This is a genomic window from Streptomyces sp. NPDC057307 (genome assembly GCF_042667665.1).
In the GTDB taxonomy this organism is placed as follows: domain Bacteria; phylum Actinomycetota; class Actinomycetes; order Streptomycetales; family Streptomycetaceae; genus Streptomyces.
This window is the reverse complement of record NZ_JBHUZM010000003.1, coordinates 1-55,826: the sequence shown is the minus strand read 5'-3', so window position 1 is coordinate 55,826 and position 55,826 is coordinate 1. Positions and strand designations below refer to the sequence as shown.

Below are 55,826 nucleotides of genomic sequence, written 5' to 3'. Positions count from 1 at the left end.
TGGGTGGCCGGCGAGATCGACATCGACGGTGATCTGTACGCCGCGCTCGACCTGGTCGCCGGACTCCTCTGGGAGCGCGGCGCCGACGCCAAGGACACGGTGCGCCCGCTGCGCGACCCGCGGATGCGCGCCGCGGCGAAGGGCATCGTGGGGATCGCGGGCCTCTGGCCGCCGCCCCCGCCGCCCCCCGAGGAGGTCCGGCGCAGGTCCGGCGCGCTGCACACCAAGCACCGGGACAGAGCCGCGATCAGCCACCACTACGACGTCGGCAACGACTTCTACGAGATGGTCATCGGACCGTCCATGGTCTATTCGTGCGCCTACTTCGAGGAGCCCGGCGCCACGCTGGAGGACGCCCAGCGCGACAAGCTCGACCTCGTCTGCCGCAAGCTCGGTCTGACGGAGGGCGACCGGCTGCTCGACGTCGGCTGCGGCTGGGGCTCCATGGCCATGCACGCGGCGCGCGAGTACGGCGCCCAGGTCACCGGGGTCACGCTCTCCCGCGAGCAGGCCGCGTACGCGCGCAAGCGCATCGCCGAGGAGGGCCTCACCGACCGGATCGAGATCCGGGTCCAGGACTACCGGGACGTCAGGGACGGGCCGTACGACGCCATCTCGTCCATCGGCATGGCCGAACACGTCGGCTCGCTCCGCTACCGCGAATACGCCGACGACCTCTTCGCCCTCCTCAAGCCGGGCGGCCGGCTGCTCAACCACCAGATCGCGCGCCGCCCCGAGAAGGACGAATCGCAGTACCACATCGACGACTTCATCGACGCGTACGTCTTCCCCGACGGCGAACTGGCCCCGCTCGGCCGCACGGTCGCCACGCTGGAGGAGGCGGGCTTCGAGGCCAGGGACGTCGAATCCCTGCGCGAGCACTACGCCCTGACGCTCCGTCAGTGGGTGCGGAATCTGGAGAAGCACTGGCCCGAGGCGGTACGGGCCACCTCACCCGGCCGCGCCCGCGTCTGGCGGCTCTACATGGCCGCCTCCGCGCTCGCCTTCGAGCACAACAGGATCGGCGTCAACCAGATCCTGGCGGTACGGCCCGGCGAGTCGGGCGCCTCGGGTGTCCCGCTGCGGGCCCGCACCTGGCGCTGACACGAGTCACGGCGGTCACGCCAGACACCTGAGTACGGCGAAGGGCCCCGCACCCGGGGGGATGCGGGGCCCTTCCCCGTACCGGTGACAGCCTCTGGTCACTCGGTCTTGATCGCCGTCAGCATGTTGAGCCTCGCCGCGCTGCGCGCCGGCCAGAGCGCCGCCAGCACACCCACCAGGCCCGCGAGGAGCAGGAAGATCCCGATCCGCTCCCACGGCAGGACCAGCGCGTAGCCGGGGACGGATCCGCGGATCGTCTCGCCGATCGCCCAGGCCAGGAACGTGCCGAGCCCGATACCGACCACCGCGCCGAAGAGCGAGATCACCACGGCTTCCAGCCGGATCATGCGCTTGACCCGGCGGCGGTCCAGACCGATGGCCCGCAGCATGCCGATCTCCTGCTGACGCTCGAAGACCGACATCGCGAGGGTGTTGACGACACCGAGCACCGCGATGAGCAGGGCCATCGCCAGCAGCCCGTACATGATGTTCAGCGCGGTGTTGATCATGCCGCCGAACATGTTCCTGATGTCCTGCTGGTCGGCGACGCTGATCGCGGGGTTGTCGCCCAGCGCGTCCACCAGGGCCAGTTCGTTGGCCTCGGTCATGCCGCCGTCCATCGCCACGTACACCTCGGGGGTGTGCGACTTCGCCTCGTGCGGCCCCACCAGGTCCGTCGAGATCAGGACCGGTGAGACGAACTCGTTGGGCTCGTACGTGGCGCCGATCGTGAGCCGGGCCGTCTTGTCGTCCTGGTACTTCACCGTGACCGTGTCGCCGGTCTTCAGGCCCCTGGACTTCGCGGTGTCCGAGGCCATCGCGATCGAGTCACCGCTCAGGGAATCCAGCGAACCGCTCTTCGTCTCCAGCGCGAGGAGCTGCTGGATGTCACCGGGAGTCACGCCCGACGCGGACGTCTCCTTGCCCTTGATCTCCAGGTACGAGGACCGCTGCGGGGAGACCGCGCTGACGCCGGGGGCCTTCTCCAGCGCCGTGACCGCCGACTCGTCGAGACCGCCGCCGCTGGCCATCGTGACCATGTAGTCGGCCTTGATGTTGTCCGTGGTCATCTTGTCGATGGCCTGGCCCAGCGTGACACCGACGACGGTCAGACCGGTGACCAGTGTGAGGCCGATCGCCAGCGCGGACGCGGTGGCACCCGTACGGCGCGGGTTGCGGACCGCGTTCTGCCCGGCCAGCTTGCCGGCGACGCCGTACAGCCGGTTCAGCAGCGGCTGTACGAGCGCGATGACCGGGCGCGACAGTAGCGGGATCAGCACGATGATGCCGACGAGTGCGAAGAAGGCACCGGCGCCGATGATCAGCTTGCCGTCCTTCCCGACCCCGGCGCCCGCGATGATGCCCGCGGCGCCGATGAGTGTGAGCACGGCGCCGATGGAGTTGCGCAGGACGAGCGACTTCATGGTGGCCACGGCGTGCACGCTGCTCATGGCGGCGACCGGCGGGATCTTCGCTGCCCGGCGGGCGGGCAGCCAGGCGGCGATCAGGGTGATCACCACACCGACCCCGAAGGCGGCGGCGACGGCGACCGGCGAGATCACCAGCGGCCCGGCGGGCACCTTCGCGCCGAACGAGCCCATGGCCGCGCGCAGTCCGGTGGCCAGACCGACACCGAGGACGAAGCCGATGGCGGACGCGAAGAGGCCCACGACCAGCGCCTCGGCCATCACCGAGCGCTTGACCTGGCGGCGCGAGGCCCCGACGGCGCGCAGCAGCGCCAGCTCCTTGGTGCGCTGGGCGACGAGCATGGTGAAGGTGTTGGAGATCAGGAAGATTCCGACGAAGAGCGCGATGGCGGCGAAGGCGAGCAGCATCTGGTTGATGCCGCTGAGCTGGTTCTCGATGTCGGCCGCCTGCTGGTCGGCGAGCTGCTTGCCGGTCTGGGCCTCGGCGTCCTTGGGGAGCAGCGGCTCGACCGCGTCGAGGATCTTCGCGTCGGAGGCGCCGGGCGCCGCCGTGACGGTGGCGTTCTGGAAGAAGCCCGGCTCCAGGTAGAGCTTCTGGGCGACCGAGGTCTCGAAGAGCACCAGGCTGCCGCCCGCGTTGACCGCGCCGTCCTCGGTGGTGAAGACGCCGGAGAGGGTGTACTCCTTCACCGGTCCGTTGGTGGAGACCCGGACCGGGCCACCGACCTTGTACTCACCCCGGGACGCGGTGGACTTGTCGAGCGCGATCTGGCCGGCCTCCGTGGGGCCCGCGCCTTCCGTGAAGTCGTACGCGGCGTCCTTGCCGTTCTCGCCGGGGGCGAAGTTGGTACCGGTGTTGGACCAGCCGTTGCCGATGAGCTTGCCGTCCGGGTCGGCCACGCCGGCGAATCCGTCGACCCGGCCGGTGACGGAGGCGACGCCGTCGACGGCGCCGATCTTGTCCAGGGTCTTCGGGCTGAGTCCCGGCTCCGGCTTCTTCCCGTCGGGCTCCGCCTCGTTGGAGGCGTACGAGGAGACGGAGACGGCGACGTCCTTGTAGCTCTTGGCCGACTGCTTGTTGAAGGCGTTGCCGAGGGTGTCGGTGAAGACCAGGGTGCCGGAGACGAAGGCCACGCCGAGCATCACGGCGAGCACGGTCATCAGCAGCCGGGCCTTGTGCGCGAGCACAGTGCGCAGGGCGGTACGGAACATGGTGGGAGTCCAGGTGAAGTGGGCAGGCCGGAAGCGGGCAGGGCGGAGGACGGGCCCGCGCGGCCGGAGGACGGCGGGGCGGGCGGACGTGCCGCGGTGGAGAGAGGAGAGGGGGCCGGCCGGTGCGGGGCCGTCAGGAGGGCCGGGCGACGGTCGTCGTCGGCCGGGGCGTGGTCGGCTCGGGTGTCGCCGGCTCGGGCGCCGTCAGCTCGTACGGCCCTTGGAGTCGAAGTCCTTCATCCGGTCGAGCACGCCGTCGGCGGAGGGGTGCAGCATCTCGTCGACGATCCGGCCGTCGGCGAGGAAGATCACCCGGTCCGCGTAGGAGGCGGCCACCGGGTCGTGGGTCACCATGACGACGGTCTGGCCCAGCTCCCGTACGGAGTTGCGCATGAAGCCCAGCACCTCGGCGCCGGCCCGTGAGTCGAGGTTTCCGGTCGGCTCGTCGCCGAAGATGATCTCGGGGCGGGAGGCCAGCGCGCGGGCGACCGCCACACGCTGCTGCTGGCCGCCGGAGAGCGCGGTGGGACGGTGGTGGAGCCGGTCCTTGAGGCCGATCATCGTGATCACGTTGTCCAGCCACTGCTTGTCGGGCTTACGGCCCGCGATGTCCATGGGGAGCGTGATGTTCTCCAGGGCCGTCAGGGTCGGCAGCAGGTTGAACGCCTGGAAGATGAAGCCGATCTTGTCGCGGCGGAGCTGGGTGAGCTGCTTGTCCTTGAGCGTCCCCAGCTCGGTGTCACCGATGCGTACGGAACCGCTGCTGAAGCTGTCGAGACCCGCCACACAGTGCATCAGGGTCGACTTGCCGGACCCGGACGGGCCCATGATCGCGGTGAACTCGCCCTGCCGGAAGTCGACGCTGACCTGGTCGAGGGCGACCACCTGCGTCTCGCCCTGCCCGTAGACCTTGGACAAGCCGGAGGCGTGGGCGGCCACGGCGCTGGCGCGGTGGAGGAGAGGCATGGTCGTCACGGGTGGGGCTCCTTCAGGGGCGCTTGGTGGATTGATTTCATCCTCTCCCCCGTGCGGCCCCGGGTCGTCACCCCTCGTGCCCGTTCCGGTGGCCCTCTCGGGTCGGACCGGGAGGTGGCTCCGTCCTCCTCGGGTATGACGTCGACCCCGTCCCTCCGGTATGACACCGACCCTGACTCCGGTCCCCGGTCCGTCCGAGATCTGTCCGAGGTCCGTCCGGAGGCCGCCCCGGCTTTGCTCCTGACCCGTCCGGGGTCCGTCCCGGATCCGGTCCTGGCTCCGGTCACCCCGTCACCGTGTTGTCACGCCGGCGACCCCTGTGCGCAATCCGTGTGCGGGGAGTGGCGAATAGTAGACAGAGAGCGGCGAGTTTCCGTCATATCCCGAGGTCCGTATCAAGACCTTCGTCCTGCTTCCGGCATGTGCCGATGGCGTGTTACCAGGGCTGACACACCCTCAGGTGCCAATAAAATCAGACAGGATCGCCCAAGTACCCGGCCGTCCGAGGGGTCCTCCCGGATAGGCTCGTGAGCCAACGCGGAGCCGCGTACGCCCGGATGGTGGAATGCAGACACGGCGAGCTTAAACCTCGCTGCCCCAAATGGGGCGTACCGGTTCAAGTCCGGTTCCGGGCACACTCATCGTACGTGTGCTGACCTGCGAAGATCGATTCATCCCCACTTTCTTGCCTCTGAGGCACACTGCTGCTGAAACGTGCCTGCGGATCGCCACGATCGGCCAACTCGATTGAAAAGTAAAGCTCTTGACGAATAGTCAGCTCCGGGAGCCGGTGAACCCGCAGCTCAGAGCCCTTGATCATCTTGTCGAGTGCGCGTCAATCCGCAGAATCCCGGACTCCGGGCGGTGTCGCCGGAGAGCCTCCCGGAGGGGTGCGTAAGCGCCACCGGACGGTGCTCCGGGCCGGCCCGGCGACCCGCCTCCGGAACCCCTCGCGTCACGATCGAGGAAAGATCCTCCCAGGGCACTAGGGTGTTCCCTTTGCTCCCGCATTACTCTTGTGCCAAGGCCGCGCAGGGTGGCCGCCATGGAGGAGTGAGATGAGGAGCAGCAACCCGGTCTTCTCGCGACGGGGCTTCAGTCGCGACAACGGTCAAGCGGGGTTCAACGCGGCGCCGCAGGCCGGGGGCCCCGCCGTAGGAACGCAGAACCCGTACGCGACGAATCCGTACGCGACCAACCCTTACGCGCAGACGGACCCCCAGTTCGGCGGTGCCGGTCCGCAGGCGCCCGCCCGTGCCGGGGTCATGACGATCGACGACGTCGTGACGCGCACCGCGTCGACGCTCGGCACGGTCGTCCTCACCGCCGTCCTCGCCTGGGTCCTGCTCCCGGTCGACCAGGACAACATCGGCAAGTCGTACGGCATCGCCATCGGCGCGGCCCTCGTGGCCCTGGTCCTGGCCCTGGCGCAGTCGTTCAAGCGCAAGCCGGTCCCGGCGCTGATCCTGGCGTACGCCGCGTTCGAGGGCGTCTTCCTCGGCGTGATCAGCAGCGCGGTCAGCACGTACCTCTCGCCGGGCGTGGTCGTCCAGGCGGTGATGGGCACGATGGCGGTCTTCGCCGGTGTGCTGATCGCGTACAAGATGCGCTGGATCCGCGTCACGCGCCGGTTCTACGGCTTCGTGATGGCCGCCGCGATGGGCTTCGTGCTCCTCATGGTCGCCAACCTGCTGTTCAGCGTCTTCGGCGGCGGTGACGGCCTCGGCTTCCGCAGCGGCGGCCTCGGCATCCTCTTCGGTGTCATCGGCATCATCCTCGGCGCGTGCTTCCTGGCGCTCGACTTCAAGCAGGTCGAGGACGGCGTCACGTACGGCGCGCCGCGCGAGGAGTCCTGGATGGCGGCCTTCGGCCTCACCATGACGCTCGTCTGGATCTATCTGGAGATGCTGCGGCTCTTCTCGATCCTGAGCGGCAACGACTAGCGGCAGCGACTGGCGGTAGCGGCCGTACACGGCAGCGACTGGCGGTAGCCGCGGTACGCGGCAGTCGGACACGACGAAGGGGTCCACGGGCAGCAGCCCGTGGACCCCTTCGGTCGTCTTCGCCCGGCGGCCGGCCTCGGCCCGCGCCGTCAGCCCAGTCTGCGGGCGGCCCGCCTCAGGTCGTACTCGTGGATGATCGCCTTCGCGTGCCCGTACGCGAGGTCGTACTCGCCGCGGAGCCAGGCGACCTTCTCGTCGAAACGGACAAGGGCGGGGCCGTCGTCGACCGTGCGGAGCCAGTCGGTGATCTCGCGGCCGGTGCAGTGTGGGATACGGGACAGCAGGTTGCGGTGGGTCTCTTCGGAGAAAACAACGGACATCGGCGCCTCCGGACGCTGCTTCGCGTACTGGTCCTTCACGTCACCGTGCCTGAGCGTTCGCCCGTTGGCAACAGTCCGGGAGGGGCGCGTAGGGTCGCGGGGTGCTTGATACGACGCCGCTGACCGCTGCCGTGGACCGATTCGCCGACCGGCTGCGCGCGGCCCCGCAGAGCAGGCTGCAGCGCGGGGCCGCGGCCGAAGGGCTGGCCCTGGCCAGGGAATTGTCCGTGACCGCCCAGCGCGTCGAAGCCCCGGACGGCGTTCTGCCGGAACCGCCGAGGATCATGCCGGACGTCGGTGTCTTCGTCGTCGCCGATCAACTCACCGTCGCGGCGGGTGACTTGGCGGAGGCATTGAGAACGGCCCCGTCCGTGGCGGAACTGGACGAGGCCGTGAGGGCGGTGGAGCGGGCCGTGGCTAGAGCGAAGCTATGACCCGGTCCGCGAGAATGTAGATGTGGTCGTCGGCGGAGGCGCTCTCACCCGTCGTACCCGCGTTCCCCGCGCACCGGACGTCGTCCGCACCGGCGGAGGCGCCGCACGAGAACGTGAGGGCGTACGCCCCCGAGACACCCGAGCCGCCCAGCAGGAACGGCGTACCGCCGGCGCGCAGCGCGCCCGCGAGGCGTTCCGCGGTCTCGCGGTGGCCCGGCGTCATGCAGAGCGTCGTACCGTCCGTGAAGACGTACACGTCGAGCGTGCCCAGCGGGCCGGGCCGGACGTCGGCGAGCGCGGTACGCGCGTCGGCCAGCTCCTCCAGCCGCGCGACCGTGCGCTCGTGGTCGGTGACGACCGGCGTGCGGACGGGGACGAAGTCGGGGTGCGAGGGGTGCCTGCGGCGGGCGGCGGCCAGCTCGGGGGAGTCCTCGGCGAACTCACCGACCTCGCTGACCTCACTCACCTCACTCACCTCGCTCAGCTCCGGGAGCGCGGGCAGCGCTTCGAAGTCGGTGTAGTCCCCGAGGTTCTCCAGGTCGTCGTACTCCCCGAGATCCGCGGCCTCGGTGTGGTCCCCCAGCTCGCCGCTCTCCCGCAGCTCGGCGAGTTCCGCCAGCTCCGCGAGGTCGTCGTAGTCGTCCTCCGTGGCACGGCGGGCGCGGTCGGCGCGGTCGAGCGCGTCGAGGTCCAGCGCCTCCAGGCCCACGAAGTCGGCCTGGCGCGGCACGTAGAAGGGGCCGTCGTCGGAGCCGGGGCCGATGAAGCCGCCCAGCAGCGACGGTGCGTCGCTGGCGTCGCGGGCCTCCTGCGCGGCCCAGAAGGCGCGCGCCTCGGCCAGCTCCCGCTCGCGCTCCTCGGCCAGGGCCTCGGCGACCGCCAGCCGTATGTCCTCGGTGGATGTGGCGGCGGCCGGCGCCGAATCGCCGGAGCGGGCCTGCGGTACGGCGGCGTGGCCGGCCGGATTCGCCAGGAACAGTTCGCCGCGCAGGGCCGTGACCTCGCGCCGCAGCCCATGAGCGGCGTGCAGGGCGGCGACGCCCACGGCCGTGGCGGCGGCCGTGGTGAGCAGCAGGGCAATAGACATGGCGCTCACTGACTTACTCCCGGTCTTCAATGGTCCCCCGACTTCCTACATCAGCTTGTCGTGGGGGCGCGCACGTCGGCAGTGCATTACGTCATGAATTGGACAGGTCTTTCGGCCTTACGGTCGGCCTGCCACTGCCGTGACCAGGGTAATTTGGCCTCCCCCAGGCGGTAGGTCACATCCTGGGGGAGATTGAGTCACGACTGGGGCTCGACGGGATTCGGCGGCCCCTGCCCCACGCCCCGGCTCAGCTCAGCTCAGCCGCTCGATCACCATGGCCATGCCCTGGCCGCCGCCGACGCACATGGTCTCCAGGCCGAACTGCTTGTCGTGGAACTGGAGCCCGTTGATCAGCGTGCCCGTGATCCGGGCGCCCGTCATGCCGAAGGGGTGGCCGACGGCGATCGCGCCGCCGTTGACGTTCAGCTTGTCGAGGTCGACGCCCAGGTCCCGGTAGGAGGGGATGACCTGCGCGGCGAACGCCTCGTTGATCTCCACCAGGTCGATGTCGCCGATGCCCAGGCCCGCGCGGCCCAGCGCCTGCTTGCTGGCCTCGACGGGGCCGTACCCCATGATCTCCGGCGAGAGACCCGTGACGCCGGTGGAGACGATCCGGGCCAGCGGGGTCAGGCCCAGCTCGCGCGCCTTGGTGTCCGACATGATCACGAGCGCGGCGGCGCCGTCGTTGAGCGGGCAGCAGTTGCCGGCCGTGACCAGTCCGTCGGGGCGGAAGACGGGCTTGAGGCCCTGGGTGCCCTCCAGGGTGACGCCGGCGCGGGGGCCGTCGTCCTTGGCGACCACGGTGCCGTCGGGCGTCGTGACGGGGGTGATCTCGCGCTCCCAGAAGCCGTTCTTGATGGCTTCCTCGGCGAGATTCTGCGACCGCACGCCGAACTCGTCCATGTCGCGCCGGGTGATGCCCTTGAGCCGGGCCAGATTCTCGGCGGTCTGGCCCATCGCGATGTACGCGTCGGGCACCAGACCGTCCTCGCGGGGGTCGTGCCAGTCGGCGCCCTCGGAGGCCGCGACGGTGGCCGTACGGGCCTCGGCGTCGGCGAAGACCGGGTTGTGGGTGCCGGGCATGCCGTCGCTGGAGCCGTTGACGGAGCGGGACACCATCTCCACACCGGCCGAGATGAAGACGTCGCCCTCGCCCGCCTTGATGGCGTGCATCGCCATGCGGGAGGTCTGGAGCGAGGAGGAACAGTAACGGGTGACGGTGCAGCCGGGGAGATGGTCCATCCCCATCTGTACGGCGACGATCCGGCCCAGGTTGTGGCCCTGCTCGCCGCCGGGCAGGCCGCAGCCGAGCATCAGGTCGTCGATGTCGCGCGGATCCAGCTCGGGGACCTTGGCGAGCGCGGCCTGAATGATGGTGGCGGTCAGGTCGTCCGGCCGCAGCTCCTTCAGGGAGCCCTTGAAGGCCCGGCCGATGGGGGAGCGGGCGGCAGAGACGATCACGGCTTCGGGCATCACGGCTCCAGAGGGGCGGGTGCGGTACGGCGGAAGTGCCGTCTTGCGAAGTTACCCGCACGTACGGCCCGGGTCACCGGGCCGGACGTGTGACGAGGGCCGCAGCGTGCCACGCCGAAAGCTGCTAAGCAAGCGCTCAGCAACCTCCGGTGGCCGGTTCACTGCCCCATGGGCCGTGCGGGTCGCCGGTTCGCCACCCCGGCCCGTGGGCCGCGCGGGTCGCCGGGGGCGGTCCGGCCGCGGCACCACCCCGCGTCACCTGCGGTTGGCCCCCTCCTTGGGAGGCGGCGGCGGGGACGGCGGCGCGGCCGGTTCCGTCTGGGTGGGCTCCGGCGCCGGCAGACGCCGGCGCCTGCGGTGCTTGAGCAGGGCCCACGGCGCCCGCGCGCCCGTGACCTCCGTGCCCGCCTCGGCCGCCGCCGCCGATGCCGCCTTCGCCACCGTCAGGATGTCCTCGTCGCGCGAGGAGTCCAGGTGGTCCGTCTCCGGCCACAGGCCGAGCACCGCGCAGAGCGTCGGCAGGACCGCCATCGCGGCCGTCGCGTACCCCTCGGCCGAGGGATGGTAGTTGTCTGCGCCGAACATCTCGCGGGGGTTCGCCTCGAACTCCGGCCCGAGCAGATCGCCGAGCGAGACCGTACGGCTGCCCTGCTCGACCGCCACGATCGTCTGGGCCGCCGCCAGCTGTCTGCTCACCCGGCGGGCCAGCCAGCGCAACGGCTGGTACACCGGCTCGATCGTCCCCAGGTCCGGACAGGTGCCCACGACGACCTCCGCGCCCGCCGTCCGCAGCCGCCGTACCGCCGTCGCGAGATACCGGACCGAGGCCGTGGCCGACATCCGGTGCGTGACATCGTTCGCGCCGATCATGATCACGCAGACGTCCGGGGCCCGGAACGCGTCCGAGAGCAGCACCGTCACCTGGCGCTCCAGATCGTCCGACTGGGCCCCCGGCTGCGCCACGTTCCGCAGGTCCACCGGGCGCTCCGCCACCGCCGCCAGGCCCGAGGCGAGCAGCGCCCCCGGTGTCTGGCCCGCCCGCCGGACGCCCTGGCCGGCCGCCGTGGAGTCGCCCAGCATGCCCATCCGGATGGGGTCCGTGTGGCCGTACGCCAGCCCGTACCAGCCGTTGCCCCGGGGCGGGATCGGCGCCGTACCGCCGCCGACCGACCGTTTCGCCAGCTGGACCTCGGCCAGGACGAGCCCCACTCCGGCCGCTCCGATCAGACCGACGCTCCCCCCGCCGTAGGCGGCGCCCGCCGCGATCCGCCGTGCCACCCTCGCTCTCGACACAGTCCGGGTCACCTCCCTCTAGCCGTACACACGCTGTAGCGGTTCACACACTGCAATAAGACCAGCAAGAGGTAATTGCCCCGTAACGGGCGTGGCCCAATCTCTTCCGCGTACGCATACGCTGGCCGGACCATCACGGAGACCCCGGAGACAACGGTGCAATTCCACGACTCGATGATCAGTCTGGTTGGCAATACCCCGCTGCTGAAGCTGGGCCATGTGACCTCGGGCATTCAGGCGACCGTCCTGGCCAAGGTCGAATACTTCAATCCCGGCGGTTCGGTGAAGGACCGGATCGCCCTGCGCATGATCGAGGCGGCGGAGGAGAGCGGCGAGCTCAAGCCCGGCGGCACGATCGTCGAACCGACGAGCGGCAACACCGGCGTCGGGCTGGCGATCGTGGCCCAGCAGAAGGGCTACCACTGCATTTTCGTGTGCCCCGACAAAGTCTCCACGGACAAGATCAATGTGCTGCGGGCGTACGGCGCGGACGTCGTCGTCTGCCCCACGGCGGTCGACCCCGAGCACCCGGACTCGTACTACAACGTCTCCGACCGGCTGGTGAACGAGACGCCGGGCGCCTGGAAGCCGGACCAGTACAGCAACCCGAACAACCCGCGTTCGCACTACGAGACCACCGGTCCCGAGCTGTGGGACCAGACGGACGGGCGGATCACCCACTTCGTCACCGGCATCGGCACGGGCGGCACGATCACCGGCACCGGCCGGTATCTGAAGGAGGTCAGCGAGGGCCGCGTCCAGGTCGTCGGCGCGGACCCCGAGGGGTCCGTCTACTCGGGCGGCTCGGGCCGCCCGTATCTGGTCGAGGGCGTCGGCGAGGACTTCTGGCCGAGCGCGTACGACCCGGCCGTCACCGACGAGATCGTCGCCGTGTCCGACAAGGACTCCTTCCAGATGACGCGACGCCTCGCCAAGGAGGAGGGCCTGCTGGTCGGCGGCTCCTGCGGGATGGCGGTCGTGGCGGCGCTGCGGGTCGCCGAACGGCTCGGCCCGGACGACGTGGTCGTGGTGCTGCTGCCCGACAGCGGCCGCGGCTACCTCAGCAAGATCTTCAACGACGAGTGGATGAACGACTACGGCTTCCTGGACCACGGCGGCGACACCCCCCGGGTCGGTGACGTCCTGCGGTACAAGGAGGGCGGCGCGCTTCCCTCACTCGTACACATGCACCCCGAGGAGACCGTCGGCGAGGCGATCGAGGTCCTGCGCGAGTACGGCGTCTCCCAGATGCCGATCGTGAAGCCCGGCGCCGGCCACCCGGACGTCATGGCGGCCGAGGTGATCGGCTCCGTCGTGGAGCGCGAACTGCTCGACGCGCTCTTCGCACGGCGCGCCTCGCTCGGCGACCCGCTGGAGAAACACATGTCGGGCCCGCTGCCGCAGGTCGGCTCGGGCGAGCCGGTGGCCGACCTGATGGCGGCGCTGAGCGGCGACAACACCACCGCGGCGATCGTGCTGGTGGAGGGGAAGCCGACGGGCGTGGTGAGCCGGCAGGACCTGCTCGCGTTCCTCGCGAAGGACGCGAAGGACGCCGTCAAATAGGGCCTGTGCGGGGCTTCGTGAAAGTGGTACCAGCGCGACATCTACGCGCAGCACGCACTTAACACGGCTCGGCCACAGTAGTTGTTGTCGGCGTCAGTGATCTCCGGAGCGGCTCCCGGACCCATGGACGCCACTTGGACACGGTGCCGGTACTGACCCGGCCCGAGTCCCTCGCGGGGACCGCCGTCGTCCCGCCCTCCGGAAACGGGGGTGCGGCGGTCCCCGCGACATCTCCGTCCCCGGCGCTGCCGGTCCCCCCGGTGGACCGGCAGCGCTGCTGTGCGGGCCCTAGTCCTCCCAGTCGGACGACTGCTTCGGCCGCGTGCGGCGACGAGCCCAGGGCACACCGCCGGCCGCGTGTGCCGCGTTCACCCCGACGATGCCGAGCCAGGCCACGCAGAGCCCGGCGAAGTCCGCCTGCACCACGGCGATCGCGGAGAGCGGGATGGCCAGCACCAGCGAGACGACGGCGAAGCCGTAGCGCTCGGCGAACGACTCCCCGCTGCTGGGCGGCCGGGCGCCGCGGGCGACGACCATCTGCTGTTCGGCGAGCTGACGCCGGACACGACGGTCGGTCGTGCTGTCGAGGCGCTGATCGAGCTTCTCCAGGAACGACTCGATGAGCGCGGACTCGTACTCGGGCCCCAGCTCGCGGCGGGCCTGAAGGGTGGCGTCGAGCTCTTTCTTGAGCTCAGGGTCGCGGGCTTCCATGCCGCCAACGGTACGAAGCCGGAGCCCACCGGAACAGTGGGGCTATCCCCCCTCTTTGGCTCGGGGTAGCAGGGCGCAGTTAGCGGCCCGTGGCTGGTGCCCAGCACATGCTGGGCACCAGCCACGGGCCGGGCGGGCTGCTCATCCGCTCATGTCCGCAGACGATCCGGCCCACGACCTGTGGCACTCCACAGCCGGAGGAACGGCGCGGACCTTGCCGCGGTCAAGGACGTCCATGGAGGGCTCAATTATGTATCCGGAGCCGTCCAATTCTTGCTTGTCATGAGCCTCAAATCAGACCCGATATCGCTCTGTGTAGTTTTTTCCGAATGCCCATGGAGTCGATCCACGATCGAAGCGTCCAGAATCAACGCCTGAGGTGCTGCATCAAGACTCGACGAATCTCCGCGAATCACCTCGTCCCAGTCGAATTCGGCCGTGTTGCCGGTCTCGTCAACGATGAGAGCCGCCGTGTCGGACGGGTTGGCAAGCACCCTCTTGAAGAGTGCTGTCTCAACCCTGCGTACCTCTGGTGAGGTGAGACCGTCCAGATAGTAAGTCTGCTTCTCCCAGCCGAACGGCTCGTAGGTGAAGTGGCATGTCAGGTCAACGTCCGAGGAGAACCACCATTCCACATTGAGCGCCCCGATTGCGAAGCCGACGAGCTCGGCAACCCTGTCAGTTGGCATCGCCACCTGACCACCGTCAACGTCCAGCAGGATCGCGGATCCAACGCTCGGATGCGTGAGCGAGATACCCACCTCGCCAAATGTTCTCGCGAGACTCAGAAATTCGCTCTGAGACGTCCGAGATCGATACCACGAGATGTAGGCGTCAGACATGGTCAAAACTCCATGTTGAAGGCGTGCACGTTTCCCTCTCCGAAGGCTTTCTTTGCCTGTCTGATGGCAGACTCCGGAGTTCCTTCAGCGAGATAGTAGATTGCTGTGACGCCAGCCTCGTCTGCGGCATGTGAATTTTAATGTCCTGTCCAAATACGTATGGATGCCCGTGACCGTGAGGTTGTGGGTGCGTTGGCGCTGGTCGAAGTAGCGTGTGGCCTGGAGTGTGGGGGTGTCACCGGCCGGGGTGCGCAGCGTCATTCCCGGTTCGAGGTCACCGGCATCGACCCACGAGCCCTCGGGCTCCACCCGGAACGGGTGTGTTGTGGTGGAGACCAGGGCGGCCGGATCGCCTGACTCAGTCTGAATGGTGAGGTCGACGAAGTGCTTGTCGTCCTCGGTCACGATCGTGTTCCTTGACGGCGCTGCGCCCCCCTTCGGCGTTCGACACGTCCACGTCCACGCCCAAGCGGGTCAGCCGGTCCGGCCGGTCTCGTAGTCGAAGGTCTGCCAGACCTCCTTCCCACTGCCCGTGGACGGTTCCAGCTGTTGGGGGTGGCTGTTCTTGGAATAGCCGGTGCTGGTGACGTATGGGGTCGAGCCCGTCATCGTCGTCCGACGCTGCAACTCGGCGTAGTCGTAGGCCAGCACCTCACCGGGCGGGGCGCCCGTCGCCGTTCCCGTCGCGGGTGCCCATGGCGGGCGCGCCGTGGTGCGGGTGGCCCTGTCGGATTCCCGTGGATGCGGCCCATCGGATCGGCGCCCCACGGCCGTCGGCCGTCACCGATCCCGCGCGCTCCTTGCCGGGGCTGCATATAGTCATGCAGAGTTCTCGTTGACTGAATAGTTTGTCAATGCCTCGAAGGGCGGTGTCCCTCATGCCGGACGGTCGTGCCGCCCCCGTGCGCCCCGCCCTCGTCGTTCTCGACGGTCAGAGTCTCCCCGTCGCCGACATCGTCCGGCTGGCCGACGGGGACGCTCGGCCCGTGGCCGGGACCGACGGGATGAAGCGGGTTGAGCAGTCCTGGCACACCGCGCGGGAGCTCGCCGCCTCCGGGCGGGTCTACGGGCGGTCCACCGGGGTCGGCGCGAATCGTACCGAGGCCGTGCCCTCCGGTACCGCCGCCGATCACGGGTTGCGGCTGCTGCGCAGTCACGCCGGGGCCATCGGCCGTCCGCTGCCCGCGCGCGAGGTCCGCGCCATGCTCGCCGTGCGGGCCAATCAGCTCCTCGCCGGTGGCGCCGGGCTGCGGCCCACCGTCGTCACCGCGCTCTGCGACGCACTGACCGCCGGCGCGCACCCGGTCGTCAACGAGTTCGGCTCGGTCGGCACCGGTGACATCGCCGCCCTCTCCCAGCTCGGCCTCGCCCTCGTCGGGGAACACCCCTGGCAGGGCGGCCGGCCGCCCGAGGCGCAGGCCCTCGACAACAACGACGCCCTCGCCCTCATCAGCAGCAACGCGCTGACACTCGGTCAGGCCGCGCTCGCGCTCGACGAGTTGGGCCGCCTCATCGCCGCCACCGAACTCGTCGCCGCGCTCTCGCTGCTCGCCGTGGACGGCAGTTACGAGGCGTACGCCGAACCGGTCCACGCCGCGCGCCCGCACCCCGGCTCGTACGCCGTCGCCACCCGGATGCGGCACATACTCGGCGCCCCCGAGCGCCCCACCCCGCCGCTCGGCCGTATCCAGGACCCGTACGGCTTCCGCTGTGTGCCGCAGGTCCACGGGCCGGCGCGGGACGCCGCCGACGCGCTGGAGCGCGCGCTCGCCGTCGAGATCAACTCCGCCGCCGAGAACCCGCTGATCTGTCCGGGCTCGGACGACGACCTGGCCCCCGCCGCGTACCACCACGGCGGTTTCTACCTCGCCCAACTCGCGCTCGCGCTCGACCACTTCAGGCTCGCCGTCGTCCAGACCGCGCGGCTGTCCACCTCCCGGCTCTCCGCGCTGAACGAGCCCGGCTTCACCCGGCTGCGGCCCTTCCTCGCCGACGCGGAGCCGGCGAGTTCCGGCGTGATGATCCTGGAGTACGCGGCCGGGGCCGCCCTCGGCGACCTGCGCGCGTTCTCCGCGCCGGCCTCGCTCGGCCACGCGGTACTGTCCCGTGGCGTGGAGGAGCAGGCCAGCTTCGCCTCGCTGGCCGCACGCCAGACGCTGCGGGCGTGCGAGGCGTACCGTCTCGTCGTCGGCTGCGAACTCGTCGCCGCCGTACGGGCGTTGCGCCAGCGGGACCTCAGGCCCGAGGCCGGACTGCCCGTCGGCAGAGCCTTCGCCCTGGCCGAGTCCGTACTGGACGCGGAGATCGCCGACCGGCCGCTGACGGACGATGTGACGGCGGCGGCGCGGCTGCTCGACCAACTCGCCTCCACGGCGGACGACATGAGCGGGGCGGCCATGACCGGCATGACAGGCACCACCAGGGGGATCGCGTGAGCGACAGTCCGGCCGCCCGGCTCCAGCAGCTCTTCGAGGGCCACCGGCTCACGCCCACCCAGCGGCGTATCGCGCACAGCATGGTGCGCCGGGCCGCCGACGCGCCGTTCCTCTCCAGCGTCGAGCTGGCGGAACTCGCCGGGGTCAGCCAGCCGTCCGTGACGCGTTTCGCCGTCGCGCTCGGCTTCGACGGCTATCCGGCGCTGCGCAAGCACCTGCGGGACGTCGCGCCCGCCGACCAGGACGCGGGCACGGCCGAGTACAACGAGTACCAGCAGGCCGTGCACGCCGAGTTGGAGAATCTGCGGCAACTGGCCGACCTGCTCGCCGACCCGGGCCCGGTCGAGCGGGCGGGCCGCGTACTGGCCGCCTCCACCCCGCTGCCCGTCCTCGGCCTGCGCGCCGCGTCCGCCCAGGCCAAGGGATTCGCCTACTTCGCGGCCAAGGTCCACCCCGACATCCGGCTCCTGGACGAGGGCGGCACGATGCTCGCCGACCGGGTCGACGCGGCACGGCGCGCGGGCGCGAGCGCCCTGCTCTGCTTCGCGCTGCCGCGCCACCCCAAGGAGGTCGTGGAGGCGCTGGACTACGCGCGCGCGGCCGGGCTGTTCGTGGTCACGGTCGCCGACTCGGCCTTCGCGCCCGTCGCCGCCCACAGCGACCTGCTGATCCCGGCGGCCGTCGGCACGGGCCTCGCCTTCGACACTGCGTGCGCGCCGATGCTGCTGGGGCGGGTGCTGCTGGAGGCCATGTGCGACGACCTGCCGGACGCGCAGGCACGCCTGGAGGACTTCGACGGGCGGGCGGCGGCCCGAGGGCTGTTCGTCGAGTAGTGCCTCTTCGTCGAAGAGACCCCTTCAGCTTCCGCGTTCTCAGGAAAAGCTCAGGAAACCGCATTAATCTGCCCGCCAAAACTTCGGTGAATCGGTGAATCTGAAGAGGAGGCGGCCGTGGGGCGCGGAGGGCAGCAGTCGCTGGCGCGGGTGACGGTGATCGTGAGGGCCGGCGCGGCCCCGATGTGGTGGCTGGGGGTCCTGGCCGCCGCCGTGGGGCTGTTGATCCCCGGCCTTACCGGCCGCCGGGTCGGGTTGTACGTCGGGGTGGCGCTGTTCGTCCTGAGCGCGGCGGCCGTCGCGCTCGTACGGCGACGGCGGTACGGCGGCTGGGCCGAAGCCGCCTCGCGCGCGGGGAAGTTCGACTACCTCCAGGACCGGGCGGTGACGCTGCGGGTCTGGCGGCGGGCCCATGTGTGGTGGCTGGTGGGCGCGTTCGTCGTGGCGGCGGGCGCCTCGTTCGCCGTACCGGTCGCCGGTGGCGCGGCACTCGCGGGCGCCGGCGTCGGGCTCTGGCTGAAGGCCGTACTGCTCGGCCGCGGCGAGCGCGCGGGCGAGGAGTTGCTCTGGGTCCGTACCGACTGGGCCGGACGGGGCAGCCCCGTCGGCAAGAAGGTCAAGGGCTTCCGTACGACCGGGGTCGAGGCCGGGGACGCCGTACCCGGTGGGGCGCGGCGTCCCCGCGAGAAGCGGGCCGAGCGGGTCAAGCGGGCCGAGCGGGAACGGACTCCCGTCACACCTCCAGTTCGTTCTCGATCTTCTTGAGCTGGTGTCTGGCCATCGCCAGATTCGCCCGCTGCTTGTCCAGCGCCACATAGAGGAACAGACCGTTGTTGCCCCGGCCCTTGAGCAGCCGGATCAGGTGGTACTGGCTGCCGAGGGTGATCAGGATGTCCTCGATCTCCTCCTTGAGTCCCAGCATCTCCATCGTGCGTACCTTGGCCCGCACCACGTCGGTGTTCCCGGCGGCGGCGACCGTCAGATCGAGGTCCTTGCCGCCGCCCAGGGTGCCGAGGGCCATGCCGCTGCTGTAGTCGACGAGGGCGGCCCCTATGGCGCCCTCGATGGAGGTGGTGGCTTCTTTGAGGGCCGCTTCGGTGTTGGCCATGAACGTCGCACTTCCTTTTCGTCTCTGGGTCGCTCGGGCGGGTGTTCTGCTTGAGGTCATGGGTCAGACGTTCTCCGGTCGTTCGAGGGCGCGGTCCACGAGTTCGCCGATCCGGGCCCCGGACCGGCGGGCCTCCAGATGGAGCCGGCCGACATTGATCCGCGGCTCGGCGAGGACGGTGAGGACGGCGGAGCCGCCGGCGGCGTACGTGGCCACATAGCCGTGCTCGCCCCTGATGAGCAGTTCCCGGAAGCCGCCCCGGCCCGTGCTGTCGGTCAGCCGCAGGGAGACACCGAGCGCGGCGGCGGTCAGGGCGGCGATGCCCTCGGGCTCGATGCCCGTTCCGCCGCCCGCCCCGTCGCCTGTCCCGCCGGCCGGTCCCGCGCCCGAGATCTCCTCGGCGAGGACGAGGCCGTCGGTGCTCGCGGCCAGCGCCCCGGTGAGCAGGGGGATACGGGCCCGCAGACGTCGTAGCTCCCCGAGGACTTCGGCCTCCGCCGTCATCAGCCGTCTTCTCTCGCCGCTCAGCCGCAGGGCGCGTCTCACAGGGCCTCCAAGGCGTCACGGAGCCTGCGGAGCAGGGCGATGTCGGGATCGGCGGAGACCTCGGCGACCCAGGAGGGGAGGGCCTGCCGGGCCGGCCGGGCGTCCGGCGGCGGTTCGGGGGGCGTGTCGACCAGCCCGGCCGCCGCCAGCCGCCGTACCTCCAGGAGGGTGTGGAACGCGGGACGCCCCAGGGCCCAGGCGATGGCCGCCGGTGTCCGTACGCCGTCGGCCCGCTCCAGCAGCGCGCGCTGGCGGCGGGTGACCGACTGGCCGGGCGCGGGGGCGCGGGGCACCACCGGCGAGGTGTCGACGGCGGGGTACGGCCAGACCTGGTCGAGCAGTTCGCGGCGGCGCAGCGTCTCGCGTTCGACGGCCGCCGCCGAGACGGGGCGCACGGGGCCGATCCAGTGCGCGACGCCGTAACGGAACCGGGTGGGGCCGCTGCCCGGTGCCAGCGCGAAGAACGCGGCGTCGTACAGGGCGCCGAGATGGCAGATCTCCAGTTCGCCGCCGCCTATTCGGCCGCTGTCGACGAGGAAGCGCCCGACCTCGCGGCGCGCCCCGGCCTCGTCGACCGCCCGCTGCCAGCCGTCGCGCGGCAGCCGGCCGCCGGTGGTCAGCAGGATGTCGAGGCCGGGCGCGGCGGGGCTCTCGGCGTGCACGACGCGGCCTTCGGAGAGATAGAGCGTGCCGTGGTCGCGCAGGAGGGCGCCGGTGGCGCGCTCGTCCGCCAGCCGGACGAGCATCGGCGAGACGGGGGAGACAGGGGTGACGGGCGGGGTGACGGGAGTCGCCGTGTCGGCGTTCATGTGAGTACCAGCCGTTCGGCGAGCTGTTGGAGCCGGAGCCGGGCGAGAGCGAGATTCCCGGTGTCGCGGTCGAGCCACAGATGAAGGAAGACGCTGCTGTCGAAGGTCGTCTCGACGAAACGCAGGACGTGGTAGCCGGTACGGGTGGTGACGATCAGGTCCTCGACGGGCGGGCCCTTGCTGTCGCCCGCCTCGAACGCCTCGTACTCGGCGGCGGCCCGCGCCAGTTCGGCGGTCTCGGTCGCGGTCGTCTCGTGATCGCCGTTCGGCGACTCGCCCGCCGTACCGAGCGCGAGACCGCTGGTCCAGTCCACGATCGCCGCTCCGCGGGCACCGGGCAGGGCCATGATCTCGTGCAGACAAGCGTCGATTCCGGGCACGCGGACTTCCCTCCCAGCCGGTCGTGCGTAGGCACCGTCGTGCGGCAGTGACGGCGAGATTACGCAACGTACGTACAGGGGAAGGGATTTCGGGCAATTTCCAACGGAACATGCCCCACGGGGATAGGGTCGGCGCACGGAACGGCCCGGGGCGGTCCCGTGGTCGCCCTGTGCCGTGCCGTGCAGGCGCCGTACCGTGTGGGTCCGTTGGTGTTCTGCCCCGCGTGACGTACTACTTCGTCACGTCACCGCCGGTCTTCACGTGCTCCTCCGAACGCGCCTTCAGCACCAGCTTGTTGACCGCCCACAGCGCGATCCCGATCGCCAGCAGCACGCCGGCCCGGATGTAGACGTCGGCGGCGCGGTCGGCGAGCGGACTGGCCAGGATCAGCGCGGTGATCGCGCCCAGCACGGGCACGATCGTCGGCGCGCGGAAGTGCCGGTGTCCGACCGGGTCGCGGCGCAGTACGAGCGCCGCGACGTTGACCACGAAGAACACGCACAGCAGCAGGAACGCGGTGGTGTCGCCGAGTCCCTGGATCTCACCCGTCGACACCAGCCCGATGGCCAGCACCGACACGAAGACGATGCCCACGACCGGCGTACGGCGCGTGGGGAGCACCCGGCCCATGGCCTTGGGCAGGATGCGTTCGTTGGCCATGCCGTAGCAGAGCCGCGAGGCCATCATGATGTTGATCAGCGCCGAGTTGGTGACCGCGAACAGCGCGATCAGGGCGAAGAGTTTCGGCGGGAAGTCGACGCCGCCGGCCTTCACGACCTCCAGCAGCGGGCCGCTGGAGCCCTCCAGGGTCCGGTAGTCCACCAGGAGGGACGAGACGAGGGCGACCAGGATGTAGATCGTGCCGGTGACCGCGACGCCGATGAAGATCGCGCGCGGGAAGGTCCGGCTCGGATCCTTGGTCTCCTCCGCCATGTTGACCGAGTCCTCGAAGCCGACGAAGGCGAAGAACGCGAGCGCCGTCGCGCCGAGCACGCCCGTCATCAGGGAGAATCCGGTGCCGCTCGCCTCGAAGTCGGTGAGCCGCGACGGTTCGCCGTCGCCGGTCAGCACCGCGTACGCGCCGATGCCGAGGATGATCGCCAGACCGCTCAACTCGACGATCGTCAGCACCACGTTGGTCTTCACGGACTCCGAGACGCCGCGCAGATTCAGCGCGGCGAGCGCGACGACGAAGAGGATCGCGACCAGGGTCGGCGGGATCGCGTCGGTGAACTCGGCCAGGTAGTCACCGCTGAACGCGCGCGCCGCGGCGCTCGCCGACGACAGACCCGAGCACATCACCATGAAGGCGATGATGAAGGTCAGGAACGGGACCTTGAACGCCTTCTGCGTGTAGAGCGCGGCACCGGCGGCCTTCGGGTACTTGCCGACGAGTTCCACGTACGAGGCCGCCGTCAGGATCGCGACCAGGAAGCCGATCGCGAACGGCAGCCAGAGCGCACCGCCGACCCTGCCCGCGACCTGGCCGGTGGTGGCGTAGATGCCGGTGCCCAGGATGTCGCCGATGACGAAGAGGATCAGCAGTTTGGGGCCGAGGGCGCGTTTGAGCTCGGGTGTGTCGCCGGACGGTCCTGGTGTGTCCGCCGCTGTCGGTGTGTGGGACGCGGGCATGGGATGACCTCCCCCGTTTGATGGTGGGGAGTGTTCTGCCCGGTACGGCGGGGCTGATTCCTGCCGGTCCGGTCGTCAGTCCCGTACGAGCGCGTCCCGCTGCCCGCCGCCGGACTCGGCGACGATCTCCGCCACGGTCTGCGGCGCCCGTACGGTGGCGAACCGCACGCTGCTCGCCGTAGCCGTAGCCGTAGCCGTAGTTGTCGCCGTCGCCGTCGCCGTGAAACCGTAAACGCCGGGCCGGGCAAGGCTGTTGTACGCGTAGTGGTTGGCGAAGTAGTACGCGCCGGTGTCCAGCGCCGCGACGAGGTCGCCCTGCTCCAGCAGCGGCAGGGGCCGGCCCGTGGCCAGGACGTCGCCCGCGAAGCACGCCGGGCCCGCGACGTCCTGGACGACGTCCGGGCCCTTCTTGGGCCGGCCGTCGGCGTCGTACGCGGCGATGCGCAGCGGCCACGACTCGGGGTCGTAGACGGTACGGGTGGCGATCTGCACGCCCGCGTGGGTCACCGCGATGGGGCGGCCGCCGGCGGACTTGGCGTACTCGACCCGGGCCAGGACCGTGCCGTGCTTGGCGAGCAGGGAGCGGCCGAACTCGGTGACGAGCCCGTAGCGGCCGTCGAACAGGCCGGGGACGGTGGACTTCAGCAGCCGGGCGTACTCGGCATAGGTGGGGGTCTCCTCGTCGGAGGAGAAGTTGACCGGGAGTCCGCCGCCGATGTCGATGGTGTCGACCTGCTGCCGGCCGGCCGCCGCGTTGATCTCCTCGGCCAGCTCGTGGACCGTACGGACGCCCTCCGCCATGAGGGCGAGCGGCACGCCCTGGGAGCCGGAGTGGGTGTGCAGCCGGGTCAGCCAGGGCCGGTCCAGATAGGCCCGTACGACCCAGGCGCGGGCGCCCTCGTCGCGCAGCGCGACGCCGAACTTGGACGTCGCCGTCGCCGTGGACAGGGCGCCGATGGAGCCGCCGCCGGTCTGCGGGTTGACCCGTAGCCCGATCGGGGAACGGGTGGGCGCCGCGTGCAGGAGGGCGTCGAGCCGGGTCAGCTCCTGCGGGTTGTCCGCGTTGACCGCGATACCGGAGGCCAGGGCGTCGCGCAGCTCGGCCGGCGTCTTCGCGGGGGAGTCGAGGACGGTGCGGTCGGACGGGATCCCGGCGGCGCGCGCGAGGCCCAGCTCGCCGGGGCTCGCGACCTCGGCGCCGACGCGCTCGGCGTCCAGCAGGCGCAGGACCGGCACGAGGGGCGCGGCCTTCACGGCGAAGGCGTGCAGGACGCGGGTGTCCGGTGCGGTGACGGCGGCGAACGCGGCGTGCAGCGCGGCGGCGGAGGCGCGGATCCCGGCCACGTCGAGAAGGGCGACGACGGGGTCGGCCTCGGTGAGCAGTCCCCGCTCGACGGCGGCCCTCACGGCGAGATCGCGCCTGACGGCGACGCTGTTGTCCTGTCCTGCTGTCTCGGCTGCTGCTTGCTCGACCATGCGTGTCAGCCAATCATCCGGCCGCCGATCGCTCCACTGTTGACTACATCTATTCACCCGGCGAGGATGTGAATAGATCGGCCAACAGTGGAGCAGTGACGGAGGAGGCACCCGCCATGTCAGGACCCCGACCCGTACGGGCACCGCGCGGTACGGAACTGAGCGCCCTGGGATGGCAGCAGGAAGCCGCCCTCCGCATGCTCCAGAACAACCTCGACCCCGAGGTCGCCGAACACCCCGACCAGCTCGTCGTCTACGGCGGCACGGGCAAGGCGGCGCGCGACTGGCGCTCGTTCGACGCGATGACGCGCACGCTGCGGACGCTCAAGCAGGACGAGACGATGCTCGTCCAGTCCGGCCGGCCGGTGGGCGTGATGCAGACCCACGAGTGGGCGCCGCGCGTACTGATCGCCAACTCCAACCTGGTCGGCGACTGGGCCAACTGGGAGGAGTTCCGCCGGCTGGAGCAGCTCGGCCTCACCATGTACGGCCAGATGACCGCCGGTTCCTGGATCTATATCGGCACGCAGGGCATCCTCCAGGGCACGTACGAGACATTCGCCGCCGTCGCCGCCAAGAGGTTCGGCGGCACGCTCGCCGGGACGATCACGCTCACCGCCGGGCTCGGCGGGATGGGCGGCGCGCAGCCGCTGGCCGTGACCATGAACGACGGAGTCGCGATCTGTATCGACTGCGACCCGCGCGCGATCGACCGCCGGATCGAGCACCGCTTCCTGGATGTGCGGGCCGACTCCCTGGAGCACGCGCTCCAGCTCGCCACCGAGGCCCGTGACGCGCGCCGGCCCCTGTCGATCGGGCTGCTCGGCAACGCGGCGGAGCTGCTGCCCCGGATGCTCGCCGAAGGCGCGCCGATCGACATCGTCACCGACCAGACGTCGGCGCACGACCCGCTGGCGTATCTGCCGCTCGGTGTCGACTTCGACGACATGGCGTCGTACGCCGCCGAGAAGCCGGCCGACTTCACGCTGCGCGCCCGCGAGTCGATGGCGCGGCACGTGGAGGCGATGGTCGGCTTCATGGACGCGGGCGCGGAGGTCTTCGACTACGGCAACTCGATCCGTGGCGAGGCCCAACTGGCGGGTTACGAGCGGGCGTTCGCGTTCCCCGGATTCGTACCGGCGTACATCAGGCCGCTGTTCTGCGAGGGCCGGGGCCCGTTCCGCTGGGCGGCGCTGTCCGGTGAGGCGTCGGACATCCACAAGACGGACAAGGCGATCCTGGAGCTGTTCCCCGAGGACGACTCCGCGCACAACGCGTCCTTGCACCGCTGGATCAGGATGGCCGGCGAACGCGTCCACTTCCAGGGCCTGCCCGCGCGCATCTGCTGGCTCGGCTACGGCGAGCGCGACAAGGCCGGCGAGCGCTTCAACGACATGGTCGCGAGCGGTGAACTCGCCGCGCCGGTCGTCATCGGCCGCGACCACCTGGACGCCGGCTCGGTCGCGTCCCCGTACCGCGAGACCGAGGCGATGCTCGACGGCTCGGACGCCATCGCGGACTGGCCGCTGCTGAACGCCATGGTGAACGTCGCCTCCGGCGCGACCTGGGTCTCCATCCACCACGGTGGCGGAGTCGGCATGGGCCGCTCGATCCACGCCGGCCAGGTGACGGTCGCCGACGGTACGGAACTGGCGGCCGAGAAGATCCGCCGCGTCCTGACGAACGACCCGGGCATGGGTGTCATCCGCCACGTCGACGCGGGCTACGACATCGCGGACAGGATCGCCACGGAACGCGACGTCCGCATCCCGATGCGGGAGGGCGAGTGACGACGGCCTCCGGCCCGGAAGGCCGACGAGACGCGACCCCGTCCCGGACCGGCATGGGGTCGACCCCCGGCGCGGGTGGTGCGTCGGGCCGGACCCCCGCCGCCGCGCCAGGTGGGGCCGACGGCGCGCGGGAGCCGGCCGGGTCGGCCACGCCGCCTTCGGGCGTGGCCCCCGCCGGGGACGGCGACGCCGTCGGGCGGCCCGGGGCCCGGGCGGGGACGTGGACGACGCCGGCTGTCGGGTCGGGTGCCCCCGGCGCGGTCTCCTTTCATGAGATGTGGCGGGACCTCGCACCCATCGGGCGGGACCCCGGCACCCGTGGGTACCGGCGCTACGCCTGGAGCGGTGCCGACCGGGAGTGCCGGGACTGGTTCCGCGCGCAGGCCGAGGCGCGGGGGCTGGTGTACGAGTGTGACCGCAACGGCAACCAGTGGGGGTGGGCCGGGGACCCGGCCGCCGGGGACGCCGTCGTCGTCGGGTCGCATCTGGACTCCGTGCCCGACGGAGGCGCCTTCGACGGGCCGCTCGGTGTGGTCTCCTCCTTCGCCGCGCTCGACGAACTCCGCCGCAGGGGAGCGGAGTTCACCCGGCCCGTCGCCGTCACCAACTTCGGTGACGAGGAGGGCGCCCGGTTCGGGCTCGCCTGTGTCGGGTCCCGGCTCACCGCCGGACAGCTCGGCATCGAGCAGGCGCACGCCCTGCGCGACGGGGACGGCGTCCCGCTGCCGCGCGCCATGGAGACGGCCGGGTACGACCCCGACGCCATCGGACCCGACCCCGAACGCCTCGCCCGGATCGGCGCGTTCGTCGAGCTGCATGTCGAGCAGGGGCGCGCGCTCGACCTGACCGGTGACCCCGTCGGTATCGCCTCCTCCATCTGGCCGCACGGCCGCTGGCGCTTCGACTTCCACGGGGAGGCCAACCACGCGGGCACCACCCGACTCGCCGACCGCCGCGACCCGATGCTCAGCTACGCCGAGACCGTCCTCGCCGCCCGCCGCGAGGCGGCACTCGCCGGTGCCCTCGCGACCTTCGGCAAGGTCGCCGTCGAACCCAACGGCGTCAACGCCATCCCCTCTCTCGTACGCGGCTGGCTCGACTCCCGCGCCGCCGACCAGGCCACCCTGGACACCGTCGTGACCGCGATCGAGGCGGCGGCCCACGAGCACGCCGAGCGCGCGGGCATCGACCTGCGGGTCGTACGGGAGTCCTTCACCCCCGTGGTCGAGTTCGCCCACGGCCTTCGCGACGAGGTCGGCCGGATCCTCGGCGGCCGGCTCCCCGTGCTCGGCACGGGCGCCGGGCACGACGCGGGTATTTTGTCCGGATCCATTCCGACCGCCATGCTGTTCGTACGGAACCCCACCGGCGTCTCGCACTCCCCGGCCGAGTTCGCGGCCGAGGACGACTGCGTGGCCGGGGTCCTCGCACTCGCCGACGTACTGGAAGGGCTGGCGTGCACGTGACCACGTACTGGCTGGAGCACGCCTGGCTCGACACCCACGTCGAACCAGGCGTGACCGTGACGGTCGCCGACGGCCGGATCACCGACGTCCGCACCGGGGACGACACCCCACCGCCCGGCGCCACGACCCTGCGCGGGCTCACGCTCCCCGGCCTGGCCAACACCCACTCGCACGCCTTCCACCGCGCGCTGCGCGGCAAGGTCCAGGTCGGCTCCGGCACCTTCTGGACCTGGCGCGAGATGATGTACCGGGCCGCCGCCCGCCTCACCCCGGACAATTACCACGCGCTCGCCCGCGCCGTGTACGCCGAGATGGCGCTGGCCGGCATCACCTCCGTCGGTGAGTTCCACTACATGCACCACGCGCCTGGCGGAACGCCCTACGACAATCCCAACGCGATGGGCGAGGCGCTGATCGCCGCCGCCGACGACGCCGGGATCCGGATCACCCTCCTGGACACCGCCTATCTCTCCTCCGGCATCTCCAAGCGCCGAGGCGGCAAGCCCCCGGACCGCCACCAGGTCCGCTTCTCCGACGGCACCGCGCACGCCTGGGCGGAACGTGTGTCCGACCTCGCGGACCGCTACGGGAAGGACGGCACGGACGGCGGGGGCGGCAAGGGCGACGACCACGTACGTATCGGCGCCGCCATCCACTCCGTACGCGCCGTGCCGGCCGAGCAGCTGTCGACCATCGCCGAATGGGCCGAGGCCAGGCAGGCCCCCCTCCATGTCCACCTCTCCGAACAGACCGCCGAGAACGACGCCTGCCTCGCCACCCACGACCGCACCCCCGCCCGTCTCCTCGCCGACCACGGCGTCCTCGGCCCCCGTACCACCGCCGTCCACAGCACCCATCTCACCGACGACGACATCACCCTGCTGGGCTCCACCCGCACCGGCACCTGCATGTGCCCCACCACCGAACGCGACCTCGCCGACGGCATCGGCCCCGCCGCGCGGCTCCAGCACGCGGGCTCGCCCCTGTCCCTGGGCAGCGACAGCCACGCCGTGATCGACATCCTCGAAGAGGCCCGCGCCCTGGAACTCAACGAGCGGCTGCGCTCCCGCACCCGGGGCCACTGGACGGCCGCCGCGCTCATCACCGCCGCCACGGCCGACGGCCACGCGGCCCTCGGCAGGCCCGACGCGGGCCGGATCGAACGGGGCGCGCTGGCCGACCTCGTCACGATCGCCCTGGACTCCGTCAGAACAGTGGGGCAGGTGCCCAGGCTGGGCGCCGAGATCGCCGTATTCGCCGCGACAGCCGCGGACGTGCGGCACACGATCGTGGGCGGTCGCCATCTCGTACGCGACGGTGCGCACACCCTGATCCCCGACGTGCCCGAAGCCCTTGCCCGGTCGATCGCGGCTGTACGCGGCTGAAGGAGAACGCCCCCACGATGACGCCCACGAATCCGCCCAGGCCCACGAACACGCCCGCGCCCATGAACGCGGCCACCAACACGCCCGCGCCCGCGAGCACGCCCCGCACCACCGTCATCACCAACATCGCCGCTCTGGTCACCAACGACCCCTCCCTCGGTGACGGATCCCCCATCGGTCTGATCCAGGACGCGGCCGTCGTCATCGACGGCGACCGCGTCGTCTGGGTCGGTGAATCAAGCAAAGCACCCGCCACTGACAACGCGGTCGACGCCGGCGGCCGGGCCGCCGTCCCCGGCTTCGTCGACTCCCACTCCCATCTCGTCTTCGCGGGCGACCGCACCCAGGAGTTCAACGCCCGCATGTCGGGCCGCCCCTACTCCGCCGGCGGCATCCGCACCACAGTCGCCGCGACCCGCGCCGCCACCGACGCCGAGCTGAGCGCCAACGTCGCGAAGTACCTCGCGGAAGGACTCCGCCAGGGCACCACCACCCAGGAGACCAAGTCCGGCTACGGCCTCACCGTCGCCGACGAGGCACGCGCGCTGCGCGTCGCGTCCCGGCACACCGACGAGGTCACCTATCTCGGGGCCCACATCGTCGCGCCCGAACTCGCCGACGACCCCGCCGCCTACGTCGACCTCGTCACCGGCGACATGCTCGACGCCTGTGCCCCGTACGCCCGTTGGGTCGACGTCTTCTGCGAGCAGGGCGCCTTCGACGGAGACCAGGCACGTGCCATCCTCACCGCCGGGCAGGCGAAGGGCCTTCAACCACGCGTCCACGCCAACCAGTTGTCGTACGGCCCCGGCGTCCGGCTCGCCGTCGAGTTGGACGCCGCCTCCGCCGACCACTGCACCCATCTCACCGACGCGGACGTCGACGCGCTCGCCCACTCACGCACGGTCGCCACGCTGCTGCCCGGCGCCGAGTTCTCCACCCGCGCCCCCTGGCCGGACGCACGGCGCCTGTTGGACGCGGGCGCCACCGTCGCGCTGTCCACCGACTGCAACCCCGGCTCGTCCTTCACCTCGTCGATGGCGTTCTGCATCGCGCTCGCCGTACGCGACATGGGGATGACGCCCGACGAGGCGATCTGGTCGGCCACGGCGGGCGGCGCCGCCGCTCTGCGCCGTACGGACGTCGGACGCCTCACGCCCGGAGCCCGCGCCGACCTCGTCCTGCTCGACGCCCCGAGCCATGTCCATCTCGCCTACCGGCCGGGGGTCCCGCTGACGTGGGGCGTCTGGCGCTCGGGCGTACGCCGGCACTGAACGGACGCGGACGCGGACCCGGACCCGGACCAAAACCTGGAAACCGGCCCCGAGAACGACGAACCCCGGCGGCGGGCAAAGGACTTGCCGCGCCGCCGGGGTCCGTGAACGGACAGTGCGACGGTGTTACGCGTTCACCGACCACTTCTGGTTGGCCGTACCCGCGCACGTCCAGATCTGCGTCCGTGTCCCGTTGACGCCGGGCCCGGCCGCGTCCATGCACTTGTTCGCCTGGATGTTCACGACATCGTTCGCGCCCGACACCGCCCACCGCTGATTACCGGCGCCGTTGCAGTCCCAGAGCTGGAGCTGCGCGCCGTCGGCGGTGCTGTTGTCCTTCACGTCCAGGCACTTGCCGAGCGCCCGCAGCGAGTCGTTGGCGCCCCTGCTCCACTGCTGCGCGGCCGAGCCGTTGCAGTCGTAGAGCTGAACAGGCGTGCCGTTGGCGGAACTTGCCGACGCCACGTCCAGGCACTTGCCGCCGAGACCGGTGATCGAGCCGCCGGTGCCTCCGCCGCCGTCGGTCGTGACCCGCACGTAGTCGACCGTCAGCGTGCTCGGGAAGGGCGTGCTGCTGTTGGGGTCGCCGGGCCAGTAGCCGCCCACGGCGAGGTTGAGGATCAGGAAGAACGGCTTGTTGAACACCCATTCCCGGCCGCCCAGATCGGCGGGCGTACGGGTCTGGAAGACGTTGCCGTCGACCGACCAGCGGATGGAGTTGGGCGACCAGTCGATCGCGAAGGTGTGGAAGGCGTCGGCGAACGCCTGGCCGCCGGGGAGGCTGTAGCCGGCGCCGATGCCGCCGGAGCCCGAGTAGCCGGGGCCGTGGAGCGTGCCGTGGACGGTGTTGGGCTCGAAGCCGACGTTCTCCATGATGTCGATCTCGCCGCTGTTGGGCCAGCCGACCTGGCCCATGTTGTCGCCGAGCATCCAGAACGCGGGCCACATGCCCTGCCCGCGCGGGATCTTCATGCGGGCCTCGACGCGGCCGTACTGCGCGGTGAACTTGCCGGCCGTGTTGAGGCGGGCCGAGGTGTACTCACACCGGCCGTACCAGCACTGGTAGTTGCCGGGGTTGTCCTTGCGGGCGGTGATGACGAGATTGCCCTGGCCGTCGAGGGCGGCGTTGTTGTTGCCCGCCGTGTAGAACTGCCGCTCGTGGTTGTTGACGTTGTCGCCGGTCTCGATCTGCCATCTACTGCCGTTGACGGCCGATCCGGCGGGACCGTCGAAGTTCTCGTCGAACGTCACGGCCTTGGCCGCCTTCGTGCCGTTGGTGTCACTCGCGGCACTGATACGGGGCTCCGGGGAGGGCGTGGCCGCTCCGGCGGGCACGGCCGTGGCCAGGCTCGTACAGGTGAGAAGGGCCATGGCGTACAGCGTCACACGACGCCGCAGGGGGGTTCGCACAGGTCATCACTTCGCTTCTCGTGGGGGCATGCTCATGACATTCAGGGCGGTGGAGCACAGGTCGGGCACGGATTGGGCACAGTTATTTCAATACTTGATTTAAGGGAGGGCGGGAGAGGCCGTCAAGGCGTTGGTATGGACCAAAGTTCTTGACGGGCCGTCATCCCGCTACCGTGTGACGTACATCGGCAACTAGCCCAACGACACCGGAAGTTGCTGCACGCTGTTGCCCACGAAGCTCGCGTGACGCGGCAGTTCCGCCTCCGTCACCGCGACATCCAGATCCGGGAAGCGCGTGAACAGCCGCTCCAGCGCGATCGTCGCCTCCATCTTGGCCAGCGACGACCCCAGACAGAAGTGCGCACCGTGCCCGAGCGAGAGATGGCGGGTGGCCGAGCCCGTGGCGTACCGGGTGAGGTCGAAGACGTCCGCGTCCTCGCCGTGCGCGGCCTTGTCCCGGCCCGCCGCCGAGTAGCCCGCCAGGACCGGCGTGCCCTGCGGGATCACCGTGCCGTCCACCGTCAGGTCCCGGGTCGGGTAGCGGAACGGGAAGAAGCTCACCGGGCTGTCCCAGCGCAGGGTCTCCTCGACCACGTCCGACCAGCTCGCCTTGCCCGACTGGACCAGTTCGAGCTGATCGCGGTGGCGGCACAGCGCGCGCACCGCGTTGGTGATCAGATTCAGTGTCGTCTCGTGCCCGGCGATGATCATCAGCAGCAGGGTGCCGATGAGTTCCTGTCCGCTCAGCCGGTCGCCGTCCTCCTCGCGCGCCGCGATCAGCGCGCTGGTCAGGTCGTCGCCGGGATTCGCGGTACGGGAGGCGGCCACCGTGCTCAGTACGGCCACGATGTCCCGGTTGGCGGCCATCGCGTCCTCGGGGGCGATGTCCGTCGCGACGATCTGGTTCGACAGATGGTGCAGCTGGTCGTGGAACTCCGCGTCCACACCGAGCAGTTCACAGATGACGCCCATCGGCAGCGGCATCGCGAAGTGCTCGCGGAGATCGACGACGTTCGCCCCGACGACGTTCGCCTCGACGACGTTCGCCCCGGTGGCCTTCGCCCCCACGACGTCCGCCCCCACCACGTCCGCCCCGGAGGCGCTGCCCTTGCCGGCCGCCGCCGGCAGATTGTCCAGCAGCTCCGCCGTCACCTCCTCCACCCGCCCGCGCAGCGCCTCCACCCGCCGTGACGTGAACGCCTTGCTCACCAGCGAGCGCAGCCGCCGGTGGTTGTCGCCGTCCGCCGTCGTCATGCCCTGCACGGTCGCGAAGGTCTTCAGCGGCCATCCGTCGGGGATCTGCCCTTCCCGCAGCGCCGTGAAGTGCGCGGCGCCCTTCGCGACATCGGGATGCGACAGGAACTCCTTCAGCGCGTCGTGCCCGATGACCGCCATCGCCTCGACGTCACCGGGGAGTACGACGGGGGCCACCGCGCCGCGCGCGAGCAGCCGCGCGTTGGCGGCGTGCGGACAGCCGCCGGCCGGATCCATCCGGTGCGGTGCGGTGGCGGACGTGTCGGAAGTGTCAGGTGTGGTGGTGGCGGGGGACGTGCTCGGCTCGGGGCTCAACAGGGCTCTCCTCAACTCCGCGGCGCGTGCGGTCCACGCGGCAACTGCGGTTCGGTGAAGCGGACGGGAAGGGCCGCCAGGCCCTTGCTCCAGGGCGACTTGATCCAGGCCAACTCGGTCTCCGACACGGCCAGTTCGAGATCCGGCAACCGGTGCCTGATCGTGTCGACCGCGGTACGGGTGATCAGCCTGGCCGGGTCCTGGGCCGGGCAGGTGTGCGGCCCGGCCCCGAACGCCAGATGGGAACGGTTGCCGACGACGGGTACCCCGTCCTCCGGCAGGATGTCGGGGTCGGCGTTCGCCGCCGCCAGACCGAGGATCAGCATGTCCCCCGCCCGGATGTCCTGGTCGCCGAACCGCAGGTCGCGGGTGGCGTACCGGGCGGGGAAGTTCTGCGTCGGCGGGAAGCGCCACAGCACCAGGTCCAGCGCGTCGTCGACGCTCAGATGACCGCCGCTGAGCGAGGACCGGAACGCCGGGTCGCACAGCAGGATGCGCAGCGTGGTGGCGATCCAGTTCACCGTCGTCTGGTTGCCGGCGACGAACATCACCACCAGGTTGTGCAGCACCTCCTCGTCCGTCAGCCGCGCCGGATGGTGCAGCAGCGCGGACGTCACGTCGTTGCCGGGCCGGTGGCGCTTCTCCTCGATCAGGGCGAGCAGGATCGCGCCCATCCGCTTGCTCGCGTCGGCGGAGTCGGCGTTCGACACGGCCAGCCCCGCGATGGCCTTCACCAGTTTCTGGCCCGTCGGCTCGTCGAGCCCGAGCAGGCCGGTGATCACCATCAGCGGCAGCTTGCGCGCGTAGTCCGACACCAGATCCGCCCGCTTGCCGTCGGCGAACTCGGCGATCAGCCGCTCTGCCGTCGCCCTTACGCCGCGCCGCAGTTCGTGCCCGTTGATCCGGGCGAGCGCGTCCGACACGGCCGCCCGCATCCGGCGGTGCTGCTGCCCGTCGGCGTACAGCAGCGCCGGGCGCCAGCCCACCATCGGCAGGATCGGCGAGTCCGCGGGCACCCGGCCCTCGCGCAACTGGCGCCAGCGGCGCGGGTCGTGGGAGAAGTCCTGCTCCTCGCGGGTCAGCCGCAGCAGTTCGCGGTGGCCGAGGACCAGCCAGGCCGTGATGTCGGGCGCGACGGTGACCGGGGCCACCGGGCCGTGATCGGCGCGCAGTTGCTCGTACAGGAGCGGCATCCGGTCGCCGTCGAGCTGTTCTCCGTAGATGGCCGTCGCGGGCGGGGCGGCGAAGATGGAAGGAGAAGTAGGGGCGGAAGGGGAAGTGGGGGCGGGCGTGGTCATGTGGACTCCGGCGTCATGAGGACTCGGCGGCGAGGAGGAGGTGGCGTACGAGGGCGATCAGCGCCATCACCGAGGACCGCTCGTCCCGCGCGTCGCAGGTCACCAGCGGTGTCTGCGGCAGCAGGTCGAGCGCCGCGCGCAGCTCGCCGTCGCTGTGCACGGGGCTGCCCGGGAAGACGTTGACGGCGACGGCGAACGGCAGCCCCAGATCCTCCAGATGGCCCAGCGCGTCGAAGGACGCGGTCAGATCGCGGGTGTCCACGAGGGCGAGCGCGCCGAGCGCGCCCCGCGCCAGATCGCGCCAGGCGGGGAGGAAACGTTGCTGCCCCGGCGTACCGAAGAGGTAGAGGACCAGTTCGCCGTCGATCGTCATCCGGCCGAAGTCCAGGGCGACGGTGGTGGTGGCCTTGGTCCGGTCGACGGTCACGTCGACCGAGGCGCCGGCCTGGGTCATCACGGCCTCGGTACTGAGCGGCTTGATCTCGGAGACCGTACCGATGAACGTCGTCTTGCCGACGCCCAGCGGCCCGACGACCATGATCTTCGCCGCGCCGGCGACGCTGGACCTGACGTATTTCCCGGCGGCGGCCGGCGCCGAGTCGGGCATCACGTCGGGGACCGACTTCGACGCCCCGTCGGGCACCGCGTCCGGTGCCACGTCCCGCGCCCCGGCCACCGAGGACTCAGAGGCGGCTTTCGAGGCCATTGAGGACCTTTCTCAGCATGGTCACATCGGCTCGTTCGGCCGGCGGTATGGGCGGGCGGGTCACGATCAGTCCCCAGTCGATGAGGTCGGCGAGCAACACCTGCACCACGGAGGGCGGTTGGCCGAGATGCGCCGACACCTCGGCCACCGAGAGCAGCCCCTGACAGTGCGTCAGTATGGTGCGGTGCTCCGGCTGAAGGGTCGTCGGCGGGACCGTCTCCCTGGCCACCACGAGCGATTCCCAGGACAGTGGTTCGACTCCGGCGTCCGCCCTGCCACCGGTGATCACGTACGGGCGTATCGCCGACGTGGTGGTCCGGTCGTCGGGACGCTCCGTCATGACGACGGGCTCACCGGATCCCGGGGGTGGCTGCTCAGGTGGCTGCCGATCTTCACGACCAGCAGCTGCATCTGCTGGGCCACCAGGCCCACATCGGCGTCGGTCTCGGTCGCGGCGCCCAGCTGGGCACCCACACCGGCCGAGGTGAAGAGGACGAAGCCCTGGTCGGACTCCAGCATCAACTGCCGTACGTCGGAGCCGCCCCCGAACAGCAGCCCCGCCGTGGACCGGCCCGTCATGGTCAGCGCGGCGGACGCGGCGGCGAGCGATTCGGCCTCGGCCACGCTCAGTTCGGACACGGGGCCCTTCAGATTCTCGGCCGACGCGTGGCCGAGCCGCAGGCCGTCCTCCGAGACGACCACGGCGTGTCGCACGCCCGGGATCTCGGTCAGCGGGCGGAGCATCCACCCGAGGTCGGGGAGTCGGGAGATCGTTCCGGTCACTCTTCCGGTCACTGCCGGCCTCCGTCGTGTTGGTCGGGCACTTCGGTGTCCTGGACGGCCGCCGCGCGGCCACGACGCGAGCCTGACACCACGCTGGTGATCGACGCGCGTGCCGCTTCGGGGGTCCATTCGGCGTCGGGCCGTGCCTGCTGTGCGGGCTGCTCCCGCGACGCCTGTGGTGCCTGTTCCTGCGCTCGGTCCTGACCTGCCGCGGTCGCCCGGTCCTGCCCCGTCGTGGTGGCGGGTTCCCGTCGCCGGCTGCGGCGGCGGGGCAGCCCGCCGGGCGCTTCCTCGGCGCGTACGGGAGCGGTGGCCGGCCGCTCGTGCTCAGGCTCGTCACCGGCCGGGGACGTGTCCGCCGAGACCCGCGCCGGCTCCGCCGGGAAGTGCGACAGCGGTTCGGTCAGCAGACGGTGCGGTACGAAGGTGACGGCCCGGGTCCCGCCGTACGCCGACGCCCCCGTCAGCTCCACGTTGAAGCCCATCTCCCGGCTCCAGCGCCCCACGCAGGCCAGCCCCAGCCTCGGCACGGCGCCGAGCCGTGTGAGGTCCAGCTCGTCCCTGAGCTGGGACATCGCCTGGTGCAGTACGTCCGGCGGCATCCCGAGGCCCGCGTCGTCGATCTCCACGACGGCTCCCGCGCCGACTTCCCGGATCGTCACGATCACCTGGGTGCGGGAGGGCGAGAACACGGTCGCGTTCTCCAGGAGTTCGGCGATCGCGTGCATCAGCCCCTCGACGGCCGGCGGCACCACGAACAGCGTCTGCCCGCCGTGCACCTCCACCCGCCCGAACTCCACGATCCGCGACTGCGCGCCGCGCACGCAGTCGTACAGCGAGACCGGCTGCGACTCGCGCCTGGCCGGCCAGATCCCGCACATCACGAGGAGCGTCTGGGCCTTGCGGGTCATCTGCGAGGCCGCGTGGTCGGCCTTCATCACGTCCGCCATCAGGCGCGGGTCGTCGATGGCGCGCTCCACGCGGTCGAGTACCTGCTGCTGCACCGTGGCCATCGCGTGCATGTTGCGGGCGACCGACTCGAAGGCCGTCTGGACCGAGTCGCGCAGCCCGCGCTCGCGCCGTACACCCTCGTCCGAGCCGAGGGCGGTGACCACCGCGGCCAGCGCCTGTGCGAAGTCCTCGCCGGTGTCGGCCTCGGGTGCGACCGGGCCGGGGACACCGTCCAACCGCCTTCCCGCGCGCACCCGTTCGGCGATGGCGGGGACGCGTACCGCCGCCAGATGGGCCACCTCGGCGCCTCGCGCGGCGGCCGTCCGCCGCTCCCGGTCCCGGTCGGCACGCTCCGCGCGCAACCGCCGGTGCAGTGCCAGTACCCAGGCGAGGAGCAGCACGGCCAGGGCCGCGCAGCCGCCCGCGAGCGCCTGCCGCCACTCCGCCGTGGACACCGTGCCGATCAGCAGGGCGGCGACGGCGGCGAGCACGAGGGCTCCGAGCCACCACACCGCCCGTCTGTTCCGTCTGTTCGCCGGCCGGCTCAACACGTCGACCCCGACACGACAGGCGTGAATACGGCGGCTAGCACGGAGACCGGGCCCCTTCCAGGACTCGTCGGACACGTCGGGCCCGCGATGGGGTGATCGCGGGCACCCAGATCCTACGAGCAATGTGGCTGATTCGGGCGGGAGTTGCTCAACTCCTGTCACACGCCGGTACGGGTCGGGCACCATCCGCACACGCGGCGGACGGGGCCGGTGGGACATACGGGCTGGCCGCGCCGGGTGAACCCATCCCGCACACCGACACCCTCGTCACCAGCAGACCCATGTACAGGTTCACCTGCCGTGTCGGCCGCGATTCGTATCCGTCATGACATTGCCGACTGGCCCTGTACCGGAGGGATTTGGGCCGGTACCGTCCTGTTCGGCGCGGGGTGAGCGACCGGGGGGTCGAGTTGAGCGACGTACGCGTACGTGGTGCTGCCGCCGCCGCCCGCATCCGTGTGATGCGGCCGGGGGAGCTGGACGCGGGGGAGATCGGGCGCTGGCGGGAGTTACGGGCGCTGTCCGGCGCGCCCGCCAATCCCTTCATGGAGCCGGAGTTCACCCGCGCCGTCGGCCGGGTACGGCCGGGCGCGCGGGTCGCGGTCATCAGAGGCGGAGGCGGGGCCGGCGGAGAGGGCGTGCCCGTCGGCTTCTTCCCGTACGAACGAGGCCCGTTGGGGCAGGGCCGCGCGATCGGGTTCGGGGTGTCCGACAGCCAGGGGTTGGTGCTGAGCCCCGAACACACCGTCACGGCCGGTGAGTTGCTGCGCGCCTGCTCGCTCACCAGCTGGGAGTTCGACAACCTCGAAGCGGGCCAGCCGCTGTTCGTCCCGGACGCCGCCGAGGAGTTCGCCTCCCCGGTCATCGACATCGGCCAGGGCTACGAGGCGTACGCGGCGGTCCTGCGTGCCGGATCGCCCAAGTTCTTCCGTACGACGACCGCCAAGGAACGCCGACTCGCCCGGCAGGCCGGCGAGGTCCGGTTCGTCTTCGACGAGCGCGACCCGGCGGCCCTCGACACGCTCATGGGGTGGAAGTCGGCCCAGTACCGCAGGACGGGCCGGCGCGACCGGTTCGCCAAGGAGTGGATCAGCACGCTGGTAAGGCAGTTGGCGACCGACCACACGCCCGACCGCACGCCCGGCTGCTCCGGCGTCCTCTCCGTGCTGTACGTCGCCGACCGCCCGGTCGCCGCGCACTTCGGCCTCCGCTCACGCACGGTCCTGTCGTGCTGGTTCCCCGCGTACGACACCGACTTCGCCAAGTACTCACCGGGCCTCGTCCTCCATCTGCGGATGGCCGAGGCGGCGGCCGGCGCCGGGATCGGCCTGCTCGACCTGGGCCGTGGCGCCGCCGAGTACAAGGACGCGCTCAAGACCGGTGACCTGCGGGTGTACGAGGGGGCCTCGGTACGGCGCGGCCCACGCGCGGCCCTGTACCGGCTCAGCCGCGAGCCCTCGCGCCGCGCGCACAGCTTCGTACGGAACCGGCCGAAGCTGGCCGGATACGCGCAGCGCGCCCTGAACCAGGTGGGCCGACTGCGGGACCGGTGACCCGGCAGGCACCACACGAGCGGAGGCATCATGCCGAGCACTCCGAGCACTCCGAGCACGTCCTCACGGCCGACGACGCGATCACCGCTGCGTGACGTCTGCGTCGCCGACCTCGACCTGGACCTCGACCTCCACCTGGACCCGGCCCGCGCGGACGGGGCGGTGCTGTCACTGACTCCCGCCCCCGGCGGCCCGCCCGTCCGCGCGGGCACCGTCTACGCCCTCGTACGGCTCCGGGGCCGCCCCGTCGCCACCGTCCTCACCACCGTCCCGGACGGCGCCGACCCCGCAACCGTCCTCACCACGGCCTTCCGCGCGCAGCACGCGAGCCACGATCAACAGCCGTACGGAACAAGCCCGTCGTGCGGCCGGACCGGCGCACCACCACCCCGTACGACAGTCGTCGTCGCCACCCGCGAGCGCGCGGACACCCTCGGCCGGGCGCTCGACTCGCTCCTCGCGCAGGACCACCCGGACTTCCACGTCGTGGTCGTCGACAACGCGCCCGTCACGACCGCCACCCGCGAACTGATCGACGCCCGCTACGCGGACCGCCTCACCTATGTCCACGAGCCGGTGCCCGGACTGGCCACCGCCCACAACGCGGGCGTCGCCGCCACCGACAGCCCCGTCGTCGCCTTCACGGACGACGACGTCGTCGCCGACCCGCGCTGGCTCTCCGCGCTCACCACGCCGTTCGCGACCGACCCCCGCACCGGCTGCGTCACGGGCCTCATCCTCCCCGCCCGCCTCACCACTCCCGCGCAGGTCCTCCTGGAGAGCCACGGCGGCTTCGCGAAAGGCTTCGCCCCGCGTCTCTACGACCCGGCCGCCCCGCCCGCCGACGAACCGCTGTTCCCGTTCACGGCGGGCAGCTTCGGCTCCGGCGCCAACATGGCGTTCCGCGCCTCCGCGCTGCGCGCCGTCGGCGGCTTCGACCCCGCCACCGGCACCGGCACCCCCGCCAGGGGCGGCGACGACCTCTACGCGTTCGTCCGGATCCTGACCGCCGGACACCGGCTGCGCTACACACCCGACGCGCTGGTCTGGCACCACCACCGCGAGACCTGGAGGGACCTGCGGAACCAGGCGTACGGCTACGGCGCCGGCCTCACCGCGTACCTCACCGCCGTCCTCTGCCGTCACCCCGCCCTGCTGCCCGCGCTGCTCGCGAAGCTCCCGCGCGGCCTGGCCCACGCCCGCGCCATCACCGCCCACCGGGACGGGCGTTCGGCCGGCACTCCGGGCGCGCACGGCACTCCCGGCACTCCGGGCGCGCACGGCGCCCAGAGCCACCCGTGGCCGCGCACGCTGTCCCGGCTGGAGCGCCGAGGCATGCTGTACGGCCCGCTGGGCTATGCCAGGGCCCGCTGGGGGAGCCGATGACACGCCGCCCACCGCCGCGCCCCGCACCGGCACGCGTCCCGGTGCTGCTCTACCACGCGGTGATGGACGACCCGCCCGCCTGGATCGCCGAATTCACCGTCACACCACGGCAGTTCACCGCACACCTGGACGCGGTCGTCGCCACCGGCCGTACCCCCGTCCCGGTCGGCGCGCTCGCCGACCGGCTGACGACCGGCGCCCCGCTGCCGCCCCGCCCCGTCGTCCTGACCTTCGACGACGGATTCGCCGATCTGCCCGGCCCGACCGCCGAAGCCCTCGCCGAACGCGCCCTGCCCGCCACCGCGTATCTCACGACCGGCGCCCTCACCCCCGGACGCGGCAGCCTGCTGCCGCCCGCCCCGATGATGAGGCTCGCCCAGGTGCCGTCGCTGGAGCGGCACGGCCTGGAGATCGGCGCGCACACGGTCACGCACCCGCAGTTGGACACCCTCCGCGCGCCCCAACTCGACCGGGAGCTAAGGGAGTCGAAGGCCACGCTCGAAGACGTACTCGGTCACGGGGTGGCGCATCTCGCCTACCCGCACGGCTACAACAGCCGCGCCGTACGCGGGGCCGCGCGCCGTGCCGGATACGCCTCCGCCGTCGCCGTACGCCACGCGCTCAGCTCAGAGACGGACGAGCCGTACCGCATCGCCCGCCTCATCGTGCGGCGCGGCCACACGGTGGCGGACGTGGCGGCCTGGATGGCGGGGGAGGGCGCGAGGGCGGCGCCGTTCCCGGACTCGGCGGCGACGGTGGGCTGGCGCCTCTACCGCAGGGCCCGCGCGGTGGCGCGCGGACCACAGTTCGCCGGCTAGGACTCCGAAGTCCTCGCGACCTCGTATGCAACAGAGATGTGCGAGAGCCACGCAAAAGCGCAGAGAGTTCCTATAATTCGCTGAAGGGGACAGCGGCGTGACGGCCGCGACCACAGGGGTGGGGGGAGTCGCACCGTGCAACCACGCGCGCTCGCGCCGGCCGAGGCTCCGGCTCCGGCACACCCGCCACCACCGTCCCCTCCGCCCCGCCGGGCGCTCCCTCGCCCCTTACGCCCTCAACTCCTCCTCTCCTGGCTGCCGTTACTCGCCGCGGCCGCCCTCTGGACGTACGCCCTGCCGCGCGTCGGCTTCCGCTCCATGGGCGACTACGGGCTCCTCGACCGTCTCCCCGTCGCGTTCTACCTCGCGCTGGCGCTCCTCACCTGCGGATTCCTGGCCGCCCTGCGCCGCGCCGGAACCGCGCCCTGGTGGCCCGCCACCTACTGCGTCGCACTCCTCGTCGCCCTCAAGGCGCCGCCCGCCGTGCTGTACGACTCCGTGCGCTACCCCTGGGCGTCCAAGCACGACGCCGTCGTCAACCAGCTCCTCCTCAACGGTGAACTGCGCCCGAACGGCGCCCTGTCGGGCAACATGTCCGCCTACGACCAGTGGCCCGGTTTCTTCACCCTCACCGGCGGACTGGTGCGCGCCTTCGGCGTGGACAGCGCGGCCGTGTTCCTCAACTGGGCGCCGATCGCACTCGGTCTGCTGATGACGCCGGTGCTCGTCCTGCTCTACCGCACCTTCACCGAGGACTGGCGGCTGGTGTGGACCGCCGTCTGGATCTTCCAGCTCGCCAACTGGGTCGGGCAGGACTATCTGTCGCCGCAGGGCTTCGCGTATCTGCTGCATCTGTCCGTGATCACCGTCGTGCTACGGCACTTCGTGCTGCCGGGCTCGGCGGGCAGGCTCCGCGACCGGTCGTTCCTGGACCCGGCGTCCGCCGCCGTACCGCCGCCCACCGGCACCCGGCAGCGCGCCGTCGGGGTGGCCGTCCTCGCGCCGCTGATCCTGGCCGTCAACGCCTCGCACCAGCTCACACCCGTGATGCTCTGCGTCTCGCTGTTCGCGCTGACCCTCACCCGCCGCTACCGCAACTACGGGCTGCTGGCCGTCGCCGCGCTGATCATGCTGGCCTGGGACCTGACGATGGGCCGGCCGCTGTTCGTCGAGACACTGGGCACCCTGCGCGACTCGCTCGGCCAGCTCACCCAGAACTCACGCGCCGGATACGCCGGTGAACTCACCGGCCCCGGCCCCGAACTCGCCGGTCGCGCCAACGTGTTGATGGTGCTCGCCGTCGCCGCGCTGGCGGGCGCGGCCCTGCTCCTGCGCCGCCGGCTCGTCCGCGCCGCGCTGCCGCTGCTGCTCGTGTCGATCGCGCCGGTCCCGCTGTTCGTCGTGAACGACTACGGCGGCGAAATGCTCTTCCGCGTCTATCTGTTCGGGCTGCCGGGCGCCGCCTTCTTCGCGGCGGCGACGCTCGTCCCGGCGGTCGCGGGCGACGGACGGCCGGTCCGAAGACGGGCCAGGGCGCTCACCCTCCACGCGGCGCTGCCCGTGGCGCTCCTCGTGCTGCTGGCCGGCTTCCTGCCCTCGTACTACGGCAAGGAGAAGATGTACTACACCCCGCCCGCCGAGACCGCGCTCGTCACCCGCGCCAGCGACCGGGCACCCGACGGCGCCCTGATCCTCGCCACCACCGGCTCCTTCCCGGGGGCGCTGCACCGCTACGACCACGTCGAGCACTGGTTCTTCGCCGAGCAGGAACTCCCCGAGAACGAACGGATGCTGGCCGACCCCGCGCGCCATCTGGCCGACGGCATCCCGCCCGGCACCGACGCCTATGTGATCCTCACCCGCACGCAGGACATCTACGCGGCCGGCGAAGGGCTCCTGCCACCGGGCGGCTTCGACACCCTGCGGTCGCGCCTCGCCGCCTCGCCGCTGTTCCGGACCGTGGAGGAGCACCCGTACGGCATCGTCCTTCAGTACCGGCCACACGCGGACACCACCGCCCCGGGGAGCGACCGTCCATGACCTTCGATCATTTACGGCTCCGAGTACCGCTGGCCCTCGCCGGCTGGGGCGCGCTCGCCGCGACCGCGCTGCCCGGCGGTTCACCACTGCGCTGGATCCCGGTGCTGCTGTTCGTCTGCTTCGGCCCCGGCCTGGCGCTCCTGCACCCGCAGCGCGGCCCGCTGCGCCCGGCCGCCCGCATCGAGGCGGTCGCCCTCGCCGCGCCGCTCAGCCTCTCCCTCGCGGTCACCGTCACCACCACGCTCTTTCTGGTGCGCGGCTTCTCGGCGGCGGCCCTCCTGATCACGCTGGCGGCCCTCACGACCGTCGCCGCCGCCCTGCCGGGACTGCCGCTGCCCGCCGCCACGCGCGGCGCCGTCGGCCGGAGGGGCCGCTGATGGCGGCACGGCTCAGCCAGGCCGAGAAGCAGGCGTACACCGTGATCGTCCTGGTCGCCGTCGGACTGCTCATCGCCGGGCTCGGGATCTGGGCCACCGAGTCGGACACGCCGGGGGACAACTGCGCCGCCACGGACCGGCTGGAGCCGCCGTGCGGCGCGTGGTGGGGCGCGTACGTCCCGTACGCGGAGGACGGCCCGGCGGACGGTTCGCTCACCAGGGCGGTGTACGCCTTCGAGAAGAAGATCGGCCGCAGGCTCGACCTCGTCTACAACTACCACGACATGTCGAACACCGGACTCGACGGACAGCTCCTCACCCCCGACGAGCGGGAGTTGGGCGAGGACCGGATGCTGATGCTGGCCTGGGAGTCCACGGTCTGGCGCGAGCCGCACCACGAGAACTGGACCGAGGACCAGCTGGGTTGGGCGAACGTCGCGTCCGGTCGCCACGACGCGGAGATCATCGACCCGCAGGCGCGCCGCATCAAGGAGTACGGCGACGAACAGGGCAAGCGGATCTTCCTCTCCTTCGACCAGGAGGCCGACGCCCGCATCAAGGAGGGCGCGGGCACCCCGGCGCAGTACGTCGCCGCGTACCGCCATCTGCGCGATCGCTTCGAGGAGTTGGGCGTCGACAACGTCGTGTGGGTGTGGACGGTCTCCGGCTATCTGGGCAGCAAGGCCGACATGGCGGCGCTGTATCCGGGGGACGACTACGTCGACTGGATCGGAATGGACCAGTACAACTACTTCCTCTGCCACAGCACCACGGACTGGAAGGACTTCGACCGTAGCCAGCGCCCCACCTACGACTGGCTACGGGCGAACATCTCCGCCGAGAAACCGCTGATGCTGGCCGAGTTCGGCACCGTGCCGGACCCGGCGGACCCCGACCGACAGCGCGACTGGTACGCGCGGATCCCCGACACGGTGCGCACGATGCCGGAGGTGAAGGCCCTGGTGCAGTGGAACAGACCGGTGCCGGGCGACAACTGCGACCTGACGGTCAACGAGGGCCCGGGGCTTGAGGGTTACCGTGAGGCGGGCCGTGACGACTACTTCCGCCAGCCCCCGCCCCGGTAGCGGTCCTCAGTCGCCGAACAGCACGGAGTAGGCCGTCGGCACGAACGCGTCGGCCCGCCGGAAGCGTCGCGTGGCGACCGCCGCCACCGCCGTCCCCGTCCCCGGGCAGAACCCGAGGAACGCCTGCTGCCCGCTCGTCGCCCCGCCGTGGAAGTACGCCGGGCCGTCGTCCGTCGGGTGCTGGAACCAGGTCAGGGTGTGCGTGTGCGCCTTGCCGATCCCGCGGCGCAGTACGGGGCGGCGTACCGCGTGCAGGGCGTCCGCCAGCGACGGTGTGCGCTCCGGCCGCAGATGCGCCTCCAGGAAGGTGAGCAGATCGTGCGGGGTGGCCCGGACCGCGCCGGCCGCCGCGAAGCCGCCGATACGCAGCGGGGGCACCTCGGTCACACCGTCCCCGGCGTGCCCGACGGCGTCGGTGGCGGAGCCGCCCGGCCGCGTCGACGTACCCGTCAGCCCCAGCGGCGAAAGGACCTGTTCCTCCAGCAGCGCGTCCCAGCCCGTGCGGGTGGCGGCCGACAGCGCGTGGCCGAGGGCGGAGACTCCGAAGTTGGAGTAGCGCCAGCGGGTACCGGGCCGGTGGCGCGGGTGTGCGCGCAGGAAGGCGTCGATCACCCGGTGCGCGGGATATCCGGCGAACGGGTTGGTCGACCAGCGCGGCAGCGCCTGCCGGTAGAAGTCCCGTGGCAGGGCGGGCAGTCCGGACGTGTGCGTGATCAGATGCCGCAGCGTGACCGGTGCGACGGACGGCGGCGGCCGGGACCCGAAGCAGGCGGCGGCGGAGTCCTCGTACGAGAGACGGCCGGTCCCGGCGAGGCGGGCCAGCAGCAGACCGGCGTACGTCTTGGAGGCGGAGCCGATCTCGTACCGCAGACCTTCCGCGCCGGGCGAGGCGCGGACCGTGCGGTGCCCGTGCACGGAGACGGCGAAGACGACATCGGGGGCGTCGACCGCGCGTACCGCCGCGTCGAGCCGGTCGTGCGGCGTACCGGCGAGCGCGGCGCGGGCGACCTGGGTGACCTGGCTCGTCAGCTCGTCGCCCGTCATGACGCCGCGGGGGCCGTCAGCCGCGCCATGGCGCGAGAGGTGGCCAGGACCGAGGCCAGGGCGGCGACCAGCGTCGGGTGGTAGACCATGTCGAAGACGTCGTCCCGGCTGCCCTCGGGCATCTCGTTCATGGTCGGCATCGCGCCGTCGGGCTGCTGCGCCGCCGCGAAGCCGCGCCACACCCGCGCGTCGAAGGTGGGTTCGGGCAGACAGGCGTCCACGACGAGGAGTTCGCCGAGCAGGTCCCAGCGCTTCAGGTCGAGCCAGTCGTCCAGCCAGACCGGCAGCCACAGGGCGAGGTAGTCGGCGATGTCCGCCGGCAGCCCGGCCGGCCGGCGGCCCCATTCGGTGAGGTGGAAGACGGTGTGGGTGATGTCGTACCCGATGTGGCCCTCCACGGTCCACGGTTCGGGTGTGCGGGCGAGCCAGGTGCGCGCGGTGGCGTCCTCGAAGGGGGTGCTCGGCGTCAGCCCGAAGCGCTTCTCGTACGCGGAGATGCCCAGCCGCCGCATGGGCAGGACTTCCAGGGCCGCCCAGCTGCCGAGCCGGTGGTTGAGGCGGACGGCGCGTTCGGTCTCCGGTTCCTGGTAGCCCATCTCCTTGAACGGGAGGTAGACCTCGAAGGGGATGGGGGAGATCGGCTCCAGCCGCTGGCCGCGTGCCAGCGACCGGCCGCCGTCGAGGCCCTCGCGCCAAAGGTGGTCCAGCAGTCCGCGTGCGAGAGACGCCTGGCGCGAGCCCGCGACCCCTTCCCGGAAGAGGATCTGGCAGATCATGGCGGCTTCGCCGATCGGCTTGAAGCGCTCCATGAAGCCGATCTCGGGATCGACATCGGGTTCGAGCCGGAAGCCGGTGCGGTGGGAGTGCAGCCACTCCATCGCGTGGGCGCCGACACCGTGGATGAGCTTCATATGACCGGTGCTCGGGCCGGCGGTGTCGTCCGGGCCTTCCATGCTGTCGGTGCTGTCGGTGCTCATGCGACGCCTCCCTGTACGGACGGCAGTCCCTGTACGGACGGCAGACGGACATCGGTCAGCGTGGCGGCGAAAGCGCCCACCAGCGTGGAGTGGTAGCAGTTCGCGAAGTTCCTGGGCGGCTGGTGCGGAAGCCCCGTACCGGCCTCCGGGAAGCCCCCCTCCGCGTCCTGGACGGCGGCGATCCGCGCCCAGCCGGACTCGACCGTCCCCGCGAGCGCGGTATATGACGTGCCGTCAGGGATGCAGGCGGCGACGGCGAGCAGTTCGCAGCTCAGGTCCCACTGCTCCGCCTCCAGACAGGTGTCCAGCCACGCGGGCAGCCAGGCCGCCAGATAGTCGCCCAGTTCGGCGGGCATCCGCTCCGGTGCGTTGCCCCAGTCCGTGAGGTGGAACACGACATGCGTCAGCCCGTAACCGGCCGTCCGCTCGAACGTCCACGGCTCCGGAAGACCGCCGAGCCAGGTGCGCGCGAGCGCCGCCGACGCCTCCCCGTACGGTGGAAAACCCACCCGCCGCTCGGAGTTGAGCACGCCCAGCCGCCGGTTCGGCTCCTGCTCGATACGTCCCCAGCCGCGCGTGCCGCACACCGTCGCGGCGAGTTCCTCGAAGCCCGGGTGCCGCAGCTCCGCCGAGGCGAAGGGCGCGTAGATCTCCAGCGGATACGTCGTGAAGGGCTCACCGCGCAGCAGTTCCAGGAAGAGCTGTCCCCGCCCGGTCTGCTCCCACGCGAAGTCCAGCAGCGCCGAGGCGTGCCGGTGGCGGTCCGTACCGGGGTGGCTCGACTCCCTGATCGAGAAGGTGAGCTGGGCCAGTTCGCCGAGCGGCTTCAGCGTCCGGTTGACGTCGGTGTGCGGGTCCAGCACGTCGTCCGGGAGCCGGAAGGAGTCCTGGTGTCCGCGCACCCACTCCAGGGTGGCCCGCGAGACGTACGACGCCCACGACTCGGGCGCCGTTCCCGTCCGGCCCGACGGCTGCCGCGCCTCGGCGGTCCCGGGCGTGTTCATCCCCGGCCTCCGGCCCGGATATGGCGCGCCGCGTGCACATGCAGGCCGACTCGCGCGTCGGCCCCCGCCATCTGCTCGACGAATTCGAGTCCGGTGTCCAGACCGAGGGTGTCGGGGACTCCGTCGATGACGCTCAGCCAGCGTCCGGCGCCGGCCGCCTGGAGCCAGTCGCGGCGCCGTACGGCACGTACGAAGCCCCGCGCCACGTCCACGGGCCTGCGGGCGGCGACCTGGGCGACGCCCGAATCGGCGCCGGGCAGGGCGAGCGACCCCAGCAGGGACAGCTGATGGGTCAGCTGCGGCCACTCCAGGGCGTCCAGCCACGACGCGTCGGGCACCGAGCCGACTCCGGTTGCGGACAGGTCCAGCCTGTGCAGCGCCTGTGTCATCGCCCAGTGGCTCCAGACCGTCGTCTCGGACGACGCGGCGCCGGGGGCGAAGGTGACGACGGCGCGCTGGAAGACGGCGAGGTCGTCCGGGAGCGGCCGACGGCGGGTGAGAACGCTGGGCAGCAGCACGTCGGCGCCCAGTACGCGCACCGCCGCCAAGCCAAGCTGGTCGTCCGCGAGGGTGCCGACGGTGCCGCCCACGACAGAGGAGTGGCCCCCGCCCCGAAGGACGGAGACCACCTCTGAAGCGAGGTCGTGCACCACACCCGCGAGGCGGGGAGGGGTACCTGACTGCTCCATTCGACTCTCCCGTCAACCCTTCTTCGGGCGCGGGGTCGGCGGCGAGAGCAGAAGCCCTCCCTGGCCGCCGATGAGTGCCAGCGCCAGGCTCTCCCGGCTGTCGCGGTAGGTGCCTTCGGCTTCGCTCGGGCTCAGGACCGCCTCGATGTCGACGTCCAAGTCCCTGGTCATCTCACGGGCGTTGGTCTCGGTGGTCATGCCATCATCCCCTCAGAAGGAAGCTGATTTGGCGTACATAACTCAGTTCACCGCACATATCGGACACTCGCAAACGCTCAGCTCCGGGACCGGGATCCACGGGCGGTGATACGGGCCAGTACGGCGACGACCGCGACCGCCAACAGCCCCACCGACACCGGGACGGCGACCGCCGCGAACACGTGCTGCGCCGACCAGCCCGCCACCGTGAGAATCCAGACCGCCGCCGCGACGATCCGCCCGTCCGCGCCCGCCGTCCGGAGCGCGACGGCGGCCAGCCCCAGGCAGAGCAGTTGCAGCACGACGGGCAGCAGCTCCAACGCCCTTTCCCGGTCGAGCGGTTGGGCGAGTACGTCGACGAGCGGCCGGTGCCAGGGGCCGGCCGCCGCCTGCGGCCGTACGCCCAGGAGCGGCGGCGCGCCGTGCAGCGCGCCGAACAGCGCCAGCAGACCGGCCGTGAGCAGGAGCGGACGCGACCGTACGAGCGCCACGGCCGCGCACTGGACGACGATCAGCAGGACCCCGGCACCGAGCGTCAACGGCGGCAGCGCGGCGAGGAGCTGGGCGCCCGACGCGGGACCGGGGCGGAGATCGGCCGCGTCCCGCAGCGGTGTCCAGAACAGGCCGGTGGCGAGAGCCAGGAGCAGCCACAGCACCACGGCCGACGGACGCCCCGCGCTGGGCCTGGGCGCCGGTGGATCTTCCCGGGGAGCCGCCTCCGTACGGGGCGCGGGTTTCGGTACGTGCACGGGCAGGCCGAAGGCCGGGGTCGCCGTGTCGTACCCGCCCTGCGGATACGTGGTCTGCCGCGCCCACGCCGCCCGGTACGCGGCCTCCTCCGCCGCGTCGAGCGGGCCGCCTCCGGTACGCCGCCGCCGCTCGGCGGCCTCACGCGCCCAGGTCGTCCCGTAGCCCGTGTCGGGCTCCCTGCCGGGCCTTCTCAGCGCCGACCGCAGCCCCGGGGCCGCCACCAGCGCGACGAGCGTCATGGACAGCAGCATCGCCAGCCCGGCGCCGGAGATCCCGGCGGGTCCGAGCAGCACGACCGCGCTGCCGAGGACGGACACGCACATGGCGCCCTGGAGGGCGGCGAGCATGCCGGTGCGCCCCTGGACACGCAGCACGCCGATGTACAGCTCCACGACCACGCGCGGCAGCGCGGCGGCGGCCAGCAGGCGCAGCACCGTCGAGCCGTGCTCGGCGTAGTCGGCGCCGAAGGGCGCCAGGACCTGGGGGGCGAAGACCACCAGCACCAGCACCACCGGCACCAGTAGCACCGTCATCCGGCGCAGCGCGCCCCGGACGCCCTCGGCCAGCCGCTCGGGGGAGTGCGAGGCGTGCGCGGTCAGGGAGGAGGCCATGTTGATGGCCATGAACTCCATCGTCCCGCCCACGGTGTACGCGGTGTAGAAGAACGCGTTGTGCGCCGCGTCGAAGCGCACGGCCACCATCACCGGCAGCAGGTTGATCATCGCCAGGCTGAACAGGGCGCCGACCGAGTCGCCGGCCAGGAACCGCCCGATGTCGGCCGGGCGCGGCGGTTCGCGGTCCCGGTCGGCGGCGGACTGCCGGGGGATGAGCCGGCGGAACACCAGCCAGCCGAGGGGCAGTACGGACAGCGCGATGGCCGCCGCCCAGGACACGAAGACGCCGAGCACCGGCATCGCCGTGGCGAACGCGACGAGGAGCAGCAGCTTGCCGAGGGAGAAGACGGCGTTGCCGACGGGCACCCAGAAGGCTTCGCGGAGCCCGGTCAGGACGCCGTCCTGGAGGGTGAGCAGCGCCCAGGCGACGCAGGAGGCGGTGAAGACCAGCCCGGCGGTGACGCCGCTGAGCGGCGCGTACGAGGGGCCCCACAGGTCGAGCGTCAGCAGGAAGACCACACAGGCGACGCACACGACGGCCGAACTGACCGCGTACGCGCGCCATACGAGCGGGCCGGTCGCCCGCCCGGCCCGTGGCACGTAACGCACCACCGCGCCGATCATGGTGGTGGCGGTGAGGGAGGCCAGCAGCCGCATGGCGGCGATGGCGGCGGAGCCCTGGCCGACGGCCTCCTCGGTGTAGTAGCGGGCGGCGACCAGCCAGAAGCCGAGACCGAGGGCGGCGGAGACACCGGTGGAGAGCATCAGCGCGTACGCGTTGCGGAACATCGAGTCGCTGTTGTCGCGTTCGGCGGCCGCCTCGTCCTTGCACGCCGTGTCAGTCACCGCCGTGCCCCGGGGGCGAGGCGGGCGCGGCCCCCGACGCGTCCAGTACGGCGATCACCCGGTCCGCCCGTAACGGGTCGACGGGCAGCGCGTGACGGGCGAACCAGGCGGCGGGCGCGGGACGCGGCGAGGCGTCGGTGAAGACGTCACCCGCGTACACGTCGAGCGGCGGGTCGTACAGATACCCGGTGGTGATCCGGCGCCGGGCGAGCGCGGCGACGGCGGCGTCCCGGTCGGCGACGAGCAACGGCACCCGGAACAGCGGCTGTACGGCCGACCGGGGCGCGGGCGCCGCCCACCGACTCGCCAACAGCCGCTCCGTACCGGCCCGGTGGGCGGCGAGCAGCGGATCGAGCCCGGACAGCAGCCGCTCGGTGCGCCGCAGCCGGACACGGCCCGGTGTGACGCGGTACCGGTGCATGTCCACCCGTACCCACGAGTCGAAGCCGCCCAGCCCCCGCCCCTCGGTCAGCGCCTCCTTCAGCTCACCCGGCCGCAGCTCCATCCGGATGCCCCGGCGCTCCTCGGCCCCGGCCGCGCGCAGCAGGCCGCGCGCGGCCCGCACCAGCCGCAGCCCGCGCACCCCGGCCTCCGCGTACGGCCGCAGGGCGTAGGCGAGTTCGGCGGTGAGCCGGGACGGTTCGAGGAGCGCGTCACGGGCCGCCGCCAGTTCCGTACGGAGGGCGGGGTCGGCCACGGCGAGGAACCCGCCGGTCTTGGCGCCCACATGCTTGGAGAGGCTGAACACGGCCGCGTCCCCGAAGGTCCCGACGGCCCGGCCGGCCACCTCGCTGCCGATGGCGTGGGCCGCGTCCTCGATCAACGGGATTCCCAACGCGTCGCAGCGGGCGCGCAGTTCGGGTGCCGGGTCGGGATTCCCGTACAGATTCGTGGTCAGTACGGCGGACAGCCCGCGCCAGTCGGAGTCCGGTACGGCCGCCGGGTCGATCGACCCGTCCCGCGCGTTCAACGGCGCCTGGACGGGGCGCAGTCCGGCCGCGAGCACCACGAACATGATCACGTCGTCGTTGACCGGGGACATCAGCACCCGGCCGCCGGGCGGGCACCAGTGGCGCAGCGTCACATAGAGCCCGAGCCGGCACGACGGCACGTACAGGCACTCTCTGCCGAGACGCCGCCGCATGGCCGATTCCAGCGCGGCGTACGGCGTCGGGCAGCCCTCCCCAAGAGCCATACCGTTTCCCCCTGCCCCCGGATCAATGTGGCCTTTGGGGACGCTCCCGTCAATACGGTCTCCGGACGGCTCGGGTCACCGCCCGCGTGTCACGTCGTCAGGGCGGCGCGCTGGTCCGGGCCGAGCCGGTCGGGTCCGGCGTGCCGCAGGGCCTCGGTGACGCGCTCGGCGGACCAGCCGAGCCCTGCGGCCAGCGCCTCGGCATCCGGGGGCGCCTTCGTGTGCATGAGCGCCGCGAGCAGCGTCAGCGCGTCCTCGACACCGGCGGGACCGCTCGCCATGTCCTCGCTGAGGGTCGCGAAGAACCGGCTCATCCGGTCGAGCCGCGCCCCGGCCGGGGTGTCGGCGCCGACGACGCCGACGCCCCGCCGGGCGGTGTCCGCCCAGTTCGCCGTCGAACGCGTGTCGCGCGTCCAGGCCCGCAGCCAGACGTCGTCGTCCACGACGTACCGCTCGCGCCGCCCCCGGGGATCGCGCTCGCGCCGGACCACCTCCAGGCGTTCGAGATAGCTGACGGCCTTGGAGACCGACGCGGGGCTGACCCGCAACCGCCCGACCAGGTCGGCGGCGGTGAGGCCCCCGGAGTCGGTGAGGAACAGCCGGACGAGGACGCGGGACGCCATGCCGGGGAGCCCGGTCTCGACCAGCACGGCCCCGAACTGCTCCGCGAAACACCGCAGTTCGTCGCTGTCGCTGTCTTGGGGGCTCGACGCCGGGAGCGTGGGCGCGCGCCGCCGGGCCCGCCGCGCGGTGGCCCGCAGTGCCCGGTCCGCCCGGTAGCCGTCGGTGCCGCCGTTGCGCGCGACCTCCCGGCTGACGGTCGAGGTGGGCCTGCCGAGGCGTCTGGCGATCTCGGCGTAGCCCAGCCCCTCGGCCAGTCCGGCGGCGATGTCCCGGCGTTCCTCGTGCGTCAGCCTGCCTCCCGGCATCCGTCCTCGCCTCCCTGGTGGTTCGTCGGTGAACGGTCGGTCCAGTATGCGTTCACCGTCATCTCATTGCAACGATCTCTCCCAGAAACTCCAGTCGCATTCACCGTCACCACCATTGCAATTGCGTTTGACGGCCCATGAAACGCAACGTAGCTTTCGCGATTGTCGAAATATCCACGGCAAGGGGGTCCGATGTGACGACCGGCGAGAGAGTCGTACTCGATGTCGAGGGGCTGCGCATGCGGTACGGCGCGAACGACGTGCTGCGCGATGTGCGGTTCCAGGCGCGCCACGGGGAGGTGCTGGCCCTGCTGGGCCCGAACGGAGCGGGCAAGACCACCACGATCGAGATCCTGGAGGGCTTCCGGATGCGGTCGGCGGGCCGTGTCGACGTACTCGGCTCCGACCCGGCGCACGGCGACGAACGCTGGCGGGCCAGGCTCGGGGTGGTCCTCCAGTCCTGGCGCGACCACGGCAACTGGCGGGTGCGCGAACTGCTCGCCCACCTCGGCACGTACTACACCCCGTACGCCACCGACCAGGTCCGACGCCCCTGGCACACCGACGAGTTGGTCGAGGCGGTCGGTCTCACGGCGCACGCGGGCAAGAAGATCAAGACCCTCTCCGGCGGACAGCGGCGCAGGCTGGACGTGGCGATCGGCATCGTCGGCCGCCCCGAACTGCTCTTCCTGGACGAGCCGACGGCGGGTTTCGACCCCGGCGCGCGGCGCGAGTTCCACGACCTCGTCCGCCGCCTGGCCCACGACCACGCGACGACGGTCCTGCTCACCACGCACGACCTGGCCGAGGCCGGGAAACTCGCCGACCGCGTCGTGGTCCTCGTCGGCGGCCGGATCATCGCCGACGGCACGGAGGACGAACTGGCGCGCCAGGTGGCGGGCGAGGACGAGGTGCGCTGGACGCACGACGGAATCCACCACACGCGGACGACCACCGACTCGACCGGCTTCGTCCGCGACCTGTTCGCCCGGTACGGCACGGAGATAGCCGAACTGGAGGTCCGCCGGGCCTCGTTGGAGGACACCTACCTGGCACTCGTACGCGAGGAGGAGACGGCCCGATGAACACGACGACCGGCACGGTCCGCGTGGGCTGCTCGCGCGGCCTGATCGAACTGCGGCAGTCCTTCACCAACGGCGGTGAACTGCTGTCCCATCTGCTCTGGCCCACCCTGATGCTGACGGTGCTGTACTTCCTGCGGGACTCGGCCTTCGGCACCGGCGGGCTCCTGCTCGGCACCCTGGCCCTGCCGGGCATCCTCGGCATGAACGCCGCGATGGGCATGGTCTCCATGAGCCAGATCCTCGCCGCCGAACGCGAGGACGGCACCCTCCTGCGCGCCAAGGCGACGCCCGACGGCATACCCGCCTATCTGATCGGCAAGGTCGTCACGGTCGGCGGCGGTCTCCTCGCCGACCTCGCGATCCTGCTCATCCCGGGCCTGCTCATCGTCGACGGCCTCGCGGCCGGCGACGCCGGATCCTGGCTCACGGTGACCTGGATCCTGCTCCTCGGCATGGCCGCGACCCTCCCCATCGGCGCGATCCTGGGCTCGGTGCTCACCGGCGCCCGCGGCCAGGGACTCATCCAGCTGCCGATGCTGGCCATGATCGCGATCTCCGGCGTCTTCTACCCGCTCACCTCGCTGCCGGAATGGGTCCAGTGGCTCGGCCAGGCCACCCCGATCTACTGGCTCGGCCTGGGCATGCGCTCCGCCCTCCTCCCGGACGCCGCGGTCACCGCCGAGATCGGCGGGTCCTGGCGCCCGTGGGAGACGGCCGGAGTACTCGGCCTCTGGGCCGTACTCGGCCTGGCGCTCGCCCCCCTCGTACTGCGCCGCACGGCCCGGCGCGAGTCGGGTTCGAGCGTGTCGGAACGCCGCGAGAAGGCCCTGCGCCGCACCGGCTGACCCGGCTCGTCCGGCAGATCCGTCACGCGGCCATGTCACAGGGGACCGCGCCGTCTCGTCTCAGGGAATGTAGGCACCGAGCGACGACCCGGAGGAGCGCACCATGGACGCGCGACTGAACTATTTCACCAGCCCGACCGCGAGCAAGGTCCTCAAGTACTTCATGTCGACCGGCAAGGCGTTCAAGGAATCGCCGCTGCCGGCCGTGACGCAGGAGCTGGTGGCGCTGCGCGTCAGCCAGATCAACGGCTGCGCCGCCTGTATAGACATGCACACCAAGGAGGCCGCCGCGGCCGGCGAGACGTCGGCCCGGCTGAACCTGGTCGTGGCGTGGCGCGAGGCCACGGTCTTCACCGAGGCCGAGCGGGCCGCGCTGGAGCTGGCCGAGGAGGGGACCAGGGTCGCGGACGCGGCCGAGGGGGTCAGCGACGAGGTGTGGGTGTACGCCGCCAAGCACTACGACGAGGAGCAGCTCACCACCCTGGTGATCCTGGTCTCCTTCATGAACGCGGTGAACCGGCTGAACATCATCACGCGTCAGCCGGCCGGCGACTACGAACCCGGACAACTCCACTGACACGGAAGGAGCTTCAGACGTGAGCAAGGTCGATGAGTTCGAGGAGCTGCGGCCCCTGCTGTTCTCGATCGCCTACCGGATACTCGGCAGCGTGACCGAGGCCGAGGACGCGGTGCAGGAGACCTGGCTGCGCTTCGACGGCTCGTCGGCCCGGCCCACGTCGGCCAAGGCGTATCTGTCGACCGTGGTGACCCGGATCTCGATCGACGTGCTGCGCTCCGCGCGGGTGCGGCGCGAGGCTTATGTGGGCCCGTGGTTCCCCGAGCCGCTGCTCAGCGATCCGTATCAGGACCCGGAGCGTTCGGTGGAGCTGGCCGACTCGGTGTCCATGGCGGCGCTGCTGCTGCTGGAGCGGCTCAGCCCGTCGGAGCGGGCGGTCTTCCTGATGCGGGAGGTGTTCGCCTTCGAGTACGACGAGGTCGCGGCGGCCGTGGGGCGTTCGGAGGCGGCGTGCCGGCAACTGCTGGTCCGGGCGCGGCGGCACATGGAGGCGGGGCGGCCGCGGTTCGCGGCGGACCGCGAGGAACGGCAGGAGCTGGCGACGCGGTTCTTCGACGCGCTGAAGGACGGCGACGTGGACGGGCTCCAGGAGTTGCTGGCCGCGGATGTGCGGATGGTCGGCGACGGCGGCGGCAAGGCCCCGCAGCTGGCCAAGCCCGTCGCGGGCGCCACAAACGTCTCCCGGCTGCTGGGCACGGTGTTCCCCTGGCTGATCCGGGTCGACGTGACGTGCGAGCAGCACGAGATCAACGGCCAGCCCGGCGCGATCTTCCGCGACCGGGACGGCAAGGTGCTCGTCATCCTGGCCCTCGATGTCCTCGACGGGCAGATCCAGACCATCCGCTCGGTGATCAACCCCGACAAGCTCGGGCACCTCGGACCGGTCGCCGACGCCTGGGCGATCGACCGCGAGGTGAAGCAGGCCCGCCGGGGCGGCTGAACCGGCCCCTTGTGCCGGTGGCCCGGC

53 protein-coding genes and 1 tRNA gene (1 of these 54 running past the window's edge) are annotated in these 55,826 nt (G+C 71.5%); 22 read left to right on the top strand and 32 right to left on the bottom strand.

Annotated features, from left to right (window positions below; all coding sequences use genetic code 11):
* Window positions 1-1,104: the 3' portion of a class I SAM-dependent methyltransferase gene (locus ACFUN8_RS02050; RefSeq protein WP_383630164.1), read on the top strand. The gene continues 189 nt to the left of window position 1, outside the view; 1,104 of the gene's 1,293 nt are visible here — the last part of the coding sequence; the start codon falls outside the window, past its left edge; the stop codon is at window positions 1,102-1,104.
* A 98-nt stretch (window positions 1,105-1,202) separates the two neighbouring features.
* Here ACFUN8_RS02050 and ACFUN8_RS02045 read toward each other — a convergent pair whose 3' ends face one another.
* Window positions 1,203-3,743 (bottom strand): ABC transporter permease, encoded by a 2,541-nt coding sequence (locus ACFUN8_RS02045; protein WP_383630162.1) that lies wholly within the window; start codon window positions 3,741-3,743, stop codon window positions 1,203-1,205.
* Window positions 3,744-3,947: 204 nt separating this feature from the next.
* Window positions 3,948-4,709, bottom strand: coding sequence for an ABC transporter ATP-binding protein (locus ACFUN8_RS02040; RefSeq protein ID WP_383630310.1), 762 nt, complete (start codon window positions 4,707-4,709; stop codon window positions 3,948-3,950).
* Between the two features lie 560 nt (window positions 4,710-5,269).
* Between ACFUN8_RS02040 and ACFUN8_RS02035 the strand changes: the two genes are divergently transcribed.
* Window positions 5,270-5,353 (top strand) — tRNA-Leu (locus tag ACFUN8_RS02035).
* 423 nt (window positions 5,354-5,776) lie between these two features.
* Window positions 5,777-6,661, top strand: coding sequence for a Bax inhibitor-1/YccA family protein (locus ACFUN8_RS02030; RefSeq protein ID WP_383630160.1), 885 nt, complete (start codon window positions 5,777-5,779; stop codon window positions 6,659-6,661).
* A gap of 149 nt (window positions 6,662-6,810) precedes the next feature.
* On the opposite strand, the gene ACFUN8_RS02025 is transcribed toward ACFUN8_RS02030, so the two are convergent.
* Window positions 6,811-7,041: a DUF4287 domain-containing protein gene (locus tag ACFUN8_RS02025; protein ID WP_382560856.1), complete on the bottom strand. Its 231-nt coding sequence runs from the start codon at window positions 7,039-7,041 to the stop codon at window positions 6,811-6,813.
* 101 nt (window positions 7,042-7,142) lie between these two features.
* Here ACFUN8_RS02025 and ACFUN8_RS02020 point away from each other — a divergent pair, with 101 nt between their 5' ends.
* A complete protein-coding gene (locus tag ACFUN8_RS02020) occupies window positions 7,143-7,475 on the top strand; it encodes a hypothetical protein (RefSeq protein ID WP_383630158.1) in 333 nt (110 codons plus the stop codon).
* Here ACFUN8_RS02020 and ACFUN8_RS02015 read toward each other — a convergent pair.
* The 3 genes from ACFUN8_RS02015 to ACFUN8_RS02005 all read right to left on the bottom strand — a co-directional run bounded on the left by ACFUN8_RS02015 (window position 7,459) and on the right by ACFUN8_RS02005 (window position 11,313).
* A complete protein-coding gene (locus tag ACFUN8_RS02015) occupies window positions 7,459-8,562 on the bottom strand; it encodes a hypothetical protein (protein ID WP_383630156.1) in 1,104 nt (367 codons plus the stop codon). The two genes, ACFUN8_RS02020 and ACFUN8_RS02015, sit on opposite strands and share 17 nt — an antisense overlap.
* 252 nt (window positions 8,563-8,814) lie before the next feature.
* The gene (locus tag ACFUN8_RS02010; RefSeq protein ID WP_383630154.1) at window positions 8,815-10,035 is read right to left on the bottom strand and encodes an acetyl-CoA C-acetyltransferase; all 1,221 of its coding nucleotides are present in this window, start codon (window positions 10,033-10,035) and stop codon (window positions 8,815-8,817) included.
* A 255-nt stretch (window positions 10,036-10,290) separates the two neighbouring features.
* Window positions 10,291-11,313 carry an SGNH/GDSL hydrolase family protein gene (locus tag ACFUN8_RS02005; RefSeq protein ID WP_383630308.1) on the bottom strand — a complete coding sequence of 341 codons (1,023 nt, stop codon included), beginning with the start codon at window positions 11,311-11,313 and terminating at the stop codon, window positions 10,291-10,293.
* Between the two features lie 171 nt (window positions 11,314-11,484).
* Between ACFUN8_RS02005 and ACFUN8_RS02000 the strand changes: the two genes are divergently transcribed.
* Window positions 11,485-12,891: a cystathionine beta-synthase gene (locus tag ACFUN8_RS02000; RefSeq protein WP_383630152.1), complete on the top strand. Its 1,407-nt coding sequence runs from the start codon at window positions 11,485-11,487 to the stop codon at window positions 12,889-12,891.
* A gap of 288 nt (window positions 12,892-13,179) precedes the next feature.
* Here the strand turns inward: ACFUN8_RS02000 and ACFUN8_RS01995 are convergent, their stop codons facing one another.
* From ACFUN8_RS01995 to ACFUN8_RS01975, 5 genes are all read right to left on the bottom strand, one after another.
* The gene (locus tag ACFUN8_RS01995) at window positions 13,180-13,602 is read right to left on the bottom strand and encodes a hypothetical protein (protein ID WP_383630150.1); all 423 of its coding nucleotides are present in this window, start codon (window positions 13,600-13,602) and stop codon (window positions 13,180-13,182) included.
* Window positions 13,603-13,850: 248 nt separating this feature from the next.
* Window positions 13,851-14,444 (bottom strand): hypothetical protein, encoded by a 594-nt coding sequence (locus ACFUN8_RS01990; protein WP_383630148.1) that lies wholly within the window; start codon window positions 14,442-14,444, stop codon window positions 13,851-13,853.
* 84 nt (window positions 14,445-14,528) lie between these two features.
* A complete protein-coding gene (locus ACFUN8_RS01985; RefSeq protein ID WP_383630146.1) occupies window positions 14,529-14,849 on the bottom strand; it encodes a polymorphic toxin-type HINT domain-containing protein in 321 nt (106 codons plus the stop codon).
* 69 nt (window positions 14,850-14,918) lie between these two features.
* Window positions 14,919-15,095 (bottom strand): hypothetical protein, encoded by a 177-nt coding sequence (locus ACFUN8_RS01980; RefSeq protein WP_383630144.1) that lies wholly within the window; start codon window positions 15,093-15,095, stop codon window positions 14,919-14,921.
* Window position 15,096: 1 nt separating this feature from the next.
* Window positions 15,097-15,267: a hypothetical protein gene (locus ACFUN8_RS01975; RefSeq protein WP_383630142.1), complete on the bottom strand. Its 171-nt coding sequence runs from the start codon at window positions 15,265-15,267 to the stop codon at window positions 15,097-15,099.
* A gap of 55 nt (window positions 15,268-15,322) precedes the next feature.
* Between ACFUN8_RS01975 and ACFUN8_RS01970 the strand changes: the two genes are divergently transcribed.
* The 3 genes from ACFUN8_RS01970 to ACFUN8_RS01960 all read left to right on the top strand — a co-directional run bounded on the left by ACFUN8_RS01970 (window position 15,323) and on the right by ACFUN8_RS01960 (window position 18,477).
* Window positions 15,323-16,879 carry an aromatic amino acid ammonia-lyase gene (locus tag ACFUN8_RS01970; RefSeq protein WP_383630140.1) on the top strand — a complete coding sequence of 519 codons (1,557 nt, stop codon included), beginning with the start codon at window positions 15,323-15,325 and terminating at the stop codon, window positions 16,877-16,879.
* Entirely contained in the window at window positions 16,876-17,712 is an 837-nt protein-coding gene (locus ACFUN8_RS01965) for a MurR/RpiR family transcriptional regulator (RefSeq protein WP_383630138.1), read from the top strand. The genes ACFUN8_RS01970 and ACFUN8_RS01965 overlap by 4 nt, the downstream gene beginning before the upstream one ends.
* 117 nt (window positions 17,713-17,829) lie before the next feature.
* Window positions 17,830-18,477 (top strand): hypothetical protein, encoded by a 648-nt coding sequence (locus tag ACFUN8_RS01960; protein ID WP_383630136.1) that lies wholly within the window; start codon window positions 17,830-17,832, stop codon window positions 18,475-18,477.
* On the opposite strand, the gene ACFUN8_RS01955 is transcribed toward ACFUN8_RS01960, so the two are convergent.
* The 6 genes from ACFUN8_RS01955 to ACFUN8_RS01930 all read right to left on the bottom strand — a co-directional run bounded on the left by ACFUN8_RS01955 (window position 18,446) and on the right by ACFUN8_RS01930 (window position 23,664).
* Window positions 18,446-18,820: a hypothetical protein gene (locus tag ACFUN8_RS01955; RefSeq protein ID WP_382566711.1), complete on the bottom strand. Its 375-nt coding sequence runs from the start codon at window positions 18,818-18,820 to the stop codon at window positions 18,446-18,448. The genes ACFUN8_RS01960 and ACFUN8_RS01955 overlap by 32 nt on opposite strands.
* 63 nt (window positions 18,821-18,883) lie before the next feature.
* A complete protein-coding gene (locus ACFUN8_RS01950) occupies window positions 18,884-19,324 on the bottom strand; it encodes a roadblock/LC7 domain-containing protein (RefSeq protein ID WP_383630306.1) in 441 nt (146 codons plus the stop codon).
* A 38-nt stretch (window positions 19,325-19,362) separates the two neighbouring features.
* Entirely contained in the window at window positions 19,363-20,175 is an 813-nt protein-coding gene (locus ACFUN8_RS01945) for a transcriptional regulator (RefSeq protein WP_383630134.1), read from the bottom strand.
* Window positions 20,172-20,555 (bottom strand): hypothetical protein, encoded by a 384-nt coding sequence (locus ACFUN8_RS01940; RefSeq protein WP_383630132.1) that lies wholly within the window; start codon window positions 20,553-20,555, stop codon window positions 20,172-20,174. The genes ACFUN8_RS01945 and ACFUN8_RS01940 overlap by 4 nt, the downstream gene beginning before the upstream one ends.
* 232 nt (window positions 20,556-20,787) lie before the next feature.
* A complete protein-coding gene (locus ACFUN8_RS01935; RefSeq protein ID WP_383630130.1) occupies window positions 20,788-22,188 on the bottom strand; it encodes an APC family permease in 1,401 nt (466 codons plus the stop codon).
* A 75-nt stretch (window positions 22,189-22,263) separates the two neighbouring features.
* On the bottom strand, window positions 22,264-23,664 hold the full coding sequence (locus tag ACFUN8_RS01930) for a diaminopimelate decarboxylase (protein WP_383630128.1): 1,401 nt from the start codon (window positions 23,662-23,664) through the stop codon (window positions 22,264-22,266).
* A gap of 116 nt (window positions 23,665-23,780) precedes the next feature.
* On the opposite strand from ACFUN8_RS01930, the gene hutU reads away from it, so the two are divergent.
* The 4 genes from hutU (at window position 23,781) to hutI (ending at window position 29,579) form a co-directional block, all read left to right on the top strand.
* Window positions 23,781-25,454: a urocanate hydratase gene (gene hutU / locus ACFUN8_RS01925; protein WP_383630126.1), complete on the top strand. Its 1,674-nt coding sequence runs from the start codon at window positions 23,781-23,783 to the stop codon at window positions 25,452-25,454.
* Window positions 25,455-25,729: 275 nt separating this feature from the next.
* Complete coding sequence (locus ACFUN8_RS01920; protein WP_383630124.1) at window positions 25,730-26,920, top strand: allantoate amidohydrolase; 1,191 nt, start codon at window positions 25,730-25,732, stop codon at window positions 26,918-26,920.
* On the top strand, window positions 26,911-28,305 hold the full coding sequence (locus ACFUN8_RS01915; protein ID WP_383630122.1) for a formimidoylglutamate deiminase: 1,395 nt from the start codon (window positions 26,911-26,913) through the stop codon (window positions 28,303-28,305). Before ACFUN8_RS01920 ends, ACFUN8_RS01915 begins: the two co-directional genes overlap by 10 nt.
* A 62-nt stretch (window positions 28,306-28,367) precedes the next feature.
* Window positions 28,368-29,579 carry an imidazolonepropionase gene (hutI, locus tag ACFUN8_RS01910; protein ID WP_383630304.1) on the top strand — a complete coding sequence of 404 codons (1,212 nt, stop codon included), beginning with the start codon at window positions 28,368-28,370 and terminating at the stop codon, window positions 29,577-29,579.
* A 126-nt stretch (window positions 29,580-29,705) separates the two neighbouring features.
* Here hutI and ACFUN8_RS01905 read toward each other — a convergent pair whose 3' ends face one another.
* The 7 genes from ACFUN8_RS01905 to ACFUN8_RS01875 all read right to left on the bottom strand — a co-directional run bounded on the left by ACFUN8_RS01905 (window position 29,706) and on the right by ACFUN8_RS01875 (window position 36,808).
* The gene (locus ACFUN8_RS01905) at window positions 29,706-30,989 is read right to left on the bottom strand and encodes a family 16 glycosylhydrolase (protein ID WP_383630120.1); all 1,284 of its coding nucleotides are present in this window, start codon (window positions 30,987-30,989) and stop codon (window positions 29,706-29,708) included.
* Between the two features lie 192 nt (window positions 30,990-31,181).
* Window positions 31,182-32,480 (bottom strand): cytochrome P450, encoded by a 1,299-nt coding sequence (locus ACFUN8_RS01900; RefSeq protein ID WP_383630302.1) that lies wholly within the window; start codon window positions 32,478-32,480, stop codon window positions 31,182-31,184.
* 89 nt (window positions 32,481-32,569) lie between these two features.
* The gene (locus tag ACFUN8_RS01895; protein WP_383630118.1) at window positions 32,570-33,856 is read right to left on the bottom strand and encodes a cytochrome P450; all 1,287 of its coding nucleotides are present in this window, start codon (window positions 33,854-33,856) and stop codon (window positions 32,570-32,572) included.
* Window positions 33,857-33,869: 13 nt separating this feature from the next.
* On the bottom strand, window positions 33,870-34,562 hold the full coding sequence (locus ACFUN8_RS01890) for an ATP/GTP-binding protein (protein ID WP_383630116.1): 693 nt from the start codon (window positions 34,560-34,562) through the stop codon (window positions 33,870-33,872).
* The gene (locus tag ACFUN8_RS01885) at window positions 34,540-34,902 is read right to left on the bottom strand and encodes a DUF742 domain-containing protein (RefSeq protein ID WP_383630114.1); all 363 of its coding nucleotides are present in this window, start codon (window positions 34,900-34,902) and stop codon (window positions 34,540-34,542) included. Before ACFUN8_RS01885 ends, ACFUN8_RS01890 begins: the two co-directional genes overlap by 23 nt.
* A complete protein-coding gene (locus ACFUN8_RS01880; protein ID WP_383630300.1) occupies window positions 34,899-35,345 on the bottom strand; it encodes a roadblock/LC7 domain-containing protein in 447 nt (148 codons plus the stop codon). The genes ACFUN8_RS01885 and ACFUN8_RS01880 overlap by 4 nt, the downstream gene beginning before the upstream one ends.
* Before the next feature lie 8 nt (window positions 35,346-35,353).
* A complete protein-coding gene (locus tag ACFUN8_RS01875; protein ID WP_383630112.1) occupies window positions 35,354-36,808 on the bottom strand; it encodes an ATP-binding protein in 1,455 nt (484 codons plus the stop codon).
* Window positions 36,809-37,308: 500 nt separating this feature from the next.
* On the opposite strand from ACFUN8_RS01875, the gene ACFUN8_RS01870 reads away from it, so the two are divergent.
* From ACFUN8_RS01870 to ACFUN8_RS01845, 6 genes are all read left to right on the top strand, one after another.
* Complete coding sequence (locus ACFUN8_RS01870) at window positions 37,309-38,400, top strand: GNAT family N-acetyltransferase (RefSeq protein WP_383630298.1); 1,092 nt, start codon at window positions 37,309-37,311, stop codon at window positions 38,398-38,400.
* 30 nt (window positions 38,401-38,430) lie between these two features.
* Window positions 38,431-39,786 carry a glycosyltransferase gene (locus tag ACFUN8_RS01865; RefSeq protein ID WP_383630110.1) on the top strand — a complete coding sequence of 452 codons (1,356 nt, stop codon included), beginning with the start codon at window positions 38,431-38,433 and terminating at the stop codon, window positions 39,784-39,786.
* The gene (locus ACFUN8_RS01860) at window positions 39,783-40,604 is read left to right on the top strand and encodes a polysaccharide deacetylase family protein (RefSeq protein WP_383630108.1); all 822 of its coding nucleotides are present in this window, start codon (window positions 39,783-39,785) and stop codon (window positions 40,602-40,604) included. The genes ACFUN8_RS01865 and ACFUN8_RS01860 overlap by 4 nt, the downstream gene beginning before the upstream one ends.
* 135 nt (window positions 40,605-40,739) lie before the next feature.
* Window positions 40,740-42,644, top strand: coding sequence for a hypothetical protein (locus ACFUN8_RS01855; protein ID WP_383630106.1), 1,905 nt, complete (start codon window positions 40,740-40,742; stop codon window positions 42,642-42,644).
* The gene (locus ACFUN8_RS01850; RefSeq protein ID WP_383630104.1) at window positions 42,641-43,021 is read left to right on the top strand and encodes a hypothetical protein; all 381 of its coding nucleotides are present in this window, start codon (window positions 42,641-42,643) and stop codon (window positions 43,019-43,021) included. The genes ACFUN8_RS01855 and ACFUN8_RS01850 overlap by 4 nt, the downstream gene beginning before the upstream one ends.
* A complete protein-coding gene (locus ACFUN8_RS01845; RefSeq protein ID WP_383630102.1) occupies window positions 43,021-44,106 on the top strand; it encodes a glycoside hydrolase family 26 protein in 1,086 nt (361 codons plus the stop codon). The genes ACFUN8_RS01850 and ACFUN8_RS01845 overlap by 1 nt, the downstream gene beginning before the upstream one ends.
* Before the next feature lie 6 nt (window positions 44,107-44,112).
* On the opposite strand, the gene ACFUN8_RS01840 is transcribed toward ACFUN8_RS01845, so the two are convergent.
* The 8 genes from ACFUN8_RS01840 to ACFUN8_RS01805 all read right to left on the bottom strand — a co-directional run bounded on the left by ACFUN8_RS01840 (window position 44,113) and on the right by ACFUN8_RS01805 (window position 52,352).
* A complete protein-coding gene (locus ACFUN8_RS01840) occupies window positions 44,113-45,150 on the bottom strand; it encodes a serine hydrolase domain-containing protein (protein ID WP_383630100.1) in 1,038 nt (345 codons plus the stop codon).
* Window positions 45,147-46,061, bottom strand: coding sequence for a DUF6895 family protein (locus tag ACFUN8_RS01835; RefSeq protein ID WP_383630296.1), 915 nt, complete (start codon window positions 46,059-46,061; stop codon window positions 45,147-45,149). Before ACFUN8_RS01835 ends, ACFUN8_RS01840 begins: the two co-directional genes overlap by 4 nt.
* Before the next feature lie 62 nt (window positions 46,062-46,123).
* Window positions 46,124-47,131: a DUF6895 family protein gene (locus ACFUN8_RS01830; RefSeq protein ID WP_383630098.1), complete on the bottom strand. Its 1,008-nt coding sequence runs from the start codon at window positions 47,129-47,131 to the stop codon at window positions 46,124-46,126.
* Window positions 47,128-47,820 (bottom strand): hypothetical protein, encoded by a 693-nt coding sequence (locus tag ACFUN8_RS01825; protein WP_383630096.1) that lies wholly within the window; start codon window positions 47,818-47,820, stop codon window positions 47,128-47,130. Before ACFUN8_RS01825 ends, ACFUN8_RS01830 begins: the two co-directional genes overlap by 4 nt.
* Before the next feature lie 12 nt (window positions 47,821-47,832).
* The gene (locus tag ACFUN8_RS01820; RefSeq protein WP_383630094.1) at window positions 47,833-48,018 is read right to left on the bottom strand and encodes a hypothetical protein; all 186 of its coding nucleotides are present in this window, start codon (window positions 48,016-48,018) and stop codon (window positions 47,833-47,835) included.
* Window positions 48,019-48,095: 77 nt separating this feature from the next.
* Window positions 48,096-50,228: a lipopolysaccharide biosynthesis protein gene (locus ACFUN8_RS01815; protein ID WP_383630092.1), complete on the bottom strand. Its 2,133-nt coding sequence runs from the start codon at window positions 50,226-50,228 to the stop codon at window positions 48,096-48,098.
* Window positions 50,221-51,372 (bottom strand): DegT/DnrJ/EryC1/StrS family aminotransferase, encoded by a 1,152-nt coding sequence (locus ACFUN8_RS01810; RefSeq protein WP_383630294.1) that lies wholly within the window; start codon window positions 51,370-51,372, stop codon window positions 50,221-50,223. The genes ACFUN8_RS01815 and ACFUN8_RS01810 overlap by 8 nt, the downstream gene beginning before the upstream one ends.
* Before the next feature lie 140 nt (window positions 51,373-51,512).
* The gene (locus tag ACFUN8_RS01805; protein WP_383630090.1) at window positions 51,513-52,352 is read right to left on the bottom strand and encodes a helix-turn-helix domain-containing protein; all 840 of its coding nucleotides are present in this window, start codon (window positions 52,350-52,352) and stop codon (window positions 51,513-51,515) included.
* 239 nt (window positions 52,353-52,591) lie between these two features.
* Here ACFUN8_RS01805 and ACFUN8_RS01800 point away from each other — a divergent pair, with 239 nt between their 5' ends.
* The 4 genes from ACFUN8_RS01800 to ACFUN8_RS01785 all read left to right on the top strand — a co-directional run bounded on the left by ACFUN8_RS01800 (window position 52,592) and on the right by ACFUN8_RS01785 (window position 55,799).
* A complete protein-coding gene (locus tag ACFUN8_RS01800; RefSeq protein WP_383630292.1) occupies window positions 52,592-53,437 on the top strand; it encodes an ABC transporter ATP-binding protein in 846 nt (281 codons plus the stop codon).
* Entirely contained in the window at window positions 53,434-54,282 is an 849-nt protein-coding gene (locus tag ACFUN8_RS01795) for an ABC transporter permease (protein WP_383630088.1), read from the top strand. Before ACFUN8_RS01800 ends, ACFUN8_RS01795 begins: the two co-directional genes overlap by 4 nt.
* A 103-nt stretch (window positions 54,283-54,385) precedes the next feature.
* Complete coding sequence (locus tag ACFUN8_RS01790; RefSeq protein WP_383630086.1) at window positions 54,386-54,859, top strand: carboxymuconolactone decarboxylase family protein; 474 nt, start codon at window positions 54,386-54,388, stop codon at window positions 54,857-54,859.
* A 19-nt stretch (window positions 54,860-54,878) separates the two neighbouring features.
* Window positions 54,879-55,799 (top strand): RNA polymerase sigma-70 factor, encoded by a 921-nt coding sequence (locus ACFUN8_RS01785; protein ID WP_383630084.1) that lies wholly within the window; start codon window positions 54,879-54,881, stop codon window positions 55,797-55,799.
* Window positions 55,800-55,826: the final 27 nt, after the last annotated feature.

Excerpts from the sequence above, each read along its gene's own strand:
- ACFUN8_RS01825 (WP_383630096.1), bottom strand. The coding sequence starts at position 47,820 with ATGGAGCAGTCAGGTACCCCTCCCCGCCTCGCGGGTGTGGTGCACGAC.
- ACFUN8_RS01835 (WP_383630296.1), bottom strand. The coding sequence starts at position 46,061 with ATGAAGCTCATCCACGGTGTCGGCGCCCACGCGATGGAGTGGCTGCAC.
- ACFUN8_RS01930 (WP_383630128.1), bottom strand. The coding sequence starts at position 23,664 with ATGGTCGAGCAAGCAGCAGCCGAGACAGCAGGACAGGACAACAGCGTC.
- ACFUN8_RS02040 (WP_383630310.1), bottom strand. The coding sequence starts at position 4,709 with ATGCCTCTCCTCCACCGCGCCAGCGCCGTGGCCGCCCACGCCTCCGGC.
- ACFUN8_RS01995 (WP_383630150.1), bottom strand. The coding sequence starts at position 13,602 with ATGGAAGCCCGCGACCCTGAGCTCAAGAAAGAGCTCGACGCCACCCTT.
- ACFUN8_RS01885 (WP_383630114.1), bottom strand. The coding sequence starts at position 34,902 with ATGACGGAGCGTCCCGACGACCGGACCACCACGTCGGCGATACGCCCG.
- ACFUN8_RS01820 (WP_383630094.1), bottom strand. The coding sequence starts at position 48,018 with ATGACCACCGAGACCAACGCCCGTGAGATGACCAGGGACTTGGACGTC.
- ACFUN8_RS01920 (WP_383630124.1), top strand. The coding sequence starts at position 25,730 with ATGTGGCGGGACCTCGCACCCATCGGGCGGGACCCCGGCACCCGTGGG.
- ACFUN8_RS01790 (WP_383630086.1), top strand. The coding sequence starts at position 54,386 with ATGGACGCGCGACTGAACTATTTCACCAGCCCGACCGCGAGCAAGGTC.
- ACFUN8_RS01990 (WP_383630148.1), bottom strand. The coding sequence starts at position 14,444 with ATGTCTGACGCCTACATCTCGTGGTATCGATCTCGGACGTCTCAGAGC.
- ACFUN8_RS01900 (WP_383630302.1), bottom strand. The coding sequence starts at position 32,480 with ATGGATCCGGCCGGCGGCTGTCCGCACGCCGCCAACGCGCGGCTGCTC.
- ACFUN8_RS02025 (WP_382560856.1), bottom strand. The coding sequence starts at position 7,041 with ATGTCCGTTGTTTTCTCCGAAGAGACCCACCGCAACCTGCTGTCCCGT.
- ACFUN8_RS02010 (WP_383630154.1), bottom strand. The coding sequence starts at position 10,035 with ATGCCCGAAGCCGTGATCGTCTCTGCCGCCCGCTCCCCCATCGGCCGG.
- ACFUN8_RS01845 (WP_383630102.1), top strand. The coding sequence starts at position 43,021 with ATGGCGGCACGGCTCAGCCAGGCCGAGAAGCAGGCGTACACCGTGATC.
- ACFUN8_RS01850 (WP_383630104.1), top strand. The coding sequence starts at position 42,641 with ATGACCTTCGATCATTTACGGCTCCGAGTACCGCTGGCCCTCGCCGGC.
- ACFUN8_RS01955 (WP_382566711.1), bottom strand. The coding sequence starts at position 18,820 with ATGGCCAACACCGAAGCGGCCCTCAAAGAAGCCACCACCTCCATCGAG.
- hutI (WP_383630304.1), top strand. The coding sequence starts at position 28,368 with ATGAACGCGGCCACCAACACGCCCGCGCCCGCGAGCACGCCCCGCACC.
- ACFUN8_RS02045 (WP_383630162.1), bottom strand. The coding sequence starts at position 3,743 with ATGTTCCGTACCGCCCTGCGCACTGTGCTCGCGCACAAGGCCCGGCTG.
- hutU (WP_383630126.1), top strand. The coding sequence starts at position 23,781 with ATGTCAGGACCCCGACCCGTACGGGCACCGCGCGGTACGGAACTGAGC.
- ACFUN8_RS01890 (WP_383630116.1), bottom strand. The coding sequence starts at position 34,562 with ATGGCCTCGAAAGCCGCCTCTGAGTCCTCGGTGGCCGGGGCGCGGGAC.
- ACFUN8_RS01795 (WP_383630088.1), top strand. The coding sequence starts at position 53,434 with ATGAACACGACGACCGGCACGGTCCGCGTGGGCTGCTCGCGCGGCCTG.
- ACFUN8_RS01840 (WP_383630100.1), bottom strand. The coding sequence starts at position 45,150 with ATGACGGGCGACGAGCTGACGAGCCAGGTCACCCAGGTCGCCCGCGCC.
- ACFUN8_RS01865 (WP_383630110.1), top strand. The coding sequence starts at position 38,431 with ATGCCGAGCACTCCGAGCACTCCGAGCACGTCCTCACGGCCGACGACG.
- ACFUN8_RS01860 (WP_383630108.1), top strand. The coding sequence starts at position 39,783 with ATGACACGCCGCCCACCGCCGCGCCCCGCACCGGCACGCGTCCCGGTG.
- ACFUN8_RS01810 (WP_383630294.1), bottom strand. The coding sequence starts at position 51,372 with ATGCGGCGGCGTCTCGGCAGAGAGTGCCTGTACGTGCCGTCGTGCCGG.
- ACFUN8_RS01830 (WP_383630098.1), bottom strand. The coding sequence starts at position 47,131 with ATGAACACGCCCGGGACCGCCGAGGCGCGGCAGCCGTCGGGCCGGACG.
- ACFUN8_RS01950 (WP_383630306.1), bottom strand. The coding sequence starts at position 19,324 with ATGACGGCGGAGGCCGAAGTCCTCGGGGAGCTACGACGTCTGCGGGCC.
- ACFUN8_RS01975 (WP_383630142.1), bottom strand. The coding sequence starts at position 15,267 with ATGACTATATGCAGCCCCGGCAAGGAGCGCGCGGGATCGGTGACGGCC.
- ACFUN8_RS01945 (WP_383630134.1), bottom strand. The coding sequence starts at position 20,175 with ATGAACGCCGACACGGCGACTCCCGTCACCCCGCCCGTCACCCCTGTC.
- ACFUN8_RS01895 (WP_383630118.1), bottom strand. The coding sequence starts at position 33,856 with ATGACCACGCCCGCCCCCACTTCCCCTTCCGCCCCTACTTCTCCTTCC.
- ACFUN8_RS01805 (WP_383630090.1), bottom strand. The coding sequence starts at position 52,352 with ATGCCGGGAGGCAGGCTGACGCACGAGGAACGCCGGGACATCGCCGCC.
- ACFUN8_RS02015 (WP_383630156.1), bottom strand. The coding sequence starts at position 8,562 with ATGTCTATTGCCCTGCTGCTCACCACGGCCGCCGCCACGGCCGTGGGC.
- ACFUN8_RS01970 (WP_383630140.1), top strand. The coding sequence starts at position 15,323 with ATGCCGGACGGTCGTGCCGCCCCCGTGCGCCCCGCCCTCGTCGTTCTC.
- ACFUN8_RS01800 (WP_383630292.1), top strand. The coding sequence starts at position 52,592 with ATGCGGTACGGCGCGAACGACGTGCTGCGCGATGTGCGGTTCCAGGCG.
- ACFUN8_RS02030 (WP_383630160.1), top strand. The coding sequence starts at position 5,777 with ATGAGGAGCAGCAACCCGGTCTTCTCGCGACGGGGCTTCAGTCGCGAC.
- ACFUN8_RS01935 (WP_383630130.1), bottom strand. The coding sequence starts at position 22,188 with ATGCCCGCGTCCCACACACCGACAGCGGCGGACACACCAGGACCGTCC.
- ACFUN8_RS01870 (WP_383630298.1), top strand. The coding sequence starts at position 37,309 with ATGCGGCCGGGGGAGCTGGACGCGGGGGAGATCGGGCGCTGGCGGGAG.